Below are 57,671 nucleotides of genomic sequence, written 5' to 3' on the forward strand. Positions count from 1 at the left end.
TATGGAATCGAGATCGCGTATTCCGAGGATTTGGCGTAACGCTGCGCTCTTCCTTCTCCCCCTTGTGGGAGAAGGTGTCGCCGAAGGCGACGGATGAGGGGTGTTCCAGGGAACACCAACGTCTCACTCCGCTGGAACACCCCTCATCCGTCTCGGCGCTACCGCGCCGATCCACCTTCTCCCACAAGGGGGAGAAGGAAGAAGCGCGCTTCACCTTGCCAAACCTGCGAGCCCTGCTATTCTCCCTGCTAAAATAATTTCACGCACAGGCAAACTTGTTTCTCGAACCGCAAGGCTGAAATGAGCCAATCGCCTTACCCCGCCGTCACGGCCGGACCGCCCAGGCCGAGCCTCATCCTGCGGCCCGGCCAAATCGCGCTGCCGCCAGGCATGGAGCGCTATACGATCCAAGGCAATGGCGCGGTGCTGCTCGAGGTCGAGGCCGGCGACACGATCACGGTGCGCAATGTCGAAGGCGGCCAGGCTTGCGAATTGCTGGCGTGGGACCATAGCGGCGTCACCGATCCCGGAATTCTCGGCGAGAAGTCGAACAGCAACGCTGCCGGCATCAAGGCGTTGCTGGCGGCAGGCGACGACAGTCTTGCTTCCGTGCGCCGCGGGCTTGAGCGCCGGCAGGTGCAACTCGATCAACCCAAGGCGGTGCGCGTCTTCGGCGGCTCGACGCCGGCCGGTATGGAACAAACTTTTGCCGTCGCCCGCGACGGCGCTTTGCTGATCGCCGCGCCCGGCGGGCCGATGCTGGTCGATGGCCATGACACCGCGACGCCGCTTACCGTCATGGTGCGCCGCGCCACGGTCCGCCCGAAAACAAAATCCCAGCTTGCCGATCCGCTCGCCGATCCGGTGCTCGACCTGCGCGTCCACTCGGCAACAGCCGAATCCTATTTCGTGAAGGCTGGCGATTATCTGCAGATCATCGATGTCGACGGGCGCCAATGCACCGACTTCCAATGCTTCTCGGCGCGCAAGCTCGACAAGGGCCTTGACCATCCGCTCGACGTGACGACGACGCGCACGCTGATGGGTGCCAGCTATCCGATGCCGGGGCTGCATTCGAAATACTACGACCAGGACATGGAGCCGTTGGTCGAGGTTATCCAGGACACTTGCGGCCGGCATGATGCGTTCGCGCTCGCCTGCGCGGCCAAATATTACGACGACATCGGCTATCCCGGCCACACCAACTGCTCGGAGAATTTCAACCGCGCACTGGCTGGCAAGGGCGTCAATCCCCGTGCCGGCTGGATGGCGATCAACTTCTTCTTCAACACGGCGATCGATGCCCATGGCCTGATGGTTTCCGACGAGCCGTGGTCCCGCGCCGGCGACTATGTGCTGCTGCGCGCGCTGACCGACATCGTCTGCGTGTCCTCGGCCTGCCCCGACGACACCACGCCGGCCAATGGCTGGGATCTGACCGACATCCATGTGCGGACCTATTCCGGCCAGCACAAATTCTCGCGAGCGATCGCCAGACGCATGACGCCCGATTCGGAACCGAAAATGACACGCGAGACAGCCTTTCATTCGAGCTTTGCCAAGCACACCCGCGACTTCGTCGAGTACCGCGGCTACTGGTTGGCCAATTCCTTCGCCAAGGAGGGACCGATCGCCGAATACTGGGCCTGCCGTCAGGACGCGGTGATCATGGACCTGTCGCCGCTGCGCAAGTTCGAGGTCACAGGACCGGACTCGGAAGCGCTGCTGCAATACACGCTGACCCGAGACGTCAAGAAACTCGGCGTCGGCCAGGTCGTCTACTCCGCCATGTGCTACGAGCACGGCGGCATGATCGATGATGGCACGCTGCTGCGGCTCGGCAAGGACAATTTCCGCTGGGTCGGCGGCGACGATCTATCCGGCGAATGGCTGCGCGACACGGCGAACAAGCTCGGGCTCAACGTGCTGGTGCGCTCCTCTACCGACCAGATGCACAATGTCGCCGTACAGGGCCCGAAGAGTCGCGACATTTTGAGGGAAGTCATCTGGACCTCGCCGCTTCAACCGTCGATCGAGGAGTTGGAGTGGTTCCGCTTCGCGGTGGCACGTATCGGCGGCGGCAATGGCATTCCGGTCGTCGTATCGCGCACCGGCTATACTGGCGAACTCGGTTACGAGATCTGGTGCCATCCGCGTGACGCCGAAAAAGTGTTCGATGCGATCTGGGAAGCCGGCCAACCGCACGGACTGAAGCCGATGGGGCTGCAGGCGCTGGACATGGTGCGTATCGAGGCCGGGCTTATCTTTGCCGGTTACGAATTCTCCGACCAGACCGATCCATTCGAGGCCGGCATCGGCTTTACCGTGCCGTTGAAGATCAAGACCGACGACTTCATCGGCCGCGAGGCGCTGATCCGCCGCAAGGAGAACCCACAAAACAAACTGGTGGGGCTCGACATTGACAGCAATGTCGCTGTCGGCCACGGCGATTGCGTCCATGTCGGCCGTGCCCAGATCGGCGTCGTAACCTCGGGCATGCGCTCGCCGGTGCTGAACAAGAACATCGCGTTGGCGAGGCTCGACGTCACATACTCGGCCGTCGGCACGGAGGTCGAGATCGGCAAGCTCGACGGCCACGCCAAGCGGTTGCCTGCGCGGGTCGTCGCCTTCGCCCATTATGATCCGCAGAAGACCAAACCACGCTCCTGAGCGCTGCGCTCCGGCACATGGATTTGGCTTGCCGGTGATGCCCGCAAGCCGCATTGCGGGCTGCGCTCGCAAGCGTGATGTGCACGGCGCCACAAATCGCTTGACGTGAAAGCGCGCCGGATCAATCTTCACTCTTAAGAAAAAAATACGACTGAGTGGAAACACCGGAATCGTACCGATCATTGGCCGGGGAGCAAGCTTCGCAAAGCCGAAGCATCGCCGGCGGGGAACATCAAAAAGGGGAATTCACTGACATGAGCACGATAAGCACTGCCCTGGAGCAGCCTGCCGAAAGCAAGCTGCTCAGGCACATCGACTGGCGCGGCGCCTTCTGGGTGGCGAGCGGCGTTCCGGCGCTGGTCCTATTCTCCATCGGCGGCATTGCCGGCACGACGGGAAAGCTGGCCTTCCTGATCTGGACGGTGTCCATGATCATGGGTTTCCTCCAGTCCTTCACCTATGCCGAGATCGCCGGCCTGTTCCCCAACAAGTCGGGCGGCGCCTCGATCTACGGCGCCACGGCCTGGCTGCGCTACTCCAAGTTCATCGCGCCGCTCTCTGTGTGGTGCAACTGGTTCGCCTGGTCGCCGGTGCTGTCGCTCGGCTGCTCGATCGCCGCCGCCTATATCCTCAACGCGCTGGCGCCGGTGCCGATCTTCACCGAGACATCGGCGGAAGTCGTGGCCTACATCGCCGCGCACGCCGGAACCGCTCCGGCCGACGCCATCGCGGCGGTCACCGCAGCCGCAACGCCGGCGATCCGCAACTGGACGCTTTTCAGCCACACGCTGGGTCCGGTTTCCTTCACCTTCAATGCCACCTTCTTCATCGGCGCCGTGCTGATGCTGATCATCTTCTCGATCCAGCATCGCGGTATCCTCGGCACGGCCAGCGTGCAAAAGTATATCGGGCTGCTCGTCATCATCCCGATGCTGATCGTCGGCGTCGTGCCGATCTTCACGGGACAGATCGACTGGGCGAATTTCTCGCCGCTGGTGCCGCTCGCGGCCGCCTACGCGCCCGAGCCCGGCTCCTGGAACATCGCCGGCTGGACGCTGGCACTTGGCGGCATGTTCATCGCCGCATGGTCGACCTACGGTTTCGAGACCGCCGTCTGCTATACTTCGGAGTTCAAGAATCCCGGCACCGACACCTTCAAGGCCATCTTCTATTCCGGCCTGCTCTGCATGCTTCTGTTCATCCTGGTGCCCTTCACCTTCCAGGGCGTGCTCGGCCTGAACGGCATGCTGGCGACGCCGATCGTCGATGGCTCCGGCGTGGCGGATGCGCTGGCCGGCATGGTCGGCGGCGGCCAGCTTATCCATAGCCTGCTGGTGATGCTGATGATCCTGGCGCTGGTGCTGTGCATCATGACGGCGATGGCCGGCTCGTCGCGCACCCTCTACCAAGGCTCGGTCGACGGTTGGCTGCCGCGCTACCTCAGCCATGTCAACGAGCACGGCGCGCCGACCCGCGCCATGTGGACCGACCTTTGCTTCAACCTGATCGTGCTGGCCATCGCCTCGGCCGACGCGACGAGCTTCTTCTTCATCCTCGCCGTGTCGAATTGCGGCTACATCATCTTCAACTTCCTCAACCTCAACGCCGGCTGGATCCATCGCATCGACAACGGCCATATCGCGCGCCCCTGGAAGGCGCCGACCTGGCTTCTGGGGATCGGGGCGATCTTCGCCTACGTCAACGCGATCTTCATGGGCGCGGGTGCCAAGGTCTGGAATCCCCTGGCGCTATGGGCCGGGCTGATCACCGCTGCGCTGATCATCCCGGTGTTCTGCTTCCGCCACTACATCCAGGACAAGGGCAAATTCCCGGAGCACATGCTGGCGGACCTCGGCATGGCGGGAGCCGACCTCTCGGTCAAAAAGGCGGGCATGCTGCCCTATCTGACGCTGGTCGCCGGCGTGGCGGTGATGCTCATCGCCAATTGGGTGTTCGTCATCTGACCAACGCAATAGGCCGGGCGCCTGTCGGGGCCCGGTCCGCATCTTCCATCGATCCAATCCATCCCTGCGAAAGCCGGGATGGATTTTTTGTTGTTTGCTCTCCTGGCCATTGCGCGGCGACCACAGTCCGAATATGCTTGTTGTACGATCGTTCAACAAGCATATTCGCGAAGTTCCGATGACCTGCAATCCCCGCTACGAAATCCTGTTCGAGCCGATGCGCATCGGACCTGTCACCGCTCCGAACCGCTTTTATCAAGTGCCGCACGCCAGCGGCATGACCAACGCGTTGCCCCGTGTTCGCGCGGCCTTTCGCGAGGCCAAGGCCGAGGGCGGATGGGGCGTGATCTGCACCGGGGCCTGTTCGATCGACCCGAGCTCGGACGATACGCCGCTGCCCTTCGCCACGCTGTGGGACGACAACGATATCCGCGCGCATGCGCTGATGACGGAGGCGGTGCACCGGCATGGCTCGCTTGCCGGTGTAGAGCTATGGCATGGCGGCGCTTCGGTGATGAACAGGACGAGCCGGCTGCCTCCGCTGTCGCCGTCGGGCATTCCGTGGATGGCCACACATGTCGGCTTCATGGGCAATATGCGGCCGAAGACGATGGACAAGGCCGACATTAAAGAGGTGCTGCGATGCCAAGCCGAAGCGGCGCGCAAGGCGCGCACGGCCGGCTTCGACGTGGTCTATGTCTATGCGGGCATGGGTTATCTCGGCTACGAGTTCCTGCTGCCGGAATACAATCATCGCCTCGACTGTTATGGAGGCCCGATCGAGAACCGCGTGCGCTTCGTGCGCGAGATGATCGAAGTCACCAAGGATGCGGTCGGCAAGGATTGCGGCGTCGCGCTGCGTGTCAGCCTCGAGGAACTGCGCGGCCGACCGGGACGCAACCAGCCCTCGGAAGCGCATGAGCTGATCGAACTGCTGGCCGATCTGCCCGATCTGTTCGACGTCAAGATGGATTCCAGCCCGACCGACTGTTCGGCATCCCGCTTCACCGGGGAAGGCAGCCACGAGCCGGTGATCGATTTCGTCAAATCGCTGACGAAAAAGCCGGTGGTCGGCGTCGGGCGCTTCACCTCGCCGGACACGATGGTCTCGCAGATCAAGCGCGGCGTGTTGGACTTCATTGGCGGCGCGCGGCCATCGATCGCCGACCCCTTCCTGCCGGCCAAGATCCGCGAGGGCCGCGAGGCCGAAATCCGCGAATGCATCGGCTGCAATATCTGCATTTCGAGCTGGCATGATGGCGTGCCGGTGCGCTGCACCCAGAACCCGACCGCCGGCGAGGAATGGCGGCGCGGTTGGCACCCCGAGCGGGTCGAACGCACCGACAAGCCGAAACGCGTCCTGATTGTCGGCGGCGGACCGGCCGGGCTGGAATGTGCGCTGACGCTTGGCCGACGCGGCCATGAAGTGATGCTTGCCGACAGCAGCCGGAGCTTCGGTGGGCGGCTGAGCTTCGAGAAGACGCTGCCGGGTCTGTCGGCATGGAACCGCGTCGTCGACTACCGGCTAGGTCGCCTCGGCGAGATGAGCAATGTCTCGCTCTATCCTGAGAGTACTCTCGACACGGATACGATTATCGAGCTTTCGCCAGACCGGGTGGTGCTGGCGACCGGCGCACGCTGGACCGACATGCTCTATTCCTCGCTGGAAATCCCGGTTGGCCGGCTCGATCATGCGAACGTCTTCACACCGGACGACATCGCCGCCGGCCGGCTGCCCGAAGGGCCGACAATCGTCTTCGATTTCGACAACTACTATATGGGCGGCGTCCTCACCGAGCATCTGGCTGCGCAAGGCATTCCGGTCAGTTATGTGACGCCGGCCGGCCAGGTGTCGGCCTGGACGATCATGACCAACGAATTGCCGCTGGTGCATCGGGCGCTGGCACGCCGCAAGGTGCCGGTGACGACGCTGCATCTGCTGAAGGCCTTCGACGGCGAGACGGCAACGCTGGCGCATCTGTTCACCGGCGAGGAGACCCGCGTCGCCTGCCGCTCGGTGTTGATCGTCGGGTTGAGACTACCGCGCGGCGAACTCTTCGAGGCGCTAGCCGAAAGGACGGATGCGCTTGCCGCCGTCGGCATCCGCGGCGTCGATCGGATCGGGGACGCGCTGGCTCCGGGCGCCATCGCGCATGCGGTGCACAGCGGCCACAAGCTGGCGCAGGAGATCGGCGCAAAGGCTAGACGGAGGCCCTATCGCCGCGACACGCCGATCGTCGATGCAGTAGCGGACTTCGAGTTGCGGACGGCAGCCGAATAGAGCAATTCCAGGAAAGGTGTGAAGCGGTTTTCCGTCCAGAATTGCGTCAAACAAGGAGTTCAGAGGCCCATGGAGCGCATCACAGCACGTCGCAGACCCGGCCGCCCGCAGCGCGAGATCGGCGGCATCGAGCAGCGGCCGTGGAAGCAGCTGACGCGGCCCTACGCGCCGATCGAAGTGCTGTCGGCCGATCAGGTGCGGACGATCCACGAAATGGGCCTCACCATTCTCGAAGAGATCGGCATGAAAGTGCTGCAACCGCAGGCGCGCCGACTCTACCGCTCCGCGGGCTGCGATGTCGACGAGGCCAGCATGCGCGTACGCTTCGACCGTGCCATGGTGATGGAGCGTGTCGCGATGGCGCCATCCTCGTTCGAGCTGCGCGCCCGCAACCCGGAAAAGAACGTCAAGGTCGGCGGACGGCACTGCATCCTGTCCTCGGTCGGCGGACCGGCCTATGTCATGGACAATGATCGCGGCCGCCGGCCCGGCACCTATGCCGAGATGTGCGACTACCTGAAGCTGATCCAGTCGTTCAACGTGCTGCACCAGGAAGGCGGTGGGCCGTTCGAGCCGCTTGACCTGCACCAGAACACGCGCCATCTCGATCTCTACTATGCCGAGATCACCTTGCTCGACAAGAACTGGCAGCCGCAGGCTCTTGGCCGGGGGCGCGCCGTCGACGCCCTGGAAATGGTGGCAATCTCGCTCGGCACCACGCGCGAAAATCTTTGCAACGAGATGCCGGTGTTCACGGGTATCATCAACACCAATTCGCCACTGCAACTCGACGAGCCGATGGCCGAAGGGCTGATCGCCTTGGCCGAGCATGGTCAGGTCAATGTCATCACGCCCTTTACGCTGGCTGGCGCGATGAGCCCGGTGACGCTCGCCGGTGCGCTGTCGCAGCAGCATGCCGAGGCGTTGGCCGGCATCGTGCTGACGCAGATCGTGCGGCCCGGCGTGCCGGTCATGTATGGCGGCTTCACCTCCAATGTCGACATGAAGACCGGCGCTCCGGCCTTCGGCACGCCCGAATACACACAGGCCGCGCAGATCACCGGCCAGCTCTGCCGGCTGATCGGCGTGCCGTTCCGCTCCAGCAACGTCACAGCCGCCAATGCGGTCGATGCACAAGCCGCCTATGAGAGCGCCATGTCGCTGTGGGGCTGCCTGATGGGTGGCGCCAATCTGGTGCTGCATGCGGCCGGCTGGCTCGGCGGCGGGCTGACCGCATCGTTCGAGAAACTGGTCATCGATGCCGAGATGCTGCAGATGATGTCGGCCTATTTCGATCCGCCCGTGGTCGACATCGACACGCTGGCCCTGGAAGCGGTGCGCGAGGTCGGCCCGGCCGGACATTTCTTTGGCGCGGCGCATACAATGCAGCGCTACGAGCGCGCCTTCTATTCGCCGCTGGTATCGAACTGGGACAATTACGACACCTGGATGGAGCGCGGCCAGGTCACTGCACGCGAACGCGCCAATGTCGTTTGGAAGCGCATGGTCGCCGAATACGAGCAGCCGCCGATCGATCCCGGAATTGACGAGGCCTTGCGCGACTACATGGATCGTCGCAAGCGCGAAGGCGGCTCGCCGCTGAATTGATTTCAGATATCCCGCAGCGGGCCGACCTGCGCTTCCAGCATCTCGAAGCCGGCCGCCTCGGCGGCCTGTGGCGTCACAACGCTTTCGTCGAGGCACCATTCGAGCCACAGCCCGTCGACCAAAGCGATGAAATTGCGCGCCAGCGCCGGAGCATCGACTTGCCTGCCGCGTGGCCTGGCAACGGCGGCGATATCCTCCGCCAGTTCCGCCCGGTAGGCATCGTAGAGTTCACGATGGGCCGCCTTGAGGCGGGGATTGACGGCGATCTCGCCCCACAGCGACAGCCAGATCAGCAGGTTCTCGCGGCTGAAATATTCGGGCGAGAAGTTGGAGTGGACCAGGGCAGCGAGCGAGGCCTCCGGGGGCCAATCGGACGCCTCGGCGCGACGACGCTTGGCTTCGGCGATCTGGTTGTTGACGCTGGCATAGAGCGAGGATTTGTAGACCTCCACCAGCAGCCCATCGAGGCTTTCGAAGTGGTGGTTGATGAGGCCGCGCGAGACGCCCGCCTCCCTGCAGATCCGATCGATGGTGAAGGCGCCGATGCCGCCGACGGACAGGCAGCGCGTCGCCGCCTCGATGAGCATGGAGCGGCGCACGTCAGCCTGCTCGCGGCTGAAGCGCGGCGGAGCCTTTTTTGCACCGCGCTTCCTTTTTGCACCTTCTGGTTGGGCTTCCGTCATGGACCCCAGCTAGTCGATTGCGCCGTTCGTGTCCATGAAAAGCATTTAGGCCTTCTTCTTGAACAGCACCGGGTTGGGGTGACCGTCCGGATAGATGACCGGGTCGAGACCGGCCTTGTGGATAACGACCAGCGGCTGATGGCAGATGAAGACGAAGCCGCCGGACTGCTCCATCAGGTCCTCCATTCGGTTGGACAATGCGATGCGCTTGGCCTCGTCGCTCTCCGCTACCAGCTGCTGGTAGCTGGTCTCGAACTCGGGACTGTCGAAGCCGGACCAGTTGTAGGCACCGATCTGGTCGGGGCGGAACCAGACCAGGTTTTCGGAAGGATCGATGCCGCCGGCGAAGTCCATCAGCGCCAGATCGATGTTCTTGTAGCCATCGCCTTGCGTCTTGTCGCCGACACCCCAGAAGGCCGCCTCGTCATAGGGCTGGATCTCGATCTTGATGCCGGCCTGTTCGAGGCTCGCCTGGATGATCTGCGCGGTCGCGGTGCGAATGGAATCGTTCATCACGGTCAAGGTCAATGACAAATCGCTGACGCCTGCCTCGGAGAGCAGCGCCGCGGCCTTCCCATAGTCCGGTGCCGCTATCAGATTGCCGGCGCGCGCGAATTTGGTGCCGGGCTGGACGACGCCGGTGGAGCGCTTGGTGAGGTCGTCATAGACGCCAGTGAGGATCTGGCCGACGTCGACGCCGTACTGCACCGCCTGGCGGACCTTCAGGTCCTTGAGGCGCGGGCTCAGCATGTTGATGGTCAGCCAGACATAACGGGTAGACTGTGCCTCGATCAGCGTTGTCCCGGCGGGTGGCTTCGCCTTGACCGCCTTGGTCGCCGAAATGGCGATCTTGGTGTAGTCGAAGGCATCCGCTTCGTAGGCGAGCTGGGCCGCCTGGTCATCCGACACGACATAGATCTCCACCTTGCCGAAATCCGGCTTTGGTCCTGGCCAGTCCGGGTTGGCGGTCAGCGTCACCTTCTGCTTCTGCTGCCAATCCGAGAAGAGATACGGGCCGCATGTCGCCGGCGGCTGCGTGGTGAATTTGCCGCCCGCTTTCTCGGTGCCGGCGCGGCTGATGATGTGGCCGCCATAGTAAGGCAGGCTGGTGACGAAGATCGGCTGATAAGGCTCCTTCAAGTGGATGATGCCGGTTCTGCTATCGACGACCTCCACGCGGTCGAGCTTCTCGAACTGGTAGGCCCAGGGCGAAGCGAGGGCCTTGTCGGCGATACGCTCGAAGGAGAATTTCACGTCGTCGGCGGTAACCGCGCCGAAGCCGCCAGACCATTTCAGCCCGTCGATCAGGGTGAAGGCAATGGTCTTCGGGTCTTTCTGTTCGAGCTTTTCCGCGCCCCACAGCGACCAGGGCGAGCCTTTCCTGATGTCGCCGAAATGGTTCAGCGAGACATAGATGCCGCGCATCATGACATCCTCGATGCCGCCATTCATGAAAGCGGGATCAAGGCATTGCAGATCGCCCTCCATGCGGATGCGCAACGTGTCACCGGCAGCCGACCAGGCAAAGCCGGGATTCATCGTGAGACCCGCGCCCAGCGCGCCGGCCGCCTTCAGGAATGCACGTCTGTCCATGTTCCACTGCGTCATGTCAGTTTCCCCTTTGGTTTGCGGAAGCGCGTGAGAAGGCTTCCCGTTCTTGCCCGCCTGTCTCCAGCGGGAAATGGCAGCGCACCATCCGGCCGGCGCCCATCGGTCGATAGGCCGGCGGCTCTGTCTTGCAGCGACCCTGCGCGATCGGGCAGCGCGTGTGGAACTCGCAACCCGAAGGCCGCCGGAACACGCTGGGAATCTCGCCGGTGACGGCAGGGTTCCGGCTGCGCCGGCGTGGATCAGGAATGGGCTCGGACCGGATCAGCGTCGCAGTGTAAGGATGCATCGGTGCGGAAAATACAGCTTGCGTCGGGCCGGTTTCGACCAGCCGGCCGAGGTACATGATGGCGAGCCGGTCGCTGACGTGACGGATCATGGCCAGATTGTGGGTGACGATCATGGCGGCGAAGCCGAGTTCGCGCTTTAGCTCGCCGATCAGGTTCAGCACGTCGCCCTGCACCGAGACATCGAGGCCGGCGGTCGGCTCGTCCGCGAGCAGCAGATGCGGCTTCATCGCCAAGGCGCGCGCGACGCCGACACGGCGCGCTTGCCCGCCGGAAAGCTCGTGCGGAAAGCGGTCGACGAAGGAGGCTGGCAGGCCGACCAGCGCCAGCAGTGCCTTGGCGGCGGCGCGGCGGTCCGGCATCGGTACGCCCTGGATCACCTGCGGCTCGGTGAGCAGCGTGCCGATGCGCAGGCGCGGGCTGAGTGAGGCGACCGGATCCTGGAACATCATCGCCGAGCGCCGGCGCATGGCGCGGAAATCGGCCGGCGTCGCGACATTCCTGCCCTCGAAGGCGATGCGGCCAGAGGCAGCCCCGACAAGGCCGAGAATGGTGCGGGCGAGCGTCGTCTTGCCGGAACCGGATTCGCCGACCAGCCCAAGCGTTTCGCTTGGCATCAGCGACAGTGTCACGTCGTCGATGACGTTGAAGCCCGGCAGCGGGAACGGATTGATCAGGCGGTTGAGCAAACCACCGCTGGTGAAACTCACCGACAGATCCTCGACGGCAAGCAGCGGGCTCATGGGGTCACCGCATGGCAGCGCGCGACGTGCGAAGCGGCGAGTTTCACAAGCGGCGGCGCGACGGTGCCGCACGGCGCGAAAGCCTTGTCGCAACGTGGCGCATAGACACATCCCGAGGGCGGCTGGGTGAGGCTCGGCAATGAGCCGGGGATAGTCGGAAGCCTGTCCAGCCGCTCGTGGAAGCGGGCTGGATCGCAGGCGAGCAGCGCTTGCGTGTAAGGGTGCCTGGCATCGTGGAAGATCGCGTCGACCTCGCCGCCCTCGACGACCTCGCCGGCATACATGACATAGACCCGGTCGCAGAGTTCGGCGATGACGCCGAGATGATGCGAGACGACAATGATGATGCCGTTGTATTCGCGCCTGAGCTCACGCAGCAGATGGATGATCTGCGCCTCCATGGTGACGTCGAGCGCCGTCGTCGGCTCGTCGGCGATGAGCAGGCCTGGATCGGTCAGCAGCGCTGCGGCAATGGCGACGCGCTGGCGCATGCCGCCGGACAGTTCGTGTGGATAGCTGCGCATGCGGCGTTCGGCATCGGCGATGCCGACGCGGTCAAGCATGGCGGCAATGCGCGCCCGCTTCTGCCCTCGGCCAAGGTCCTTGCGATGATGCTGGAAGTCGACAAGCTGATCGCCGATGGTCAGCACCGGGTTGAACGCCGTCATCGGATCCTGGCTGACCAGCGCGATCTCGTCGCCGCGCAGCAGGCGCTGTCGATGCGCGTCGAGCTTTGCCAGGTCGACGCCGTTATAGCGGATCGACCCGTCGATGTGGGCATTGGCCGGCAGCAGGTTGGCGAGTGCGGTGACGAGCGTGGACTTGCCGCAGCCGCTCTCGCCGACAATGCCGATCACCTCGCCCGGATGCGCCTCGATGTCCACATGGCGCAGCGCATGCACAGCGCCATGCGGCGTCTCGTAGCGGACGCTGAGGTCGCTGGCGGCGAGCGAGCCGGTCATGCCGGCCTCCGCAATTGCAGGCGCGGGTCGAGATAGTCGCGCAGGCCCTCGCCGAGGAAGGTGAAGCCGAGTGTCGCTAGCACCAGCGGCAGTCCGCCGAAGATGACCATGAAGGGCGCCGAGCGGATCGAGGTGTAGCCGTCATAGAGGATAGAGCCCCAGGACGGCGTCGGCGGACGGACACCAAGGCCAAGGAAACTCAGGCCCGCCTCGACCATGATGACGACCGGGATGTCCATTGACAACAGGATGATCAGCGGGCCGACAACATTGGGCAGAAGGTGGATGAAGATGATGCGCGCGGCGCTGGCATCGATCAGTCGTTCGGCGAGGATGTAGTCGCTGTTCTTCAGCGCCAGCGTCTGCGCCCGGATCAGCCTGGCGTAGCTTGGAAAGGACGTCGCGGCGATGACGATGATCAGCGTGCCGGTGCCGGCGCCAAGCACGGTGATGATGGCGAGCGCGAACATGATCATCGGCAGCGAGTTCAGGCTGTCGAACATCAGCACCAGGATGGCGTCGAGCCAGCGCGGGCCATAGCCGGCGACCAGGCCGAGCATCAGGCCGATGGCGCCGGCGATGGCCACCGACACCATGGCGATGGTGAGCGCCGTGCGCGCGCCGTAGATGACGCGCGACAGCAGATCGCGGCCGAGATGGTCGGTGCCGAACCAGTGGTCCGCCGACGGCGGCTGCAGCTTGTGCAGCACGTCGATCTTGACAGGGGAATAGGGCGCCAGCCACGGCGCGAAGATGGCGGTGAGGAGGAAGCCAGCGACCAGGATCAGCGCCACGCCGGTGAACGGATCGGCAAGCAACGCGCGCAGCAGGACAAATCGTTGTCGATCGGGCATGGATAAAGAGGCCTCAGCCACGGAAGACATCACGCACCCTCGGGTCGAGCCGCGCGATCAGCAGATCGGCGGCTATGGTGATGGAGACGTAGATGGCGGTCATGATCAGCACCGTGCCCATGACGACCGGGTAGTTGCGGGTGTTGACGGCGTCGGTGATCAGCTTGCCGATGCCTGGCCGGGCGAACACCGCCTCGACGAAGACGGCGCTGGACAGGATGCTGCCGAGGCCGACCGCGACCAGCGAGATGGTCGGGATGATGGCGATGCGCAACGCGTATTTGGAGACGATCTTCCACTCGGGCAGGCCGAAGGAACGGGCGGTGCGGATATGCGGTTCACCCATCACCTCCATCATCGAGGCGCGCACCATGCGGGCGATGTAGCCGATCCAGCCGAGCGCGATCGCCGCGGCCGGCATGACCAGCGCCTTGGCCTGGCTGATGAAGTCGCCGGCCTCGCCGGCGCCGATAGCCGGCAGCCAGCGCAACGTGACGGCAAAGACGAGCAGCGAATAGATGGCGACGACGAAGGACGGCACGGCGATGACGCCGACCGAGAGCACGCCGATGACGGCATCGGCTGCCGTGCCGCGCCGCATTACCGACAGGCAGCCGAGCGGCACGCCGATCAGAAGTGCTACCGCCAGCGCGGTCAGGCCAAGGATCAGCGTGTTCGGCAATGCCTCCAGCACCAGTGTGGAAACGGGCCGGTTCGACCAGACGTCGTAGCCGAGATTGCCGGTCAGAGCGTTGCGGAAGAATTCGACGATCTGCCACCAGACCGGCTGGTCGAGACCCATGCGCTCGATCAGCAGCCGCTTCAATTCCGGCGTGGCGCGCGGGCCGAGCGCGACTGTTGCCGGATCGCCCGGCACGAGGAAGACGGCCGCATACATGGCGACCATGACGAGGACGAGGATCAGAAGGCCGAGACCGATGCGCTTCACTGCATATGCAAGCATGGTCCGCCTCCCCTTCTCCTCAGGCGAAGTCGCGCCTGATGCGCCGGGTTGCCGAGGCGCTGTGGACGAGCTTGCCCCGTTCTCGCGCCTCGAGGCGCCAACTCAGATTGAAATGGGTTTCATCCGATGTCAGTTCGGTCACCGCCGTCGCTTCGGTGTCGGCGTCGCCGCTGACGATGGTCCAGCGGTATTCGGTGACGAGCTTGGCCGACAGTGGATCGCCGGCACGAATGCTCATCGTGTCGCTGTTGGCCGACGAGACTGTGATGGCGCGATCCTCATAGCGCCTGCGTCCATGATCGGAGGTCAGCGCGATGATCTGCATGCCACTTCCGACATCATCGGTGACGATGCGGCGGTCGAAACCCTCATCCAATGTCGTGGTGGGAATCGGTGGCGCGGTCTCTGCCGGCTCGAAGCGGACATCGCGGTCGCGCGGCGATGGCGGGCGCACCGGAAGCATAATCGTGCTGTCGCCGGTCATGACAGATAGCGTCGAAAGCTTCGGCTGCGGCCATATGATCGGCCAATGCTGGTTGGCCAGCGCCAGACGGATGCGATGGCCTTTGGGAACAATGCGGGCGAAATCGTTGAGCTTCAGCTTGAAGCGAAAAGGTGTTCCGACAGGACATTGTGTCGGATGCTCATGGCTGTCGCGGTGGCTGAGATTGAGCACGCCATAGGTCATCAGCGCCGAGGTGCCATCGGGATAGACGTCGCATAGCCGGGCGGCGAGATTGACATGCGGCTGGTCGACGCTGACGAGCAGATCGAGCTCCGGCGCGCCGAGCAGAATGAGGTCATCTTCCAGCGGCGGCGTGTCGAAACACAGCGCCATGCCATCCTCGCGACGCTGGTCGGTGGGCATGTCAGGACACGAGCCGCCATAGCCGCCCCAGCGGCCGCAGTCGCGCCCGGCGGTAGCCGGCGAGCGGACGAAAAGCGTGGTGCCCGGCGCGGGCACGCTGCCCAGCCCGGTGGCGTTCAGATGCAAGGCGCGACACTCCACGCGCGGCGACGGCCACGCATCCTCGGCGGCCCAGCTTCCGGCGTGATCCGGGAGGTAGAAAGGTTGCGGCCGCTCCTCGCCGGTGACCCAGACGCGGTAGAGCGGCTCATCCATGATGCCGGTGTCTTCGCCACACAGCCAATGGCGCCACCAGCGCAGCGCCTCCTGCAGATAGCCGATCAGCGGTCCCGGCGCGCCACGGCAGGGATAGGCGTGTGACCAAGGCCCGACGATGCCGAGCTTCGGCCCGGGCAGATGCTCGAGCAGGCGGGGCACGAAGTTCGAATAGCTGTCTTCCCAGCCGCACACGGCCATGACAGCGCATTCGATCGCCGCATGATCCTCACAGACCGACCCCTGCCGCCAATAGTCGTCGCGGCGCTGATGCGCGAGCCAGACTTCCGAAAGCGAGCTTGTCGCCGCAAGCCGGCTCATCCACATGGCACGCCAGGCGTCGCCGACGATCTGCGGATCGGGCGCCATGGCCTTCTTCACCAGCATGAAATTCGACCACATCTCCTGCTCGGTCAGCAGCGCGCCGCCCATATAGTGGATGTCGTCGGCATAGCGGTCGTCGGTAGCACAGTTGGCGATGATGGCTTTCAGGGCCGGCGGTCGGCGCGCCGCAACCTGCAGCGCGTTGAAGCCGCCCCAGGAAATGCCGGTCATGCCGACATTGCCGTTGCACCAGGGCTGGGCCGCCAGATGGGCGATGATCTCGCAGGCGTCTTCCTGTTCGCGCGGCAAATACTCGTCTGCCAGATCGCCGTCGGAATCGCCCGAGCCCCTGATGTCGATACGGGCGCAAGCGATGCCGTGGCCGGCAAGCCAGGGGTGGATGTCGATATCGCGGGCAACGGTGCCGTCGCGGCGCCGATAGGGCACCATCTCGACGACGACAGGCACCCTTTCCTCGGTGCGCGGGCGCCACAAGGTCGCGGCGATGCGTGTACCGTCGGCCAGCGTGATCCACAGCGGATCGACGGTTTCGACGGCAAAGGGGAAGTCGGTCCTTATCACGGCAGGCACTCGTTAAATCGCCTTGTTGAACGTTCGTACAACAAGGCGATTTAACGCGCAATCCCACATCGCGCTTTTAGGGGCCAAATATCGCGCAAGCCCAGCGCCGATCATGCGGACCGGTGGAGAGAGACCCGGAAATTGGGTGGTGGAAGCGAACGTGCCAGCCGGACCGCACGGCCCGGCCGGTGCGATTTATTCGGCGGCCAGTGCCAGTTGCGGCCTCTCGGCAGGCAGCTTGGATTCGGACGTCTGTTCGTCGATCTTGGCCTTCTTCGGCTCGCGACCGAAGAACAGGGCGTAGCCGGCTGGCAGCACCAGGATGGTGAGCACGGTGGCGACGAGAATGCCGCCCATCATGGCGTAGGCCAGCGGCCCCCAGAACACGGCACGCGAGATTGGGATCAGCGCCAGCACCGCCGTCATCGCCGTCAGCACGATCGGCCGGAAACGGCGAACAGCCGAGCCGATGATGGCCTCGGAACGGTCCATGCCAGTGGCGATGTCCTGATCGATCTGGTCGACCAGGATGATCGAGTTGCGCATGATGATGCCGAGCAGCGCGATGACGCCGAGGATGGCGACGAAGCCGAACGGCGCGCCGCTGATCAAGAGGGCGGCGGCCGCACCGATGATGCCGAGCGGACCGGTCGCCAGCACCAGCATCGCCTTGCCGAAATTCTGCAGCTGGATCATCAGGAGAACAACGATGATGGCCAGCATGACCGGCGCCTTGGCGGCGATGGAAGCCTGGCTTTCAGCCGAATCCTCGGCGCCGCCTTGGATCTCGATCTTGTAACCGGGCGCCAGGCCATCGCGCAGGCCCTGCATGTCCTTGTACATCTTGGCCACGACATCGTTGGACTGTATGCCATCGGGCAGCGTGGCGCGCACGCTGATGGTCGGCAGACGGTCGCGGCGCCATTCTATGCCTTGCTCCAGCACCGGCACCACCTTGGCCAACTGCGACAGCGGCACGAAGCCACCGAAGTCGGTCGGGATATAGACGGAATCGACCGAGGACAGCAGGCTGCGGCTGGCATCCGGCTCGCGGGCCACAATCGAGACCGTCTCCTCGCCGTCGCGGAAATTGTCGAGCGGCGCGCCGGACATCGTTGCCTGCAGCATCTGGCGGATGCGCTGCGAGGTGACGCCGAGCGCACGGGCACGATCCTGGTCGATGACCAGCTTCATCGCCGGCACCGGTTCGAGCCAATCGTCATGAATGGCGCCGAGCAGCGGATTCTCCTGGAACTTCGCCTTCACCTGATCGGCGATGCGGCGCACCTCCTGCCGATCCGGACCCATGACGCGCATCTGCACCGGCCAGCCGGTCGGCGGTCCGAGGAACAGCCGGTCAACCTTGGCGCGGATCGAGGGGAAATCCTCGGCCAGAACGGTGCGCAGCTTGACGATCAGCCGCTCGCGCGCCGGCTCGTCATTGGCCATGACCAGCATCTGGGCAAAGTTGGGATTGCGCAGCTGCTGGTCGAGCGGCAGGAAGAAGCGGGGCGCGCCTTCGCCGATATAGGTGGCGATGAAACGCTTGTCTTTGTCGTCCATCATCTTGGCTTCGAGGGCCTTGGCCTGCGATTCGACCTCCTTGATCGAGGTGCCTTCCGGCAGCCAGAGGTCGACGAGAATCTCCGGCCGCGACGACTGCGGGAAGAAATTCTGCGGGATGAACTGGAACGCCCACAGGCTGGTGCCGAAAGTCGCCAGCGTCATCGCCAACACGATAATGCGATGGCGCACGGCCCAGCCGACGGTGGCACGCAGCCGCCGGTAGAAGCGCGTGTCGAAGGCGTCATGATGCGTACCGGCATGCTTGCGCTGCTTGAGGATCATGTGACCGAGCCACGGCGTGAAATAGACCGCGACGAACCATGACACGACCAGCGCGATGCCCACAACATAGAACAGGGTGCGCACATACTCACCTGCGGTCGAGGCAGCGAAACCGACCGGGATGAAGCCGGCGGTGGTGATGAGCGTGCCGGTCAGCATCGGGAAGGCGGTCGAGGTATAGGCGAAGCTCGCCGCCTCGACCTTGACCAGCCCCTCCTCCAGCTTGCGTTCCATCATCTCGACGACGATCATGGCGTCGTCGACGAGCAGGCCGAGCGCGATGATCAGCGCGCCCAGCGAAATGCGCTGCAGGTCCATGCCAAGCTCGTACATGATGGCGAAGGTGGCGGCCAGAACCAGCGGAATGGCAATGGCGATGACCAGACCGGAGCGCCAGCCGATCGAGAGGAACGAGACGACAAGCACGATCAGCAGCGCTTCACCGAGCGCATGCATGAACTCGCTGACGGCATCCCTGACAACCTCGGGCTGGTCGGAAATCTGGTCGACGGAAATGCCATAGGGCAGCGCCGCCTCGAAGCGCTTGTAGGTCGCCTCGACATCCTTGCCGACATCGGTGACCTTGAAGCCCTTGGCCATGACGACGCCAAGCTGCACGCTGTCGTGGCCATTGAAGCGGTATTTGCGCTGGAAGGGATCTTCGAGACCCGAGGTCACGGTGGCGATGTCGCCGAGCCGGGTGACCTGACCACCAGCGCGCAGGCGCAGTTCCCTGATGTCGGCGGCCTTGCTGACGTCGCCTTCGACGGAAATGCGAACCGAATTGACGCCGGTGTCGACGGCGCCGGCCGGATCGACATTGTTCTGGCCCTTGATCGCGTTCTGCAGGTCGGTCAGCGTCAGGCCGCGCTCGGCCAGCGCTTTCGACGAGACGTCGATATAAAGTTTTTCCGGCTGATCGCCGATGATCACCGCCTTCTCGACGCCGGGCGTCGTCAGAAGCATGTCGCGCGCCTGGATCGCGAATTTCTTCAGCTCGGGATAGGAGAAGCCTTCGCCGCTGATCGAATGCAGCGTGATGAAAGTGTCGCCGAACTCGTCGTTGAAGTAGGGGCCGAGCAGGCCCTGCGGCAGGTCGCCTGATATGTCGCCGACCCTCTTGCGCACCTGATAGAAAGCGTCCGTCACCTCCGCGGCATTGGTATCGCCCTTGATCTGCACCGTGATGATGGCGCTGCCGGCGCGGGTGAAGGAGCGTACGAAGTCGAGATGCGGCGTCTCCTGCAGCTTGCGCTCGATCTTGTTGACGACCTGGTCCTCCATCTCGTGGATCGAGGAGCCCGGCCAGATCGCCTGCACGACCATCACCCGGAAGGTGAAGTCGGGGTCCTCCTTCTGGCCCATGCGCATCAGGCCGAGCGCGCCGGCGATGATGATGAGGCCGAACAGGAACCGCGCGATGGAGGGATGGCCGATGGCCCAGCGCGAAAGGTTGAAGGGCCGCTTTTCTTCAGTGGAGGTCGTCATCGGTGCTGATCCACTTTGCTTGTTTGCCGGCGCCTGATGCTTCGACGAAGCGCGACGCGCGAAACGAAATCATCTGCGTTCGATACCGGCTTCCGGGCGGCGCGACTCTTCGAGCGGAGAGACACTCATCGCGGTGGGGCGCGAGGATCGATGCGGGGGTACATCGGCCTTGACGTCTCGACCTTCGGGCGTGCGCCGCCCGGAAACCTGCGGCCGCGGGAACGCGCGGCCGATCTGTCTGTCGTCAGCGCAGCCGGCTGGCGTCATCGCTCTCGGCGGAGGCGGATTGTTGCGTCATGCCGCCGGCGAGCTTCACCTTCAGATTCTCGGTCATGAACTGGGTGCCGGCGGCGACCACGATATCGCCGGGCTTCAACCCCTCGGCGACACGCACGCCACCTGCAGCGAACTCGGCGACCTTGACCGGACGGGCATGGACGGTGTCGGCGCCGCGGTCGACGGTCCAGACGATCGACTGGCTGTCCTTCTGCGCCAGCGCGCTCAGCGGGATAGACACGAGTTGCTTTTCGTTGGCCGCCGATGCCTCGACATTGGCGGTCATGCCGAGCAGCACGCGCGGGTCGTTGGGCAGGCTGACGCGGACGGCAAAGGTGCGCGATTGCGGATCGGCGCTGCCGGCAACCTCGCGGACCTTGCCGTCGAGCGCCAGTGCACTATCGGACCAGAAGCCGGCCCTGACGATCTTGCCCGGCTTGAACTCGGCGATTTCCATTTCCGGCACCGCGATCAGCACTTCCTTTTCGCCGTCGACCGCGACCGTGACTACCGGCGTGCCAGAGCCGACCACCTGGCCGACATCCGCGTTGACCGCGGTGACGATGCCGTCCCTGTCGGCCTTGAGATCGGTATAGCCGACCTGGTTCTTGGCCTGGTCAAGCGACGAGCGGGCGGAATCGCGCGTGGCGACGGCCTGGTCATAGGTCAGCGTCGCCTGTTCGAGCTGCGATTTCGGCGCGAAGTTCTTGGCAAAGAGCTGTTCGGCCCGCTTGCGGGCGAGCTCGACGGTCTCGACCTGCCGCTCGGCGGCATCGAGCGCGGCTTGCGCACTCTTGACCGAAAGGTCGTAATCGGAGGGATCGATGCGGGCGAGCACGTCGCCGGGCGCCACACGCTGTCCAATGTCGACAAGGCGCTCCGTGATCTTGCCGTTGACGCGGAAAGCCAGGGCGCTTTCGGTGCGGGCTCTTACCGACCCCGAATAGGACAATGTGCGGGTATCATGCGCCTGGGCGATCTCGACGACCTTGACCGGGCGGATGATATCCTTGACTTCGGCTTTCTCCTGGCTGCAGCCGGCAAGCCCGAGGGCCGCGACGATCAAGCCGGCGACCGGCAATCTGCGGAGGATGGAATTGGACAAAGACACCTTGGCACTCCCGAACTGGAGATGAACTGTCGACCGGCGCCCGGCGGGCGGCGGCTATTTCTTCAGGGCCTTGATCGCGTAATCGATAAGGTCGTCGGGCATCGCCCGGTTGGTCTTGGCGAGGCACTGCGCCACCATCTGCGGATGGCACAGGATCACGGTGGCGGCGCCGAAGCAGCGTGACGCGATCACCGGATCCTGCTCGGCGAACTCGCCGGCCTCGATGCCCTCGCGGATCACTTCCGCTAAAAGGTCGTGGATGCTGTCGACATGCCTGTCGATGACGCCCCAGTCCCGTTCGAGCGCGACGATGACCATCTCGTGGACCTTCTGGTCGTCGAGCAACACCTCCATCGTCATCTTGTACTGCGCGTGGACGTAGCGCCGCAGCCGCTCCTCGGCGCTGATCGGCAGACGGGAGATCTCGTAGGCCATCTTATAGCTGACACCGAGCATGCGGCCGCAGACAGCCTGGTGGATTTCGACCTTGGAGGCAAAGAAACGATAGATGTTGGCGGGCGACATGCCGAGCTCGCGGGCGATGTCGGCAACGTTGGTCTTGCCATAGCCGTAATGGCGGAACAGGCGCTCGGCGCAATCGAGAATACGGGTGACATTCTCCTGTCTGGCGGCATCGGCCATGTTGGCAGCTTCGGACATCTTCGCTTTCGATTTATTAGTGACGAATTTCAATTTTCGTCAGTCGTAAATCGAAAGAGGCCTTATGTCAACGCGAAATCGGCGTACGCGTACGATTGGTGACATATGGTGACAATGACAAGCAACGACGATCCCAAGGTTTCAGCGACGTCGCTTCGCGACTGCTTCACCCTAGGATGGCGAAGTCAGGTACCCCTGGCCATTTCCCGCAGCCGGAACTTCTGGATCTTGCCGGTCGAGGTCTTGGGAATTTCGGCGAAAATCACCGCTTTCGGCACTTTGAAGCGGGCGAGCAGCGTGCGGCAATGCTCGATGATCTCGGCCTCGGTCGCGGTCTTGCCGGGCTTCAGTTCGACATAGGCCACGGGCACCTCGCCCCATTTGTCGTCAGGGCGCGCCACCACGCCGCAGGAGGCAACGGACGGGTGCTTGTAGAGCGCGTCCTCGACTTCGATCGAGGAAATGTTCTCGCCGCCAGAGATGATGATGTCCTTGGAGCGGTCCTTGAGCTGTATGTAGCCGTCGGGATGCATGACGCCGAGATCGCCGGAGTGGAACCAGCCGCCGGCGAAGGCTTCGCCACTCGCCTTGCGGTTTTTCAGATAGCCCTTCATGACGATGTTGCCGCGGAACATGACCTCGCCGATGGTTTCGCCGTCGGCCGGCGTCGTTTTCATCGTCTCGGGATCCATGACGCTCAGGCCTTCGAGCGCTGCATAGCGCACGCCCTGTCTCGCTTTCTTGCCCGCCCTCGCCCCCTTGTCGAGCGCGTCCCAGTCACTGTGCCACTCGTTGACCACGGCGGGGCCATAGGTCTCGGTCAGGCCGTAGAGATGGGTGACGGCAAAGCCGGCGTCGGCCATGCCGGACAACACGGCTTCCGGCGGTGGTGCGGCCGCGGTGTTGAAGGTCACCGTCTGCGGGAACTGGCGCTTGTCCTCCTCGCTGGCGTTGATCAGCACCGACATCACGATCGGCGCGCCGCACAGATGGGTGACGCCATGGTCGGCAATGGCGTCGTAGATCGGCTTCGGCCGCACCCAGCGCAGGCAGACATGCGTGCCGGCCTGGACCGCGAGCGTCCAGGGGAAGCACCAGCCGTTGCAATGGAACATCGGCAGCGTCCAGAGATAGACGGCGTGCTTGGCCATGCCGGCATGGATGGTGTTGGTGTAGGCCATCAGCGCCGCGCCGCGATGGTGGTAGACGACGCCCTTGGGATTGCCTGTCGTGCCCGAGGTGTAGTTGAGCGAGATGGCGTCCCATTCGTCGTCGGGCATCGACCAGGCGAAATCCTCGTCGCCACCGGCGACAAACGCCTCGTAATCCATGCTGCCGATCCGCTCGCCCTTGGAATAGGGCGCGTCGGTGGCGTATTCGGGATCGTCGTAGTCGATGACCAGCGGCCTGACCTTGGCCATGTCGAGCGCTTGCCGGACGACGCCGGAGAATTCGCGATCGACGATCAGCAGTTTGGTCTCGGCGTGGTCGAGCTGGAAGGCGATGACGGCGGCATCGAGGCGGGTGTTGAGCGAATGCAGCACCGCCCTAGTCATCGGCACGCCGAAATGCGCCTCCAGCATGGGCGGCGTATTGGACAGCATGACGCTGACCGTGTCGCCCTTGCCGATGCCACGCTTTTGCAGCGCCGAGGCAAGTTTCAGCGAGCGGCGCCAGAAATCGCGATAAGTGACGCGCTGGTCGCCATGGATGATGGCGATGTGATCAGGATAGGTCTTTGCCGCCCGCTCCAGATAGGTGAGCGGCGTCAGCGGCTGATGGTTGGCCGCATTCCGGTCGAGATCCTGCTCGTAGGGATTTCCCATCCCGTCCTCCCCAAAGTCCTTTCAAGCTTTCTAACCTTAGGCCTCTCCTCAGGCTATCCCCTCGAATGACCGAAAATGCTAAGGTATAGCGGCTTTGTAGAACGGCGATCCGGATAAGCGTCTGCAGAGAGGCGATCGCGCCCGCACATCCCAGTTTGACTTTTGTCGAGAGCCGTGACTAATGTCAGCCGAGGAGACGGCATGGCGATCCGACCGGCAGAACAGCTCATCCACAAGGCCGCCTGGCTGTACTATGCGCATGGCCTGCGCCAGGACCAGGTGGCGAGCCAGCTTAACATTTCCCGCGCCTCGGTGGCGATGTATCTGCGCAAGGCGCGCGAGACCGGCATCGTCAACATCTCGACCTCGACCCAGCTTTTCACCGACGACGTGATGGCGCGCAGGCTGGAGGACGCGCTGGGCCTCGACGCGGTCTGGATCGCGCCGGAAAACGGACATATCCCGGACCCCGCGACTGATATCGCCGTGCTGGCGGCGAGCGTGTTCCTCGAACTGGTCAAGAAGGGCGACCGCATCGGCGTCGCCTGGGGCCGCACGATCTACACGATCGCCGACGTGATGTCCTATGCCGACCTGCAGGATGTGACGGTGGTGCAGCTCTGCGGCAATCTCGGTGCTCCCTATTCCTACAGGCCGGACCAGTGCACGATGGAGATCGCGCGCCGGCTCAACGCCAAGGGGCTCAATTTCTACGCACCGCTGGTGCTGTCGACGGAAGATCTGGCACGCGCGCTGCGGGCCGAGCCGGTGATCCGAGAGCAGCTCTCCGATATCAGCGACTGCGATCTTGCGCTCTACTCGGTCGGCGCTGTCGATGCCGACAGCCACCTGGTCAAATGCGGCGCGCTGACATCGGGCGAAATGGCGGAGTTGCGCAGCCGAGGTGCCGCCGGTGTCATTGCCGGTCAGATCATCGATGCCGAGGGCAAGGTACTCGACTGCAGCTACAATCGCCGCGTGATCTCCGCCGAGCTTGCATCGCTGCGCGCCATCGCCAGGCGTCTGATGGTGGTGCAGGAGGACAGCAAGTTCGAACCGCTGCTGGCGGCGATCGCCGGCGGACTTTGCACGCATCTGGTGGTCGGCGCGCACATGGCGCAGCGGCTGCTCGATCATGGCGGAGCGGCGCCCAAGAAAGCACCCTGAAGAAAAGCACATTTGCCGCCGGCACATTGTCATCAAGGCGTCGCGGCATTCCTGTTTCACCATCCAAAGACATGAACTGGACGAAGCGAACATGAAGAACCTGTGGAACGACGACGCGGCCGAGAAACTTGTCGCCGACTATGCGAAGAAGGGCGTCGGCCGCGACCTCGCTCTGCGCGTCTACACGACGCGGCTGCTGGGCGGCGTGCCGCAACTGGTCCTGCATGGCGGCGGCAACACCTCTTGCAAGACCAAGGCGACCGACCTCGTCGGCGATGAATGGGACGTGCTGTGCGTCAAGGGCAGCGGCTGGGACATGGCGGTCATCGAGCCGCAGGGCCTGCCGGCGGTCAAGATGGCCGCCCTGCTCAAGGCGCGCACGCTGGACAAGCTCTCCGACGAAGACATGGTTGCGCTGCAACGGGCGAACCTCATCGACCCCTCCTCGCCCAACCCGTCGGTAGAGACGCTGCTGCACGCCTTCCTGCCGCACAAATTCGTCGACCACACGCATTCGACCGCCATCCTGGCCATTGTCGACCAGGAAGACAGCAAGCCCCTGGTGAAGACGGTGTTCGGAGAGAAGATGGGCTACGTGCCCTACATCATGCCGGGCTTCGACCTCGCCAAGGCAGCGGCCGACGTTTTTGATGCCGACCCTGATGTCGAAGGCCTGATCCTCGACAAGCATGGCATCTTCACCTTCGGCGACGATGCCAAGCAGGCCTACGACCGGATGATCCACTATGTGAATGTCGCCGAGGATTATGTCGCCAAGCACGCTAAGCCGACGGCGGCAAAGGCAGTGCTGCCGGCAAGGCTCGCGACACCGGGCTCAATCGCGCCGATGCTGCGCGGCGCTGTCGCGGTGGCGCGCGGCGAAGGCCGCTTCGACCGCATGATCAGCGATTTCCGCACCTCGGACGCAATCGTCGATTTCATCAACTCATCCAAGATCGCCGACTATGCCGGGCGCGGCGTGTCGACGCCGGATCTGTCGATCCGCATCAAGACCGGACCGATGGCCGTGCCGGCGCCGGATGCCGAAAAGATCGGCGACTACAAGGGCGTTATCAAGAGCCATGTCGACGCCTTCGCCAAGGACTATCGCGCCTATTTCGAGACAAACGACGCGCTCGACGACGTCAAGCGGACCATGCTCGACCCCATGCCGCGCCTGACGCTGGTGCCAGGCCTCGGCATGTTCGGCCATGGCCGCACGCTGAAGGACGCAAGGATCGCTTCCGACGTCGGCGAGATGTGGATCGAGGCGGTGCGCGGCGCCGAAGCGGTCGGGCATTTCCACCCACTTTCCAAAGCCGATCTGTTCCCGCTTGAGTACTGGTCGCTCGAACAGGCCAAGCTTGCTTCCAACAAACCGAAGCCGCTGACCGGCCAGGTGGTGCTGATCACCGGCGGTGCCGGCGCGATCGGCGCGGCGACCGCCAAGCTGTTCGCCGACAATGGCGCCCATGCCGTGGTCGTCGATCTCGATGCCGAAAAGGCCGCAGATGCGGCCAAGAAAGCCGGCAACAATTCGATCGGCATTGGTGCCGACATCACCGACCCGGCACAGGTGCGCGCCGCCTTCGACAAGGCGGTTGCCGTGTTCGGTGGTGTCGACATACTGGTGTCCAATGCGGGCGCGGCCTGGGAAGGCCGCATCGGCGAACTCGACGATGAGCTGCTGCGCAAGAGCTTCGAGCTCAACTTCTTCGCCCACCAGTCGGTGGCGCAGAACGCCGTGCGCATCATGCTGGAACAGGGTACGGGCGGAGCGCTTTTGTTCAACACCTCCAAGCAGGCGGTCAATCCAGGACCGAAGTTCGGCGCCTATGGAGTGCCGAAGGCGGCGACGCTGTTCCTGTCCAGGCAGTATGCGCTCGATTACGGCGCTTACGGCATCCGTTCCAACGCCGTCAATGCCGACCGCATCCGGTCCGGCCTTTTGACCGACGCCATGATCGCCAGCCGCTCAGGCGCGCGCGGCGTGTCGGAGAAGGAATACATGTCCGGCAACCTGCTCGGGCAGGAAGTGACGGCGCAGGACGTGGCGCAGGCCTTCCTGCATCATGCGCTGGCCGAACGCACGACCGCCGACGTGACGACCGTCGACGGCGGCAACATCGCGGCGGCGCTGCGGTAAACACCTCCAATTGACAATAAAAAAGGGCGGCTCACGGGTCGCCCTTTTCCTTTGTGTGTTGACGAGCCTTACTTCGCGTTCGGGTTCGGCATCCAGGCCGGCATGGCGACATCGGCATGGGCGAACTGCGGCAGCTTGGCCGACAGGTCTTCCATGTTCTTGATATCCTTGTCGATCAGCTCCTTCTGGGTGATCAACGTCGGCGGTACGATGACGTTGTGGCCGGGATCCTCGCCGGCGAGCAATTGAGCCAGCGCGCGCACGGAGACCTGGCCGACGACGGCCGGGTTGGTGGCGGCGGTGGCGGCCCAGGCGCTGTCGGGCTCGCGCATCGCTGATATGTCGGAGGTCGAGATATCGGCCGAGTAGATCTTGATGCCCTTGTTCAGCCCCGCCTCGTCGACGGCGATCTTCACACCCTTGGCGAACTCGTCATAGGGGGCGAACATCACCTTGATGTCGGGGTGAGCCGACAGCACCGAACGTGCCTGATTGGCAACGGAGTTGGCGATCGGGTTGTCGAGCGTGCCGAACATGGCGACTTCCTTGATGCCCGCATATTTCTTCTTCACGTCGACCCAGGTCTCGTTGCGGCGGTCGAGCGGCGCGATACCGGCGACATAGACATAGCCGGCGTTCCAGCTTTCGCCATTGTCCTTGACCGCCTGTTCGAGTGCGAGGCGGGCAAGGTCCTTGTCCGACTGTTCGATCTGCGGGATCTTGGGGTTTTCGACATTGACGTCGAAAGCCACCACCTTGATGCCGGCGTCAACCGCACGCTGGGCGGCGTCCTTCATCGATTCCGTCAGGCCATGCTGGATAATGATGCCCTGCACGCCGAGCGCGATGGCCTGGTCGACCATGTCCGACTGGAGGGCGGCGTCCTGGCGGCTGTCGAGCACGCGCAGGTCGATGCCGAGCGCCTTGGACTGCGCCTGGACGCCGGAGAGATAGGCCTGGAAGAAGTCGCCGGTCGAGAGATAGCGGACCAGCGCGATCTTGACGCCGGGCTTGTCGAACGGCGCTGGCTTGTCCGCGGCAAAAGCCGGAACCTGCATCAGCACGGTTGCGCCGGCCAGTCCGAGCGCCACCTTCCCCAGAAGTCTTCTTGTGATGTTCACCTTGTTTCCTCCACTTTTGTTGAATCCAAAATACCGTCCGGCCGAAACTACCTCCTGCCCCTGCCCGAAAGCGCAAAGGTGAAGACAAGGGCGACGACCAGAACCACGCCCTTGACGAAATCCTGCGTGTAGTAAGGCGCGTTCATCATGGTCAGGCCTTGCAGCAAGATGCCGACGAACAGCGCGCCGACGGCCGTGCCGAAGGCGTTCGGCTTGGCGGCGCCAAGCACCGCGTAGCCGATCAGCGCCGCGGCCACCGCATCGAGCAGCAGATTATTACCCGAGGCGATGTCACCGCGTCCAAGCCGGGCCGCGAGCAAAATGCCGCCGATCGAGGCAAAGACTCCTGAAATAACGTAGGCCCAGATCTTATATGCCTTGACAGGCGCACCGGCGAGTTCGGCGGCACGCTCATTGGAGCCGACGGCGTACATCATGCGGCCGAAGCGGGTGTATTCGAGGAAGAACCAGATCAGCAGCGCGAGTACCAACAGCACGACGACCGACACCGGAATGAGGTTCGGGATGAAAAAATCGAAGCGGTGGCGGCCAAGCGCCAGAAAGGCGTCGCCGAACTTGCCGTTGGCGACAGAACCATCGGGCATGGTCATGCCGGTGGCGATCGAGCGGCCCTCGGTCGGAATGCGCTGCAGGCCGACAAGCAGGAACATCATGCCGAGCGTCGCCAGGAGATCGGGCACGCGCATATAGACGATCAGCCAGCCGTTGATGAGCCCGACGACGGCGCCGATCAGCAGGCAGACGATGACCGCCACGACGGCGTTCTGCTCCAGCACAACCATGACATAGGCCGCCGCCATCATGGCCGAGGTGGCGACCGAACCGATCGAGAGATCAAAGCCGCCGACCACCAGCGTGGCGGTGACGCCGAGCGCCAGAACGCCGGTGATGGCGACCGACTGGAAGATGAAGACGGCGCTTTGCGGCGAGACGAACCCGTCGGCGGCAATCGCGAAATAAGCGACGAGCCCGACCAGCAGGACGATGAAGCCATAGCGGATGGCATAGTCACGAAGCGTCATTCGGCGCATCCCGGCGCCGCCGCCCCATTTACCCAACTCGAACCCATGATGTCCCCTATTCCAATTCCATCGGCCGCCCGCTCAGGCAGCGCTGTGCAGCGGTCCGCCGGCGACCTCGGCCAGCAGGCGATCGAGGTCGACATCGGCGTTGCGGTGTTCGCCGACGATCGTGTGTTCTGACATCACCAGGATGCGGTCCGCCGTCTCCAGCGCCTCGTCGAGTTCGGTGACGAACAGAAGCGTCGCGCGGCCATTGGCGCTTGCCCTGAGCTTGGCGGCGATGTCGCGCCTGGCCGAAATGTCGACGCCCTGAAACGGCTCGTCGAGGATGAACAGCGCGGCATTCTGCGCCATCCAGCGGGCGACCATCACCTTCTGCTGGTTGCCGCCCGACAATGCCGACATCTCGTCCTTCTCGGAGCGGCAGACAATGCCCAGTTCCTCGATCTGCCGGCGCGCGGCGCTGCGTTCGAGGCGGCGCCTGAGCACGCTGAAATTCGACATGCGCCTGAGGAACGGCAGGCTGACATTGCGCTCGATGTTGAAGCCGCCAACGATGCCGCTGGTGGCGCGGTCCTTGGCAACGAGGAACACACCGGCGGCGATCGCGTCGCCGGCCGAGCGCGGTGCATAGGGCCTGCCGTTCATCGTCATGGTGCCGGCGAGCGGCCGGCGCACACCGAACAGCGTCTCGGCAAGGGCTGTCTTGCCGACACCGACGAGGCCGGTGATGGCGACCACCTCGCCATCGCCAAGCGTCAGCGAAATCGGCCTGGCGCCCTGCCCGATGCGAAGGCCTGCAACAGTCAGCACCGCCTTGGCGGAACTCCTGGCAATGATCCGGTCGAGATGGATCTTGCGGCCGAGCATGGCGTTGACCGCGCCTTCATAATCGAGCGGTTTGGTATCGAAGACGCCTGAAATGACGCCGTCGCGCATCGAGACGATGCGGTCGGCGAGCCGCCTGATGTCCGACATGCGATGCGAGATGTAGAGGATCGCCACGCCTTGCTCGCGCAGCCGGTCGACCAGCGCGAACAGCCGGTCGGCTTCAGCACTTGAGAGCGATGAGGTCGGTTCGTCGAGGATCAGCACTTTGGGCTGATGCGCAAGAGCGCGGGCAATCGCCACCATCTGGCGATCGGCCAGCGATAGATCGTTGACGCGGGCCTTGAGATCGATGGCCAAACCCATGCGGTCGGCGACCGCCTTGGCCTCGCGGCGCACGCGGGCGGGATTGAACAGGGTCGGCGCGCCTTTGCCGCTCAGCCTGTCCAGGGTCAGGTTGGTGGCGACATCGAGGTCTGCGACCACACCGTCATTGATATTCTGGTGCACGGTGACGACGCCGGCGCGGATTGCTTCCGCCGGCGTGTTCGGCGCGAAGTCCTGCCCGGCAAGCGTCATGGTGCCGCCGCCACGCTCGTAGACGCCGCTAATGATCTTGACGAGGGTGGATTTGCCGGCGCCGTTGGCGCCCATCAGCACGGTGACCTCGCCGGAATGCAGCTCGAGCGAGATGCCGCCAAGCACCTCGTTGCGGCCAAAGTATTTCCTCAGTCCCTCCACGCGGAACACGGCATTGCCGATCATGCGTTCCTCCCTGACCGTGACGCTATGGTCAATGTCGGCAATTGTCAACACGATTGACAATTGCCAGACAGCTTGCTAGCTTGGCCCCGCCGCCAAGGCTCCCTTATGATCGGAGCAAATAAGCGGGAGGGAAGAATGACTGGGAAATTGCCGTTCGAAGCATTGTCGGTGGAGACGCTTGCGACGCGCCTCGGCACGAACGAGGCGCTGCGCGCGAAGATCGGCAAGGACGCGACACAATGGAAGGTCCGCGAAGTCGGCGACGGCAACCTGAACCTTGTGTTCATCGTCGAGGGCGCCAGCGGTGCCGCCGTGGTCAAGCAGGCCCTGCCCTATGTCCGCCTAGTCGGCGACAGCTGGCCGCTGCCGCTGAAGCGTTCCTTCTTCGAGTATCACGCGCTGACCCGGCAGGAGGCACGCGCGCCGGGCTCGGTGCCGGCGATCCATCATTTCGATGAAGCCCAGGCGCTTATCATCATGGAGTATCTGTCGCCGCACATCATTCTGCGGCGGGCGCTGATCGAAGGCCGCCAGCTGCCGAACATTGCCAGGGATATCGGCCTGTTCATGGCCCGTACGCTGTTTCGCGGCTCCGATCTGTCGATGACAGCCAGGGATCGCAAGGCCGATCTGGCGCTGTTCGCCGACAATGTCGAACTTTGCGACATCACCGAGAACCTGGTGTTCTCAGACCCCTACTTCGACGCCAAGATGAACCGGCACACCAGCCCGCAGCTCGACAGCCTGGTTGCAGAACTGCGCGCCGACCGCGACCTCAAGGTCGAGGCGCAGCGGCTGAAGCATATCTTCGCCGCCAATGCCGAGACGCTGCTGCATGGCGACCTGCATTCCGGCTCTATCATGGTCACCGACACAGAGACCCGGATGATCGATCCAGAATTCGCCTTCTATGGCCCGATGGCTTTCGATGTCGGCATGCTGCTCGCAAATTTCTGGATGTCGTTCTTCTCGCAGCGCGGACATGAGCAACAGGGCAAGCGCGATGCCATGCGCGCCTACCTGCTCGATGTCATCGTCGAGACATGGGCGGTGTTCCGCGCCGAATTCTCGCATCTGTGGCGCACTGAGCGCACCGGCATGCTTTACCAGAAGAGCTTGTTCGAGGATCAGGGCGACAGGCTCGGCTCTGAGCAGGCGCTCGACCATGTGCTGCACCAGATCTGGACCGATCTGCTCGGCTTTGCCGGCATCGAGGTGCACAGGCGCATCCTCGGTCTCGCCCACAATGCCGATTTCGAAACCATTGCCGATGAAGACCTGCGCGCCAGTTGTGAAGCGAAGGCGCTGAAATTCGGCCGTCACATCGCCGTCAACCGGCGTCAGATTCACAGCATCGACGAGGTCAATGATTTGGCCGCGCTGATCGAACAGGAGAGCGGAATTTGAACGTCGGCGACCGCCACTACCGGACCATCTGGCTGAGCGATGACGGGCGTTCGGTCGACATCATAGACCAGCGCTGGCTGCCGCATGATTTCCGTGTCGAGAGAATCGGCACGGTATCCGGCATCGCCACCGCCATTCGCGACATGTGGGTGCGCGGCGCGCCGCTGATCGGCGTCACCGCCGCCTATGGCGTCGCCATGCAGATGACGGACGATGCGTCCGATGCCGCGCTCGATGCCGTGTGGGAGACCTTGCATGAGACACGTCCAACCGCGATCAATTTGCGCTGGGCGCTCGACGAGATGCGGCGCTTCCTTCGTCCGCTGCCAACAGAACAACGTGCCGCGGCCGCCTATCGGCGCGCCAGTGAAATCGCCGACGAGGACGTCGGGCTGAACCGTGCCATCGGCGAAAACGGACTTGCGATCATCAAGGCGATCGCCGCACGCAAGCAGCCGGGCGAGACGGTCAACATCCTAACCCATTGCAACGCCGGCTGGCTGGCGACCGTCGACTACGGCACCGCAACCGCGCCGATCTACCTGGCGGCCGAGGCCGGCATTCCCGTCCACGTCTATGTCGACGAGACGCGGCCGCGCAACCAGGGCGCCCAGCTAACCGCCTGGGAGATGGCAGGCCACGGCGTGCCGCACACGCTCATCGTCGACAATGCCGGGGGTCACCTGATGCAGCGTGGCGACATCGACATGGTCATCGTCGGCACCGACCGCACCACCGCCGACGGCGATGTGTGCAACAAGATCGGCACCTATCTCAAGGCGCTCGCCGCCGCCGACAACGACGTGCCGTTCTATGTCGCGCTGCCGTCGCCCACCATCGACTGGACGGTGCATGACGGGCTCAAGGAGATCCCGATCGAGCAGCGCTCGGCCGACGAGGTTTCGCTGGTCTGGGGCAAGACCGCCGGCGGCGAAATCGCCCAGGTGCGCGTCTCCCCGGAGGCGACGCCCGCCGCGAACCCTGCCTTCGACGTGACACCGGCGCGGCTGGTCACCGGTCTGATCACCGAACGCGGCGTCGCCAAGGCCTCGCGCGATGGCCTGAAGGCGATGTTCCCCGAGCGCGCCTAACAGCTTCGAGTATCCAGTAACCCCTGGCCAGGCGCCTAATAGAGCGGCCTGACCAGGTGTCGCGGCATTGGCCATTGTCCCGTGATGCCGGGCTGTACCGGTCGTTCGAGATAGGTCGACAGCACCACATAGCTGCGCGTCGACGTAACGCCGGGCGTGTCGTAAAGGCGCGAGAGAAGCCCTTCGAGCGCCCTCGTGTCCTCGGTACGGACCTTGAGCAGCACGCAGGTATCGCCGGCGACCGTGTGGATCTCCTCGACCTCAGGGTATTCGGAAATCGCCATCAACTCCGGGGTCTTGCCCCAGCCCCTTGTGTCGATATGGACGAAGGCGAGCAACGGCTTGCTTACCGCATGGGGATCGATGATGGCGGCGGTGTTGCGAATGGCGCCGCTGCGCCGCAGCCGCTTCACCCGCTCGTGCGCGGCCGGCGGGGAAAGCCCAACGCGATCACCGAGTTCGGCATAGCTGACCGTGGCGTCGTCGACCAGCACGCCTAATATCTTTCGGTCGATTGCATCGATATCCCTGGCCGGGGGCCTGTTCTGCGGAATGCCATTTGTTTCTTCATCCATGGAGAGAATTCCCGATTGCAGCTGAATGAAATACGGCCATTATGGCGATATGTCGAACAGCAATCAAGCAGCAGCTCTAACCGCAAACGCCCGGCCGCCCATCCCGGCCCTGGCCTATCTGTTGACCGGGTGCATCGCCGTGATCGGCTCGAACTCGCTGGTTCTTGGGCCGATAGCCCCTGCCGTGGCGGTGTCGTTCGGAACCAGCGTCCCTGCCGTCATGGTCGCGGCGGCAGCGTTTGGCCTCGGAACCTCGGCAAGCGCCCTGTTCCTGGCACGCTACATCGACCGGCTCGGCGCACGCCGGATGCTGCAGGGGGCATTGCTGCTGCTGGCGATAGCCCTCGTGGCCAGCGCGGCGGCACCGACGGTGCTGATGCTGGTCGCGGCCCAATTACTCGCCGGCATCGCCGCCGGCGTCGCCATGCCGGCCATCTATTCCAGCTCCGCGGCCATTGCGCCACCTGGCCGCGAAAGCGGGACCATCGGCGTCGTGCTGACCGGATGGACGCTCAGCATGGTGGCCGGGGTCTCCTTGTCGGCCGTGCTTGCCGATCTCGTGCATTGGCGCGCCGTTTTTGCCGCCGTCGCGCTGCTCTCGATCCTCGCGCTGGCAAGTCTTGCGATGACGTCGCTCAGCGACGCCAGGAAGAGTGGCCCGGCACCAACGCCGCTGGCGGCGTTGAGCATTCCCGGCATCGTGCCGCTTCTCATCGCCTGCGCGGCCTTCATGACCGCCTTCTACGGTGTCTACGGCTATCTGGGCGATCACCTGCACAGCGGACTGGGCAAGCCGGTGAGCGCCAATGGATGGGCCGCGCTCGCCTATGGCATCGGCTTCGGCGCGGCCGCTCTCCTCGACGGCGTGATCGATCGCCTGGGTGCCCGCCGCGTCATGCCGTTCGCCTATCTGCTCGTCGCCGTTGTCTACGTTGCCCTTGCGGCGACGAGCAACAATTTCGGGCTGGCCCTGGCCATGGTGGCGGTGTGGGGACTTGCCAACCATTTCGGACTGAACGTCCTGGTGACCCGCCTGTCGGCACTCGATCCCTCGCGGCGCGGCACGATCATGGGGCTGAACAGCGCGGTGACCTACCTAGCGGTCTTTGTCGGCACCACCGGTTTCGGCCCGCTCTATTCCAGCTTCGGCTTCGCCATCTGCGCAATGGTCGCGGCGCTGCTGATGCTGGTTGCCGCTTCGGCGGCGGCATGGCGCTAGACTAGCCGAACGGACGTGATGGGCCACCGGCGTCCGCACGGTTGACAGCGGCACCCCCGCCCTTTCATACAAAGCACGTTAATGTTCTCAGGGCGGGGTGAAAGTCCCCACCGGCGGTAAGGACTCTCACTTCGCATGGTTCCTTTCCGAAAACCGGTTTCGGTTTTCGGGGTCGTGCACGAGACCCAAGCCCGCGAGCGCTTTCCAACAGAGTTGGAAAGGTCAGCAGATCCGGTGTGATTCCGGAGCCGACGGTCACAGTCCGGATGAAAGAGGACGAAACGGAAAACGGACCGCCCCAGGCGGGCCGGCTTTCGTGGCGTGCGTCCTGATTCTGGTTCGAAACGGAAGGATGGACCCATGAATCAGCATTCCCACAAAGACTATGAAACACGCATCGCCGTTGTCAGGGCGCGCTGGCACGCCGATATCGTCGACCAGTGTGTCGCCGCCTTCGAGGCGGAACTTGCCGCGCTCGGCGACGGGCGCTTTGCCGTCGAAATCTTCGACGTGCCCGGCGCTTACGAAATCCCGCTGCATGCCAAGACCCTGGCCGCGACCGGCCGCTATGCCGCGATCCTCGGCACGGCATTCGTCGTCAATGGCGGCATCTACCGGCATGAGTTCGTCGCCGGCGCCGTCATCGACGGCATGATGAACGTGCAGCTCTCCACCGGCGTGCCGGTGCTTTCGGCGGTGCTGACACCGCACAACTATCACGACAGCGCCGAGCACCACCGCTTCTTCTTCGAGCACTTCACCGTCAAGGGGAAGGAAGCGGCCAAAGCCTGTGTGGAGATCCTCACCGCTCGGGAAAACATCGCGGCATGAAGGCGGCGGCTCAGGCTGTTTGCAATTGGTCTGACGCAAGGCCGCGTCGCCCGTCCCGGGATCTGTACCCGGGGTGCCGGGATGGGACGCGGCCCTGCCGATGGCGGTCTACAGCTTCAGATCGAAACTGACCTTGAAGGCATGCCCCTGGACGTCCTTGGCGATCTGGCCGGAATAGGAGGCACCCAGCGTGGCGTTGGGGGACAGCGGAACATCAAAACCAGCTTCGACCGCCAGCGCGTCCCTGGCGATCGGCACGCCCGCAATGGTGAAGAAGGCTCCGGTGTTGAAGGCCAGATCGGAGGTCGGCCCGACATCGCCATAGGCGTGCTGCCAGCCCAGCATGCCGTGCAGGGCAGCCCCGGTCACTCCCGTGTCGAACTGGGTCGAAGCACGAACACCGAACGTCGAGAAGGTGTTCTGGGTCGACATCTCCTGGCCGGTCAAGGCAGACGTCGCGCCGCCGGTCTCGGCGAAGCCATCGGTCTTCAGATGGACATAGGCGAGGTTGGCGAAAGGTTCGAAGGCATTGCGCCCGATGTCGAACCGGTAGGAAAGCTCGCTGAAGGCCTGCGCCGTCGCGGCATTGTAATCGGCGGAAAGCTGTTCGCTGAAGGCGGGGAAGACAACGCTGCGCCTGGTTTCGATGTCATGCCAGCCATAGATCGCGCCGGCGCGGAAACCGAACTGGCCCAACTGCGTGCCGGCATAGACGCCGAGATTGTAGTTGTCGCTCGAGCCCGATGAGTCGCGGTCGGTGACATCGAAGCTCGAATTGCTGTAGCCGCCGAGCACGCCGAGCCGCCAGCTTCCGACAGGTGCGTCGGCGCCCCCGATGAACCCGGCTGTCTTGCGGCCGAAGGCGGCCGCATCGCCGGATCCGTTCGCGTCGCCCGTCATGGCCAGTGCCTCGCTCCAGATCACGATGCCGTCGGCGGTGGACGGCGCGGCGTGCACGCCGCCGGCGTCGATGCTGGCGGTGGTCAGAACGGGTGCGGAGACCGCGTCGAAGGCGGATTGCAATCGGCGGTTGGCGGCGTCCCGCGCGAAGCGGCTATCCTCGACAAGCGCGCCATTGATATCGGCGTGGATCTCGCCGGAGAGCGCGTTTCCAAAGGGGCGCAGATAGCGATAGAAGCCTACCGCTTCTTCGTTCGGGTTGCCCTCCAGCGCTTCCCGGTTGAGGATGTACATCGACCAGCCGTCCTTCGTCTGGTTGAAGGAAAGACCTTCGACTTCCTGCTCGCTGTCGATTTTCAGGTTGCCGAGGTTTTCGACTTCGCCGGTCTTGAGGTTCGCCCGGTAGATGATCTTATCGTCATTGTCGGTCGAAAAATACATCCAGCCGTTGAGGAGTTTGCCCCCTTGCGCCTGGTCGATCGTGTGCGTCAGCGGGATGTATTCCTTGAAGCTCCAGTCCGACAGATTGTAGACCGCTATTTCCGTCGCATTCTCATAGGCCATGCCGTAGCCGAGGCCGTTCTTGGCATCGACGGCCACCCAACTGGCGATGTCATGGATGCCGTGCGGCGGGTTGAGCGAAAAGGCCTGCCCGGTGAAGCTCATGTCACTCGCACGATAGACCGCGAAAACCGGGTTTTCGTACTTGCCCCCGGTGACCGGGTCGCGCTTGCTCGAGTCCAGCGAAATGTAGAGAAGCCCGTCGGCGTAATCGATGTCGCCGATATGGTTCAGCCCGATGTCGGAATATTGGGACGGAAGCTTGAGACTATCGGGAATGGCGGGCGAGACCGTCAGGGAGGGATTGTAGTTCTTGTCCGTGCGCTCGAGAATATTGGTACCGGAGAAGTACCAGTTCGTGCCGTCCGTGGTCACGCCCTGCTGCTTCGAGGTTATCGCATCGCCGGTAAAGATCGTCTTTTCGACCATGATCCAGGGTTCGACGGCAAACGCCGGCACGGATGTCATGGCAAGGGCGCTGGACAGCACGATGCAGGAGGTTATGGTTTTCGGAAGGCAGGCCGTTCCCCTCAGGGCGGCTTTGCTGGCGTGGTCAATCATCTTGGGAGACATTTCTGGCGCATTCCTGTTGGTGTGTATGATCGACGGCTCGACGCGCACGACATCGGCCAACGACGGCGAGGCGCCGTCGGCGATGACCAGACTCGAGATTTTTATGGCTCTTCGGGTGCCATCTGCGCTTCGGTTCGTCGATCGCTCTGGCGGAGAGTTCAACGATGTGCTCACTAGGGCGGGCACGTGACAATCGTATGAATAATGGGAATAGTATGAAGATTTCAGGCGCCCCTCCCCGGGCATCCCGGATGACGTCCCGCATGGCTGGCTCGTCTCATTCCGGCCTTCACGCCAGGCTGCTCAACGAAATCGGTCTCAGCATCGTGCGCGGCGAATTGATTCCGGGCGATCAGCTGCCGAATGGCGACGACTGGAGCGCCTCCTATGGCGCAAGTCGCACCGGCCTGCGAGAGGTCGTCAAGGTGCTGGCGGGCAAGGGGATGGTGGAAATGCGCCCCAGGACGGGGACCAGGGTGCGCCCGCGCAAGGATTGGAATTTCCTCGACCCCGATGTGCTTTTGTGGCGTTTCGGCTCGAGAACCACGGCCGAGGAGGCGCGTTCGCTGTTCGAACTGCGCCGCGCGATCGAGCCGACGGCCGGGGCCCTGGCGGCGGAGCGCGCCAGCCCGGAGCAGATCGCTGAATTGCGGGCAATCCTGGAAGAGATGGAACGGGCCGGCGACGACGGCGAACGCTTCGCAGTACCGGATCTGGCATTCCACCAGACCATCCTGCACATGTCGGGCAACGAGCTGATCGGGTCGCTCGCCGCCTTGATCGAGACCGCGCTGGTGATCAGCTTCCGGCTTTCGGACGACAATCCGGCCGGCCAGCGCCACTCGCTCAGCCTGCACCGGCAGATTGTGGAGAACATCGAAAAGCGCGACCCGGCAGCCACCAGCAAACTTCTGATCGACCTGCTGGACGGGGCGGAAGAGGATGTGCGGCGTTCCCTCGCGGCCCGGCTTGGCAGACAGAAATAAGGCGCGTTGCGCACACTCAGCGCTGGGCGTCCCGGACCGAACCCTCTTCCCCCGACGCCGACATCGCATTCGATCCGTCCGGCGGAGTGCGGTCAATAGGGAGCCAGCCTTTATCGCGCTGTAAGAAGATTTGCGGCCGGGTCGGTCCGCGGCGGTTGCGGTCGCGCGGAAATCCGGCCAGAAGCATCGGTGGGCTGGACGATGCGCGGACAGTCCGCCACAGCTTAAAACCAGATACGGGAGACTATTCGTTGGCTCGCATCACATTGAGACAATTGCTCGATCACGCCGCCGAACACGGCTATGGCGTGCCTGCCTTCAACATGAACAACATGGAACAGGGCCTCGCCATCATGGAGGCGGCGGAAGAGACCAAGTCGCCCGTCATCCTGCAGGCGAGCCGCGGCGCGCGCGCCTATGCAAATGACGTAGTGCTGGCCAAGCTGATCGACGCGCTTGTCGAGATCCATCCCGATATCCCGGTCTGCATGCATCTCGACCACGGCAACAACGAAGCGACCTGCGTCACCGCGATCCAATACGGCTTCACCTCGGTGATGATGGACGGCTCGCTCAAGGAAGACAGCAAGACGCCCGCCGACTACGCCTACAATTCCGGCATCACGCGCCGCGTCGTCGACATGGCGCATTGGGGCGGCGTTTCGGTGGAAGGCGAGATCGGCGTGCTCGGCTCGCTGGAGAGCGGCGGCGGCGAGCAGGAAGATGGCCATGGCGTCGAGGGCGCGATCAGCCACGACCAGTTGCTGACCGATCCGGTTCAGGCCGAACAGTTCGTGCGCGACACCCATGTCGATGCGCTGGCGGTGGCCATGGGCACCAGCCATGGCGCCTACAAATTCTCCCGCAAGCCCGACGGCGCAGTGCTGGCGATGAACGTCATCGAGGAAATCCACCGCCGCCTGCCCAACATGCATCTGGTCATGCACGGCTCGTCCTCGGTGCCGGAAGACCTGCAGGAGATCATCAACAAATATGGCGGCCAGATGAAGCCGACCTGGGGCGTGCCGGTGGAAGAGATCCAGCGCGGCATCAAGCACGGCGTGCGCAAGATCAACATCGACACCGACAACCGCATGGCGCTGACCGGCGCGATCCGCAAGGTGCTGACCGAGAACCCCAGCGAGTTCGACCCGCGCAAATACCTGACGCCGGCCATGACGGCGATGAAGAAGCTCTGCAAAGAGCGTTTCGAGCAGTTCGGCACCGCCGGCAATGCGCCCAAGATCAAGCCGATCCCGCTGTCGGACATGGCCAAGCGTTACAAGTCGGGCAGCCTCGATCCGAAATTCGGCTGAGCGGCCGGCTGCTGGAGCGGTTCAGCGTTTGAAGCGCCGAACCGCTCTTTGTTTTCCACGCACTTGCCGGGATCCTACGAGGTCCGCCGTGCACGGCGCCAGGGCACTCGGTGATCTCGAGCGGTATGACCACGCCAGCGGCGTCGATCGCATTCTGCAGGATCCCCAGCCGCTTGGCGACCTCGGACTGGCCAGGCCGCCTGACGTAGTGAAGCCACGTGGCGCGTGCCGGCGGCAGTTCGGCTGGAACTTCGAGCGTCAAAAAAGGTTCTTACATCGACACTTCAGAGTCGCGGCGCGCGGCAAGGAAGGAGCACGTCATGAGCAAGGATCGCGGCAGGGAAGGCCCCGCCTTTTCCGGACAGGACGCAAGGCAGGGCGAAATCATCCTGCGCACGCGCACTCAGCGCATCATCTTCGTTGCTGGCCTGATCGGCATCGTTGTCCTGGCATTGGTGCTGGCTTTGGCCGTCCGATGACCGGCATGCCCCGTCTCGACTCGAGGGTGCGGCGCATTGCGCCATAAGGAATCGCCGGCGCCGGGCGGTGCCGAAGACCTTGCGAACAAGGGCGGAGCACGAAAACAATGTTCGAGCCGCTTTGCTGCGATATGCCGGTTCATCCGACTTGGCCCGATCTCGTCGCGCGCCTCCTGTTTGTGCTGCTGGCAGGTTTCCTCATTGGCCTGAACAGGGAAGCGCGCGGCCACACCGCCGGGCTTCGCACGACCATCCTGGTCGGCCTTGCGGCCGCGGTTGCCATGATCCAGGCCAACATGCTGCTTGATACGATGGGCAAAGGGGCGGACTCCTTCGCCCGCATGGATGTCCTGCGTTTTCCGCTTGGCGTGCTGACCGGTGTCGGCTTCATTGGCGGCGGCGCCATCCTTCGGCGCGGCGATCTTGTGACCGGCGTCACCACCGCCGCCAGCATGTGGATCATGACCGTGATCGGGCTTGCGTTTGGCGGCGGCCAGTTCGGCCTTGGCGCGATCGCAACGCTGCTGACGCTGGTAACGCTCCAGCTGTTGAAATGGGTCGACCTCAAGATTGCGCGAGACCACCATGCGATCCTGTCGGTCGCCTCGGCGAAATCCTCACCGCCCGACCTTCAGGAAATGGTACGGCCGCTTGGCTACGACGCACGTCTTTCCTCGGTGGAGCATGACTCCGTCCGCGGCCGCTTCGTGTACTCCTTCAACCTCGAATGGAAACAACCCGAGGCGGTCGAAACGTCAACGGAAATCCTGGCGGTGGTCGGCCGGCACTGCGAGATCGAGAGATTTGAGCTGATCGGCGAGAAGTCGCCCTGAATGACGGAAGCGTTGCGGTCTCACTTCCGCGCTACCAGGAACTCGATCCCATCGCTGCCATCCAGGTGAAACGCCACCGCCCTAGCGGAACGTTCCGGTACGGAGTGCAAGCGAGTGCCGCGTGACCGTGTTGCTCCGCAAGCGGACGCCCGATGCCAGTCATTCGAAGGAAACAGATCCTACTGCAAAATCCGCGCGGCAGGCGGTACGGAGTGGTTGTGCGCGATGCCGGCGTCGGCATCGCCCTCGCCGAGCGAACGGTCGAGGCCGGTCGCCACCACCGAAACCCTGAAGCGACCTTCCATGCTCTTGTCGAAGATCGCGCCGACGATGATGTCGGCGTCTTCGTAGACCTCCTCGCGGATGCGGGTGGCGGCCTCGTCGACCTCGAACAGGGTCATGTCTCTGCCGCCCGATATCGACACCAGGACGCCTTTCGCGCCCTTCATCGACATCTCGTCAAGCAGCGGATTGGCGATTGCGGCCTCGGCCGCCTTCATCGCCCGGTTGTCGCCGGATGCCTCGCCGGTTCCCATCATGGCGCGGCCCATGCCGCGCATGACCGACTTGACGTCGGCGAAGTCGAGATTGATCAGGCCTTCCTTGACGATGAGATCGGTGATGCAGCTGACGCCGGAATAGAGCACCCGGTCGGCGATGACGAAGGCATCGGCGAAGGTGGTCTTGGCATCGGCGATGCGGAACAGGTTCTGGTTCGGGATCACGATCACCGTGTCGGCGCTTTCGCGCAGCCGCTCGATGCCCTCCTCGGCCATCTGCATGCGGCGCCTGCCCTCGAAGGTGAAGGGCTTGGTGACGACGCCCACGGTCAGAATGCCGGCCTTGCGCGCCGCCTGGGCGATGATCGGCGCAGCACCGGTGCCGGTGCCGCCACCCATGCCGGCGGTGACGAAACACATATGCGTGCCGGCCAGATGATCCATGATCTCGTCGAGCGATTCCTCGGCCGCGGCGCGGCCGATCTCGGGAAGCGAGCCGGCGCCCAGGCCTTCGGTGACATGCGCGCCAAGCTGGATAAGTCGCGTCGCCTTCGACATGGTCAGCGCCTGGGCATCGGTGTTGGCGGCGATGAATTCGGTTCCCTGAAGCTGTTCGGCGATCATGTTGTTGATGGCATTGCCGCCACCGCCGCCGACGCCGATGACGGTGATCTTGGGCCTCATCTCGGAGATTTCCGGCTTCTTGAACTCGGCCATGCTGCTTCTCCTTCGCCAATTGCGCGCGCTTCACGACCCACCCGCAGACTGCCTGGAAGACATTGCGATCGAGCGGCATGACGCGAATCAGTCCGTTCGGATGGGTGCCCCAAAAAGCCAGAGAGCGGCCGGACGTGCAAGAGCACGCAAGGTCAAGATTTGTGATGAAGAGGCCAGCCGTGTGCTGCCCGCCGTCCGGCCCCTGTCGAATGCGCGCGATCCGGCCTTCGCTTCAGGACGCCCTGCGCTTGGAATAGCGGGGATAGTGACTCCCGTTTTGCCGATCGCGTCGGTAGCCAGCGCGAGGCCTTAAAACGGACTTTGCACCAATCATGGTCCGATGGGGTATACACCAGGAAACGATGCCGACGGTTTAAATCGAAAGAATAGGGGTACGAGAGAATTGTCCAGTCTGCCACCAAACAGAGCGTACGGGCCCGGATCGTCGCGTGGACTTCTACCGCTATGAAACGCCCCGTCGAGCATGGCGCCATGGCCGTTTCCGGCTACACGGTTCCCTGGCACATGGCGGCCGGAACGCCCGTCGCGCTTCATCTCTCATCGTCGCGGCCGGTGCGCGATGTGCGGATCGTGCGGCTGGACACGCCGTCGGCCGAGTTGATGGACTGGCGTGTCAAAGCGACCGGGGATGCCGCGTCGCATCGCGACTTCGATCATGGGTCCTTCCTGAAGATCATGGCGACTGAACTGGCCAAGGCCGCCGAGATCACCAGTGTTGCCTTCGAAGTCTATCTGACCCGCAATGACGGCGCCCGCGTGCTCTTCGAGAGCGGAAACCTGCGCCTTGGGCTGGAGGATGGACGACTGACGTCAGGCCATGACGGCAAGCTGTTCGAGGCCGGCGAGATCCTGCCGGCAAACACCTGGCTCACGGTCGAGATTTCGTCCGACGGCGGCGGGACGATCCTGAAGATTGGCTCCGACGACCTCTTGTCGCCTTATCGCCTGCACCGTCAACTTGATCTGCGCTGGTCTCCGTCCGGCGACGTGGTCTTCGGTACCAGCGCGGCAAACGATGTCCGAACGCTGAATGCCAAGTTTGCAGCGATTGCCCTGCAAACAGCGGTCGGACGCATCGCCTGGACGTTCCCGACCTTGCTGCCAAGCGGCCCGATCGCCTCGGCGGGCGGAGATAGCGCCCTCTTGCTGGAAGCGGTCAACCAGCCGGCATTCTGCATGACCTCGCGGCGCTGGGACGGGTCGAGCTTCGATCCCCGGCTGGTGCCGTCGCATTACGACGCGGTGCATTGTCACGACGACGATATGGGCGCGCTGCAGTGGCCGGCCTCATACCATCTGCATGTCCCGGCCGAAGCGTCGGCGGGCGTCTACGCGTTCGAGGTCGACCATGACGAAGGATCGGAGCGCATCGTCTTCTTCATCACTTCGACGGCCCGCCGGGCACCGCTGCTGTTCCTGGTGCCGACAGCCACCTATCTCGCTTACGCGGACGAATTCCTGCCGGCGCATCTCTACGAATGGCTGTGCGAGGATCGCGGCCATCGCTTCGCGATCGATAACAATCTGAAGTCGCTCTACGATTACCATAGCGACCTCAGCGGCGTGTCGATCGTTTCTTACAGAAAGCCGAAGGCGACGCTGCGCGACGACTACAATTACCCGCTGTGCGGCTGTCCGCACAACCTGCCGGTCGACCTGCATTTTCTGCGCTTCTGCCACAACAACGGCATCGCCTTCGATCTCATCACCGACCACGGCCTGCATGAGCGAGGCCTTGCGGGCCTGGAGGGCTACCGGGCCGTGATCACCGGCAGCCATCCCGAATACATGTCGGTCGAAATGGAGCATGCGCTGCGCCAATTCGCGGCGGCGGGCGGCAGCATCGCCTATCTCGGCGGCAATGGTTTTGCCGGCAAGGTGGCGTTCCGGGACGATCTGATGGAACTGCGCCGGTCGCCACTCGAGGCGGGCCGCACCTGGGATGGACCGATCGCCGAACAGTCGCTGTCGATCACCAACCAGCCGGGCGGCCATCTGCGCGCCAGTGGCCGAGGCGAATTCTCGCTGACCGGCGTCGCCATCTCGCTGATGGGGTTCGATGGCGCCCGGCCCTTCACGCGCACGCCGGAGAGCCGACAGCCTTCAGCCGCTTGGCTGTTCGACGGCGTCGCCCACGAGACCTTCGGCGACGAGGGTATCGTGCTTGGCGGCGCGGCCGGCTACGAGGTCGACGCCACCGATCCGCATCTCGGCACGTCACCCGATACGACAGTCATCGCGCGCGCCACCGGCTTCCCGAGCAGCTTCGTCCATGACCCGACGCGCTGGTACGAGGGTGGTGCGGGCGAACTCGAATCGCGCCGTTGCGCGGAGATGACGCTGCGCCACCTGCCTTCAGGCGGTTTGATCTTCTGCGCGAGTTCGGTCGCCTGGTGCGGCGCCTTGCCGACCGGCGATGCGACGAACGACGTCGGCAGGATAACCATGAATTTGCTGACGTATCTGGCGGCGGCAAAGAGCCGGCCGGATCCGGACCGGCGCACCGGGTCCGATTGATAGCGGGGCTGGAGCGAGTGCAAGGGGAAGGTCGGCTTGCCGCGCAACGAGCGAAGCATCTATCATGCGCCGGTAAATCGCTGGCTTCGGCGTATTCGCCGTCCCCGCCTTTCGGGACTATCCGCGGCTGATGTCGTCAGGTTGGATTTCAGAACGTATGAAGTAGCGCTCCCGCCCATGGCCGACAGAACACAATTCGGGTTGACCGCCGTCGAAACCGTCCCCTTGCATGAGAAGGTCTATCTGGAGCTTGTGCGGGCCCTGATGTCGGGCCAGTTCACGCCCGGGCAGAAGCTCACCTCGCGCAAGCTCGCCAAGGAACTCGGCACCAGCGACATGCCGGTGCGCAGCGCCTTCATGCGGTTGCAGGCGCTGCGGGCGCTGAGCCCGATGCCGAACGGCAGCGTCGAGGTGCCGGTGATCTCGGCCGACCGGTTCTCGCAACTGACCGCCGTGCGCACGATCCTCGAAGGTTCGGCGACCGAACTGGCGACAAAACGCATCAACGGCAACAATCTGCGGGCAATCCGGCGCCACAGCATGGACTTGACCCTGGCGGCGCGCGAAGGCGGTATCGACGATTATCTGAGGAAGAACTACGCCTTCAAATTCTCGATCTATCGCCATTGCGGCAACGAGCAGATGATCTTCCTGATCGAGACCGTCTGGATGCAGGTTGGCCCCTTCCTCAGGAATCTCGCCATGGGGTTCGAGGACGATCTCTCCTCGATCCTCGACATCGACTATCATGAGGAGGTCGTCGCGGCTATCGAGGCGCAGGACGGCGCGCGAGCCCGCGCAGCCATCGTCCGCGACATCGACGAGGGTGCCGCGCACATCCTCCAGCAGGCCAGGTTTCCGGACGCTAGAGGGTAGGATTGAAGGTCTCCCGACAGGCGCCACCTGTCGTTCTTTCGGCGAATGATCGCAAACCCTGAAGATTGGCCTACGCCGCGCGAACTTCGTTATCCCTAGGCGGAGCAGGAGCGAAGCTCCGTCGCGGAGACTCTGGGATGACGACGCGATGGAGGTTTCTGCCAATCGCCAAGGGCTGCGGTTCGGGGGGCAAGCGATCGAATGCCCCTTGGCTTTCGGCCTGCTTGCCTCTATGTTGCGATCGCAGATCGCGAAATTGGTTTTCAAATGCCTCCCGACATCCCGGCTAGTGAATTGAAAAAATAAGGAAAAGCATCCGGCGCCGACCGGACATGCTTTCCGAAAAACTCACTAGAATTTTTACCAGGGATAGCGCAGCCGGCCAGGCTTGGGCACCTTCGAAAACCAGAGGTTGGAAATTGAGCGATGCAATTGCGGACGTCCTGAGCTGGCTTGAAAGCAGGAACGACATCCAGAGCCTGAGGGCGGCGGTGTGCGATCTCAACGGCGTCATGCGGGGAAAACGCATCCCTGTGGAGCAGGCCCGCAAGGCGCTGGAAGGCAAGCTGCGCATGCCCTACTCGCTGATTGGCCTCGACATATGGGGCGAGGATATCGAAGGCAACACGCTGGTGTTCTCGACCGGCGATGCCGACGGACTTTGCCAATGGACGGGACGCGGCATCCTGCCGGTGGACTGGACAGCGCATCCGACGGCGCTGGTCCCGCTCTGGCTCGCCGACGAAAGCGGCGCGCCCTATCTCGGCGATCCCCGGCGGGCTCTGGCCCGCATCCTCGACCGCTACCAGGCGCTCGGGCTGACCCCGGTCGCGGCGACGGAGCTCGAATTCTATCTCGTCGATCCGCAATCGCAGCGGCCGGTCGGGCCGGTTTCGCCGGTCACCGGGCGCCGCCTCGATTCCGACGCGGCATTGTCGATCGACGAGATCGACGATTTCGAGTCCTTCATCCACGATGTCTACGAAGCCTGCCGCGCGCAAGGCATTCCCGTCGACACGGCGATCGCCGAAAATGGCGTCGGCCAGTTCGAGATCAACCTGAACCATGTCGCCGACGCCCTGCGGGCGGCCGACGACGCGGTGCTGTTCAAACGCACGGTGAAGGGCATTGCCCGCAAGCACGGTTTTGCCGCCTGTTTCATGGCCAAGCCCTATGGCGACCGGGCCGGCAACGGCTTCCATGTCCATTTCAGCCTGGTCGACGCCGAAGGGCGCAACGTGTTCGACGACGGCACCGACCAAGGCTCCGACATCATGCGCCACGCGGTCGGCGGGCTGCTGGCGGCGATGGCCGAGAGCACCTTGGTGTTCGCACCGCATTTCAATTCCTACCGCAGGCTTCGCCCGCGGTCCTATGCGCCGACCGCGGTCGCCTGGGGCTACGAGAACCGCATGGTCGCGATCCGCATTCCCGGCGGCCCGACCGGCGCGCGGCGCATCGAGCATCGCGTGTCGGGAGCGGACGCCAATCCCTATCTCGTGCTTGCCGCCATATTGGGCGCGGCGCTGATCGGCATCGAAAGGCAGATGTCGCCAGGCGACCCGACCGGAAGCGATGGCCAAGGCCTTCCACCGGCGAAGCTGCCGCCGGACTGGGCCTCCGCGATCGCGGCCTTCGAAAGCGGGACGCATGTGGCGGAGATCTTCCCGGCGATCCTGCGCGACTCCTTCATCGCCTGCAAACGTCAGGAACTGAACACGTTCGCCCTCAATGTCAGCGACTTCGAGATCGAGACCTATCTCGAAAGCGTCTGAGGCACTTACGGCGATCGCTCGGCCTTCAGCACCGAGACCGCCGCTTCGCTGTTGTGGACATAGTCGTTGGCGTCCGGCTGCCTCTGCAGCAGCAGGATGAACAGCAGGTCCGTCAGCGTCAGCTGCGCGTCGCGAGCGGTGATGGAGGAGGAGCGCGCACGCTCTTCATCGGCGATGGTGTAAAGGCGGATGTCGGCGACGCGGCTCAGCGGATTGTCGTCCAAGCCGGTGACGGCGATCACTGTCGTGCCGCGCTTGCGGGCAAGCTCGGCGATGCGCAAGGTTTCAATGCTGGCGCCGGAATAGGACAGCGCGAACAGCACGTCGCCCTCCCCAAGCGTCGAGACATTGGCCATCTGGATGTGGCTGTCGCTGTCATGCAGGACGTTGCGGCCGAGCTTCATCAGCTTGTAGGAGAAATCGCGCGCCACCAGCGAGGAGGCGCCGACGCCGACCAGATGGATGCGGCGCGCGCCATCCAGCAGGTCCAGCGTCCGGGAGATGATGCGTTCGCTGTTGGCGGCGACGGTCTGCTGCATCGACAGAAGCTTGCTGCCGATCAGCTTCTTCAGGATGACCGGAAAACCGTCGCCGACCTCGATGGAACCGTGGATGACGCCCGCCGGCACCTGCCAGTCCCGCGCCTTGGCCTCGCTGACGGCGAGCTTGAGCTCCTGGTAGCTGGCATAGCCGAGCTTCTGGCTGAACTTGACCACGCTCGACTGGCTGCGGCCGATCTCGGCCGCGAGGGCGGCCGTCGACAGCCGCAGCATCTGGTCGGGATTGTCGACGATGTACTGGCCGATCTCACGATCGCCAGGCGCCATGCCGTCAAGCTTCGCGTTGATCTTCTTCAGAACGGACATGGATCCTCTAGAGCGTGATGCCGAAAAGTGTGAAGCGGTTTTCAGACGACATCATGCTCCATCCTTGATTTAGTGCTCCGGTGCTCGACGTCAGAGGAATAAATTATTCCAATTCCGATTGACAGCCAAGAACGCAGAATTAATTCTCCGACCGGACCGGCGAAAGCTCGAGGTTCGGGACTGGCTCCCGAAAGCGAGCCGGACGGCCGCCCGCTTCGCCATACAAGGTATCAGCCATGGACAGACTGCGGATCGTCGGCGGACAAAGACTGCAAGGCGCGGTGACGATCTCCGGCGCCAAGAATGCCGCTTTGCCGCAGATCGCGGCCGCCCTGCTCAGCCCCTACCCGCTTGAACTGACCAACCTGCCGGAAGTGACCGACGTCGAGAACATGCTTGGCGTGGTGCGGCTTCACGGCGCCGAGGTGACGCGGTCGGCGCATGCGGCGACGATCGACACCAGTGCCGCCGTTTCCAAGGAGACGTCCTACGACACGGTGCGGAAGATGCGAGCGACGGTGCTGGTGCTGGCGCCGCTGCTTGCCCGGTTCGGCCATGCGCGGGTTTCGCTGCCGGGCGGCTGCGCGATCGGCGCGCGGCCGATCGACATGCATGTCGCCGCGCTCGCGGCACTCGGCGCCCGAATCGCCATCGAGAACGGCTTGATCGTCGCTTCAGCGCCGAACGGGCTGACCGGTACACGCATCGTCTTGAGCTCGCCATCGGTCGGGGCAACGGAAACCGCCATGATGGCCGCGACCACGGCCAAGGGCGAAACCGAGATCCTCAACGCGGCGCGCGAACCGGAAGTGGCCGATCTCGCCGCCTGCCTCAACGCGATGGGGGCACGCATCGAAGGCGCCGGCACGCACCGCATCCTGATCGCGGGCGATACAGGCTGGCATGCCGCCAGGCATGACATCATCCCGGACCGCATCGAGGCCGGCACCTATGCCATCGCCGCGGCGATCACCGGCGGGCAGTTGGAACTGACCCATGCCCGGCTCGAGCACATGGCCTCTGTCGTGCAATTGCTGGAGGCCACCGGCGTCAGCGTCTGGCCCGGCGACCGCGGCCTCATCGTGTCGCGCGAGCGGCCGCTCAAGGCCGCCGACCTCACGACGGAACCTTATCCGGGTTTTCCAACCGACCTGCAGGCGCAGTTCATGGCGCTGATGTGTTGCGCGGACGGCGCGTCGCTGCTGCGCGAAACCATCTTCGAGAACCGCTTCATGCATGTTCCGGAACTGATGCGGCTCGGCGCCAACATCAAGCTGCAGGGCACGACGGCGCTGGTGCGCGGTGGCGCGGAACTGCACGGCGCACAGGTGATGGCCACCGACCTGCGCGCTTCGGTGTCGCTGGTGCTGGCGGCACTGATCGCCGAGGGCGAGACAACCATCAACCGCGTCTATCATCTCGACCGCGGCTATGAACAACTGGACCGCAAGCTGCGCCTGTGCGGCGCCGACATCGAGCGGCTGGGCGCATGAGCGGCGGCGCGATTTATTTCCTCGGTGTCGACGGCGGCGGCACCGGCTGCCGAGCCCGCATCGAGGATGCCGAGGGCACCGTGCTGGGGCAGGGTCTGTCCGGCCCGGCGACAACCCGGCTCGGCATCGACGCGGCCTGGGCCTCCATTGCAAAGGCGTTCGGGGCGGCGATCGAGGAGACAGGATTCGGCCCGGCCGAAACCGCCCGGATCCGCGCCGGCATCGGCCTTGCCGGCATCGGCCGCAAGGGTGCGCTGGAGGCGCTGCGGGCGATCGCGCATCCGTTTGCCAGCATCGATTTCGTCAGCGACGGCGTCGGCGCCTGTCTTGGCGCGCATTCCGGTCTCGACGGCGCCATCGTCATTGCCGGCACTGGTTCGATCGGCCTCGGCTTTGTCGAAGGGCGCGACCTGCGTGCCGGCGGTTACGGATTTCCGATCTCCGACGAGGGCAGCGGTGCCGATCTTGGGCTGAAGGCCGTGCAACTGGCGTTGCGCGCGCATGACGGCCGGCACGAGCGGACGGCGCTGCTGGCGGAAGTGATGCAGCGCTTCGAGGGTGATCCGATGGAAGCCGTCGCCTGGATGGACCGCGCCTGCGCCACGGATTACGCGGCGCTGGCGCCGATGGTGATGCGCCATGCCGACCAGGGCGACCCTATCGGACGGCGCATCGTGCAAGGGGCCGCCGAGCAGATCGACACGCTGGTGCGGGTGCTGTTCGAGAAAGGCGCGCCGCGCGTGACCTTGCTGGGCGGCCTCGCCAGCCCGCTCGAACCCTGGCTCTCCCCCGATGTCCGGCGCCGCCTCAAGCCCGCGGACGGCGACGCCGTATCCGGCGCGATCATTCTTGCCAGACGGGCACTCCGCACGCGGTAGGCTTAGCAAGAGAAGGAATAAAATATTCCAAAAATTTGTTGACGGTGCGAATATCAAATTCTAAAAAGTTAACAAAAGAAAACTGAATGGCGACAGGCGGATTGATTCATCCGTGCCACTGGCACCGGCCGAAGATCCATATTCGACGCCCGCCGTGCGGCGCGATTTGAAAGCACCGAGATGACTGAACAAAGGTTGATGTCCGAGCTGGACCGGCTGGTCTCCGAAGGCCGGAACCCGAGGACTGTCGACATCGACCTGCTGCCGACCATCGACGTCCTGCGCAAGATCAATGACGAGGATAGGGTTGTCCCGGCGGCTGTCGAAAAGGTGCTGCCGGAAATCGCGGCTGCGGTCGACCGGATCGTGCTTGCCTTCCAGAAAGGCGCGCGGCTGATCTACATCGGTGCCGGCACCAGCGGGCGGCTCGGGGTTCTCGATGCTTCGGAATGCCCGCCGACCTTCCGCGTGCCGGAAGGCATGGTTGTCGGCCTCATCGCCGGTGGTTCCGACGCGCTGGTGCGGTCGATCGAGGGCGCCGAGGACGATCCGAAGATGGGCGCACAGGCGCTGCGGGAGATCGGCCTCGCACCGGACGACGTTGTTGTCGGCATCGCGGTCAGCGGACGCACGCCCTACGTCATCGGTGGGCTGAACTATGCCAGGCAAATCGGTGCAACGACGGTCGCCCTCTCCTGCAATCCGGCGTCGACCATCGCCGGCATCGCCGACATCGCCATCTCCCCGGTCGTCGGCCCCGAAGTGCTTACCGGCTCGACACGGCTGAAATCGGGGACCGCGCAGAAGCTGGTGCTCAACATGCTGACCACCGCCTCGATGATCCGCATCGGCAAGAGTTTTCAGAACCTGATGGTCGACCTCAACCCTTCCAACAAGAAACTGGTGGCCAGGGCGATCAGGATCGTCATGCAGACGACCGGCTGCACTGCGCCTCAGGCACGGCACGCTCTCGACCAGACCGGCAACGACGTCAAGCTGGCCATCCTGGTGACGATCACCGGCACGGGCGTCGAAGAGGCTCGCACCGCGCTCGGCAAGGCTGGGGGATTCCTGCGAAAAGCCATCACCGAGATGACGGCATGATGGCGCATGAGACAAGACGGCGTGAAGCCGCTTAGACTGGGCCGATACTCCAAAGCATGTGTGTCTTGGAAGCGGTCGGTGGAAACTGCAAGGCATCGAGTTCAAAACCATAATGGGAGACGAAAACAATGGTAAGGCACCTCACAAGAACATTGCTGTCGGGCTTCGCCGTGGCGGCGATGCTCGGCATCGCGACGGTTTCGGCGCAGGCGGCGACGCTGCATATGGCATGGTCGCAGGACGCCACCGGGCTTGACCCACACAAGCAGACGGCCTTTTCGTCGCTGCGGCTCCTGGAACTGATCTATGAGCCATTGGTGCGGGTCGACGCCAGCCTGCAGATCGTCCCCGCCATCGCCACGTCCTGGGAATTCTCCAAGGATGGCAAGGAACTGACCTTCAAGCTCGATCCCAAGGCGAAATTCCAGGACGGCACGACGGTCACCTCGGCCGACGTCAAGGCCTCCTTCGAGCGCATCCTCGACGAGAAGACGGGGGCGGCCGCCCGTGCGAATTTCCTGTCGATCGCCAGCATCGATACACCTGACCCGACGACCGTCGTCTTCCATTTGTCTCAGCCCGACGTACCAATCCTGACGGCGATGAGCGATGTCAATGCGGCGATTGTTCCGGCGGCTGAAATCAAGGCCGGCTCGATCGGCACCAAGGCGGTCGGCTCGGGACCCTTCAAACTCGACAAATGGGATCCCAACGCCAAGGAAGTGCTGAGCGCCAACAAGGAGTGGGCCGGCGGCGCGACCGGCGTCGACGGCATCGAGATCAGCGTGCTGCCCGACGAGGCGGCGATCCTCGCCGCCATGCGCACCAAGCAGGTCGATTTCGCGCTGCTCAATGACCCGCTTGTCGCCACGCTGGTGCCAAAGGAATCCAGCCTGCAGCTCAACCGCGTGCCGGTGCTGGCCTATCACGTCCTACAGCTCAATCCATCGCGCAAGCCGATGACCGAGCTCAAGGTGCGCCAGGCGATCTCCTGCGCCATCGACCGGCAGGAGGTGCTGGACACCGCGTCGCTCGGCGAGGGCAAGGTCACCGGACCGCTGACCATCCCGGCGCTCGCGACCGATCCGAGCCAGTTGTTCTGTTACAAGCGCGATGTCGAAAAGGCCAAGAAGCTGATGGCGGAAGCGGGTTTGGCCGATGGCTTTTCGGCGACCGTGATCGGCGCCACCGGCGAGCCGCCGACGGCTGCGGCGGAAGCCCAGGTCATACAGTCGCAACTGGCCGAAATCGGCGTCAAGCTCGACATCAAGATGATGGAGCTCAACGTCTATGTCGATGCCTGGCTGAAGGGCGATTTCGACATGGCGATCGCGCTCAACGGCGGCCGCGCTGACCCCTACACGATGTACAATCGCTATTGGACCAAGACGGGCAATCTGCAGAAAGTGGCGAACTATATCGACGACACGCTCGACAGCCTGATGCAAAAGGGCCGCGCCGAGACCGATCCGGCGAAACGCAAGGCGATCTTCGCCGAGTTCGAAAAGCACCTCGCCGAAGTGTCGCCATGGATATGGCTCTACACGTCCTACAGCTACACGGCCCAGCAGAAGAACATCTCCGGGTTCGTACCGACGCCGACGGGCACGCTGTTCAGCCTGAGCAAGGTTACCATCCAGCAGTAGCCGCCGCAGGCCCTAGAGTCGGATGATTTCAGGTCGAATCGACCTGAAATCTGAATCCGCCTCTGGAGATAGAGCATGATGTCGTCCGAAAACCGCTTCACACTTTTCGGCATCATGCTCTAGACGAGAGGACTTCTTCGCGTGAACTATCTGATGCGACGACTGGCGGCGTTTCCTCTCGTCCTGCTTGGCGTATCCATCCTGGTCTTCGTCGCGATCCGGATGGTGCCGGGCGATTCGATCACGGCGATGCTGGGTACCGAAGCCGGCCTGCTGACGCCGGCGCAGCGGGACTCGCTTGCCGCCTATTTCGGCATCGACCAGCCCTGGTTCGTCCAGTACTGGCGCTGGATCGGCGGCATCCTGCACGGCAATTTCGGCATCTCCGTCACCTATGGCAGGCCGGTCCTCGACGTCATCCTCGAGCGCTTCCCGCTGACGCTGGAGCTAGCTCTCCTGTCGATGATCATCGCGCTCGCCGTCGGCATGCCGGCCGGGATCTACGCCGCCACGCACAATGAGAAGCCTTCCGATCTCGGGGTGCGCATCGTCGCCATGATCGGCCAGTCGACGCCGAGCTTCGTGCTTGGCCTGTTGATCATCTACACGCTGTCGGCCGGCTTCGGCGTGTTGCCGGCAATGGGCGAATTCGCGCCGCTCCGGCAAGATCCCCTGCTCAATCTCAGCCAGTTGGTCCTGCCGGCAATCACCCTCGGCTTCGCCTTCGCGGCGTCAGTCACGCGCATATCGCGCTCGGCGATGCTCGACGTGTTAAGCGACGACTATGTGCGCACCGCGCGCAGCAAGGGCGCGCCGGCTCGCAGCGTCATCTGGCGGCATGCGCTCCCCAACGCGCTGATCCCGGTCGTGACGCTGAGCGGCATCGAGTTCGGCTATCTCCTGGGCGGCGCTGTCATCGTCGAGCAGATCTATGCCCTGCCCGGTCTCGGACGCATGGTGCTCGACGCGATCCTGCAGCGCGACTACGCGCTGGTGCAGGGAAGCGTGCTGTTCATCGCCTTCAACTTCATGATCGTCAATCTCTTGGTCGACCTCGCCTATGTCGCGCTCGATCCGCGCATCCGGCTGGGAGAACAGTGATGCGTATCCTGCGCGCCATCTTGGGCCATGGCAGCGGCCGCATCGGCGGCATCATCGTCGGCGTCTATCTCATGGTCGCGATCCTCGGCCTGGTGGGGCTGACGCCGCACAATCCGATCACGCAATACCGCGTCGATCGCCTGCACGCACCCAGCGCCGCCTACTGGATGGGCACCGATCTGTTCGGGCGCGATGTGGCCAGCCGCCTGATGGCGGGCATTGGACAATCCTTCACGGTCGCCTTCTTCTCGGTGGCCTTCGCGGCCCTTGCCGGAACCGTGCTCGGGCTGGCGGCCGCCTGGCTCGGCCGGCGCTGGGACGGGGTGGTGATGCGGATCATGGATGTGCTGCTCGCCTTCCCCGCGATCCTGCTGGCGCTGCTTATCGTCACCGTTGCAGGACCGGGCACATGGACCAGCGTCGTTGCCATCGGCATCGTCTACACGCCGATCTTCACCCGCGTCGTGCGCGGCCCTGCTTTGTCGCTCAAGGCCCGCGAATTCGTTGATGCCGCGCGCACCTTCGGCAGCAGTTCGAGCTATATCGTCACGCGCCACCTGCTGCTCAATCTGGTGGCGCCCTTGACGGTACAAGTGACGCTGGCGCTGGCCTGGGCGCTGCTTACCGAGGCGGGCTTGAGCTTCCTGGGTCTGGGCACACAGCCGCCCGCCGCCTCGCTCGGCTTGATGCTGAGCGACAGCCGCAATCTGATGGAAACCGCGCCCTGGCTGATGATCTTCCCGGGCCTGACGATCATGATCAGCATCCTCGGCTTCAACCTGCTTGGTGATGCCTTGCGCGATATACTCGACCCGAAGATGCGGAGGGCGCCGGCATGACCCCGCTTCTGTCTATCCGCGACCTTCGCGTCGGCTTCGGCCGCAATCCGCAGGCCAACGAGGTGGTGCGCGGCGTCAGTTTCGACCTGGCCGATGGCGAGACGCTGGCCATTGTCGGCGAAAGTGGCTCGGGCAAGTCCGTCACAGCGCTGTCGATCAACCGGCTCATCGATTTCGGCGGCGGCCGCATCACCGGCGGCTCGATGCAACTGAAGCGGGCCAACGGCACCATCTTCGACCTGATGAGCGCGACCGAGCCGCAACTGACCGGCATTCGCGGCGCCGAGATCGGCATGATCTTCCAGGAACCGATGACCTCGCTCAATCCGGTGCTGACGATCGGTTCGCAGATCGAGGAATCGTTCCGGCTGCATCGCGGCCTGACCGGCCGGCAAGCCACGGCCGCTGCCAAGGACGCGCTCGACCGCGTGCGCATTCCCGATGCCGCGCGACGGTTGAAATACACGCCCAACCAGCTGTCGGGGGGCATGCTGCAAAGGGTGATGATCGCCATTGCGCTGGCCTGCAATCCGCGCCTGCTAATCGCGGATGAGCCGACGACCGCGCTCGACGTCACCGTGCAGGCGCAGATCATGGCGCTGCTGGCCGAACTGAAGCGCGAAAGCGCCATGTCGATGATCTTCATCACCCATGATATCGGCCTGGTTGCCGGCATCGCCGACAAGGTGATGGTGATGCAGAACGGACAGGCCGTCGAACAGGGCGAGCTGAACCAGATCCTCGACAATCCGCGGCATCCCTACACGCAGCACTTGCTGCACGCCGTGCCGCATTTCGCCAACGGCCGCGCGACGCGCGCGGACGGGCAGCGCGACAAGGATGCAAGCACGGAACCGGCCTTGAAGGTCGACGGCCTCGTGGTGCGATTTCCGCTCAAAAGCAATTTCTTCAGCCGCGCCACCGGCGCGGTGCACGCCGTCGATGGTGTCGACTTCGACCTGATGCCGGGTGAGACGCTGGCGATCGTCGGCGAAAGCGGTTCGGGCAAATCCACCACAGCAAAGGCGGTTCTGGGGCTGGTGCGGTCGACGCGCGGCAGCTTTTCGGTCAGGACGCGAACGGCCTCGGCCGAGCGCAGCGCCAAGCCGGTGCAGATGGTGTTCCAGAACCCCTACGCTTCGCTCAACCCGAGACTGACCATCGAAAGCATCCTGGCCGAACCGGTGATCGCCACCGGTGGTCGTGTGGATACCGAGACGCGTGCCAGGATGGCGAGCCTGCTCGAACGCGTCGGCTTGCCGAAGAACAGCCTGCAGCGCTATCCCCACGAATTTTCCGGCGGCCAGCGGCAGAGGCTGTGCATCGCCCGTGCGCTGATGCTCAACCCGTCCGTCGTGGTTCTCGATGAAGCGGTGTCGGCGCTCGACGTCTCGGTGCAGGCCAAGGTGCTGGAGCTGCTGGTAGACCTGCAGCGCGAGTTTGGGCTCGCCTATCTGTTCATCTCGCACGACATGGCGGTGGTCGAGCGGATCGCCCACCGGATCGCCGTCATCTATGCCGGCCAGATCGTCGAGATCGGTGACGCGACCTCGGTGCTGTCGAAGCCGAAACATTCCTATACGAAGAAATTGATCGCCGCCGTTCCGACCATCGACCGACGACGCGAGCATTTTG

General features: G+C 63.9%; 43 protein-coding genes and 1 riboswitch (1 of these 44 running past the window's edge). Of the genes, 25 read left to right on the top strand and 18 right to left on the bottom strand.

Translation table 11 applies throughout. From position 1 onward, the window contains the following. From FJ958_RS31810 to FJ958_RS13950, 5 genes are all read left to right on the top strand, one after another. Nucleotides 1-257, top strand: a 257-nt coding sequence (locus FJ958_RS31810; protein WP_210243446.1) for a hypothetical protein, incomplete at its 5' end; no start/stop codon positions are given. Nucleotides 258-300: 43 nt separating this feature from the next. Then, nucleotides 301-2,670, top strand: a complete 2,370-nt coding sequence (locus FJ958_RS13935; protein ID WP_140743459.1) for an aminomethyltransferase family protein — start codon at nt 301-303, stop codon at nt 2,668-2,670. A 254-nt stretch (nt 2,671-2,924) separates the two neighbouring features. Then, nucleotides 2,925-4,634: an APC family permease gene (locus FJ958_RS13940; protein WP_140743461.1), complete on the top strand. Its 1,710-nt coding sequence runs from the start codon at nt 2,925-2,927 to the stop codon at nt 4,632-4,634. A gap of 178 nt (nt 4,635-4,812) precedes the next feature. Then, nucleotides 4,813-6,915, top strand: a complete 2,103-nt coding sequence (locus FJ958_RS13945) for an FAD-dependent oxidoreductase (protein ID WP_140743463.1) — start codon at nt 4,813-4,815, stop codon at nt 6,913-6,915. Between the two features lie 69 nt (nt 6,916-6,984). Next, nucleotides 6,985-8,523, top strand: a complete 1,539-nt coding sequence (locus tag FJ958_RS13950) for a trimethylamine methyltransferase family protein (protein ID WP_140743465.1) — start codon at nt 6,985-6,987, stop codon at nt 8,521-8,523. Between the two features lie 2 nt (nt 8,524-8,525). Here the strand turns inward: FJ958_RS13950 and FJ958_RS13955 are convergent, their stop codons facing one another. The 11 genes from FJ958_RS13955 to FJ958_RS14005 all read right to left on the bottom strand — a co-directional run bounded on the left by FJ958_RS13955 (nt 8,526) and on the right by FJ958_RS14005 (nt 23,862). Further along, entirely contained in the window at nt 8,526-9,122 is a 597-nt protein-coding gene (locus tag FJ958_RS13955) for a TetR family transcriptional regulator C-terminal domain-containing protein (RefSeq protein WP_246679593.1), read from the bottom strand. 129 nt (nt 9,123-9,251) lie between these two features. After that, nucleotides 9,252-10,814: an ABC transporter substrate-binding protein gene (locus FJ958_RS13960; protein ID WP_140743469.1), complete on the bottom strand. Its 1,563-nt coding sequence runs from the start codon at nt 10,812-10,814 to the stop codon at nt 9,252-9,254. A 1-nt stretch (nt 10,815) separates the two neighbouring features. Further along, the gene (locus FJ958_RS13965; protein WP_140743471.1) at nt 10,816-11,844 is read right to left on the bottom strand and encodes an ABC transporter ATP-binding protein; all 1,029 of its coding nucleotides are present in this window, start codon (nt 11,842-11,844) and stop codon (nt 10,816-10,818) included. Beyond that, a complete protein-coding gene (locus FJ958_RS13970) occupies nt 11,841-12,806 on the bottom strand; it encodes an ABC transporter ATP-binding protein (protein ID WP_140743473.1) in 966 nt (321 codons plus the stop codon). Before FJ958_RS13970 ends, FJ958_RS13965 begins: the two co-directional genes overlap by 4 nt. After that, nucleotides 12,803-13,660: an ABC transporter permease gene (locus tag FJ958_RS13975; protein WP_140743475.1), complete on the bottom strand. Its 858-nt coding sequence runs from the start codon at nt 13,658-13,660 to the stop codon at nt 12,803-12,805. Before FJ958_RS13975 ends, FJ958_RS13970 begins: the two co-directional genes overlap by 4 nt. 13 nt (nt 13,661-13,673) lie before the next feature. Next, the gene (locus tag FJ958_RS13980) at nt 13,674-14,624 is read right to left on the bottom strand and encodes an ABC transporter permease (protein WP_140743477.1); all 951 of its coding nucleotides are present in this window, start codon (nt 14,622-14,624) and stop codon (nt 13,674-13,676) included. Nucleotides 14,625-14,643: 19 nt separating this feature from the next. Next, the gene (locus tag FJ958_RS13985) at nt 14,644-16,653 is read right to left on the bottom strand and encodes a CocE/NonD family hydrolase (RefSeq protein ID WP_140743479.1); all 2,010 of its coding nucleotides are present in this window, start codon (nt 16,651-16,653) and stop codon (nt 14,644-14,646) included. 195 nt (nt 16,654-16,848) lie between these two features. Next, a complete protein-coding gene (locus FJ958_RS13990) occupies nt 16,849-19,989 on the bottom strand; it encodes an efflux RND transporter permease subunit (protein ID WP_140743481.1) in 3,141 nt (1,046 codons plus the stop codon). A 244-nt stretch (nt 19,990-20,233) separates the two neighbouring features. Next, nucleotides 20,234-21,376: an efflux RND transporter periplasmic adaptor subunit gene (locus FJ958_RS13995; RefSeq protein WP_140743483.1), complete on the bottom strand. Its 1,143-nt coding sequence runs from the start codon at nt 21,374-21,376 to the stop codon at nt 20,234-20,236. Nucleotides 21,377-21,430: 54 nt separating this feature from the next. Continuing rightward, nucleotides 21,431-22,036, bottom strand: a complete 606-nt coding sequence (locus FJ958_RS14000; RefSeq protein ID WP_140743485.1) for a TetR family transcriptional regulator — start codon at nt 22,034-22,036, stop codon at nt 21,431-21,433. 185 nt (nt 22,037-22,221) lie between these two features. Continuing rightward, complete coding sequence (locus tag FJ958_RS14005; RefSeq protein ID WP_140743487.1) at nt 22,222-23,862, bottom strand: acyl-CoA synthetase; 1,641 nt, start codon at nt 23,860-23,862, stop codon at nt 22,222-22,224. A gap of 201 nt (nt 23,863-24,063) precedes the next feature. Here FJ958_RS14005 and FJ958_RS14010 point away from each other — a divergent pair, with 201 nt between their 5' ends. Beyond that, nucleotides 24,064-25,029 carry a sugar-binding transcriptional regulator gene (locus FJ958_RS14010; RefSeq protein WP_140743489.1) on the top strand — a complete coding sequence of 322 codons (966 nt, stop codon included), beginning with the start codon at nt 24,064-24,066 and terminating at the stop codon, nt 25,027-25,029. A 91-nt stretch (nt 25,030-25,120) separates the two neighbouring features. Next, the gene (locus FJ958_RS14015) at nt 25,121-27,175 is read left to right on the top strand and encodes a bifunctional aldolase/short-chain dehydrogenase (protein ID WP_140743491.1); all 2,055 of its coding nucleotides are present in this window, start codon (nt 25,121-25,123) and stop codon (nt 27,173-27,175) included. A gap of 68 nt (nt 27,176-27,243) precedes the next feature. Here FJ958_RS14015 and FJ958_RS14020 read toward each other — a convergent pair whose 3' ends face one another. The 3 genes from FJ958_RS14020 to FJ958_RS14030 form a co-directional block, all read right to left on the bottom strand. Continuing rightward, nucleotides 27,244-28,296, bottom strand: coding sequence for a substrate-binding domain-containing protein (locus FJ958_RS14020; RefSeq protein ID WP_140743493.1), 1,053 nt, complete (start codon nt 28,294-28,296; stop codon nt 27,244-27,246). 47 nt (nt 28,297-28,343) lie between these two features. After that, entirely contained in the window at nt 28,344-29,339 is a 996-nt protein-coding gene (locus FJ958_RS14025; RefSeq protein WP_140743495.1) for an ABC transporter permease, read from the bottom strand. 81 nt (nt 29,340-29,420) lie between these two features. Beyond that, nucleotides 29,421-30,932, bottom strand: a complete 1,512-nt coding sequence (locus FJ958_RS14030) for a sugar ABC transporter ATP-binding protein (RefSeq protein ID WP_140743497.1) — start codon at nt 30,930-30,932, stop codon at nt 29,421-29,423. A gap of 135 nt (nt 30,933-31,067) precedes the next feature. On the opposite strand from FJ958_RS14030, the gene mtnK reads away from it, so the two are divergent. Together mtnK and mtnA are read left to right on the top strand one after the other, a co-directional pair. Continuing rightward, entirely contained in the window at nt 31,068-32,339 is a 1,272-nt protein-coding gene (gene mtnK, locus FJ958_RS14035) for an S-methyl-5-thioribose kinase (protein WP_140743499.1), read from the top strand. Then, nucleotides 32,336-33,430 (top strand): S-methyl-5-thioribose-1-phosphate isomerase, encoded by a 1,095-nt coding sequence (gene mtnA, locus FJ958_RS14040; RefSeq protein WP_140743501.1) that lies wholly within the window; start codon nt 32,336-32,338, stop codon nt 33,428-33,430. Before mtnK ends, mtnA begins: the two co-directional genes overlap by 4 nt. Nucleotides 33,431-33,465: 35 nt before the next feature. Here mtnA and FJ958_RS14045 read toward each other — a convergent pair whose 3' ends face one another. Then, complete coding sequence (locus FJ958_RS14045) at nt 33,466-34,005, bottom strand: Lrp/AsnC family transcriptional regulator (RefSeq protein WP_140743503.1); 540 nt, start codon at nt 34,003-34,005, stop codon at nt 33,466-33,468. A 49-nt stretch (nt 34,006-34,054) separates the two neighbouring features. Here FJ958_RS14045 and FJ958_RS14050 point away from each other — a divergent pair, with 49 nt between their 5' ends. Both FJ958_RS14050 and FJ958_RS14055 read left to right on the top strand, forming a co-directional pair. Beyond that, on the top strand, nt 34,055-35,224 hold the full coding sequence (locus FJ958_RS14050; RefSeq protein WP_140743777.1) for an MFS transporter: 1,170 nt from the start codon (nt 34,055-34,057) through the stop codon (nt 35,222-35,224). Nucleotides 35,225-35,303: 79 nt separating this feature from the next. Continuing rightward, nucleotides 35,304-35,506: riboswitch (FMN riboswitch) on the top strand. Between the two features lie 78 nt (nt 35,507-35,584). Then, the gene (locus tag FJ958_RS14055) at nt 35,585-36,055 is read left to right on the top strand and encodes a 6,7-dimethyl-8-ribityllumazine synthase (RefSeq protein ID WP_140743505.1); all 471 of its coding nucleotides are present in this window, start codon (nt 35,585-35,587) and stop codon (nt 36,053-36,055) included. A gap of 108 nt (nt 36,056-36,163) precedes the next feature. Here FJ958_RS14055 and FJ958_RS14060 read toward each other — a convergent pair whose 3' ends face one another. Continuing rightward, nucleotides 36,164-38,089 carry an autotransporter domain-containing protein gene (locus tag FJ958_RS14060; protein WP_181176390.1) on the bottom strand — a complete coding sequence of 642 codons (1,926 nt, stop codon included), beginning with the start codon at nt 38,087-38,089 and terminating at the stop codon, nt 36,164-36,166. Between the two features lie 263 nt (nt 38,090-38,352). Between FJ958_RS14060 and FJ958_RS14065 the strand changes: the two genes are divergently transcribed. From FJ958_RS14065 to FJ958_RS14080, 4 genes are all read left to right on the top strand, one after another. After that, nucleotides 38,353-39,075 (top strand): FadR/GntR family transcriptional regulator, encoded by a 723-nt coding sequence (locus tag FJ958_RS14065; RefSeq protein WP_140743509.1) that lies wholly within the window; start codon nt 38,353-38,355, stop codon nt 39,073-39,075. A gap of 251 nt (nt 39,076-39,326) precedes the next feature. After that, on the top strand, nt 39,327-40,391 hold the full coding sequence (fba, locus tag FJ958_RS14070; RefSeq protein WP_140743511.1) for a class II fructose-bisphosphate aldolase: 1,065 nt from the start codon (nt 39,327-39,329) through the stop codon (nt 40,389-40,391). Between the two features lie 320 nt (nt 40,392-40,711). Beyond that, nucleotides 40,712-40,870, top strand: coding sequence for a peptide ABC transporter permease (locus FJ958_RS14075; protein ID WP_140743513.1), 159 nt, complete (start codon nt 40,712-40,714; stop codon nt 40,868-40,870). Nucleotides 40,871-40,977: 107 nt separating this feature from the next. Next, on the top strand, nt 40,978-41,703 hold the full coding sequence (locus tag FJ958_RS14080) for an MgtC/SapB family protein (protein ID WP_140743515.1): 726 nt from the start codon (nt 40,978-40,980) through the stop codon (nt 41,701-41,703). Between the two features lie 179 nt (nt 41,704-41,882). Here the strand turns inward: FJ958_RS14080 and ftsZ are convergent, their stop codons facing one another. Continuing rightward, nucleotides 41,883-42,920: a cell division protein FtsZ gene (gene ftsZ / locus FJ958_RS14085; protein WP_140743517.1), complete on the bottom strand. Its 1,038-nt coding sequence runs from the start codon at nt 42,918-42,920 to the stop codon at nt 41,883-41,885. A gap of 465 nt (nt 42,921-43,385) precedes the next feature. Here ftsZ and FJ958_RS14090 point away from each other — a divergent pair, with 465 nt between their 5' ends. The 3 genes from FJ958_RS14090 (at nt 43,386) to FJ958_RS14100 (ending at nt 48,109) form a co-directional block, all read left to right on the top strand. Next, nucleotides 43,386-45,458 carry a N,N-dimethylformamidase beta subunit family domain-containing protein gene (locus FJ958_RS14090; protein ID WP_140743519.1) on the top strand — a complete coding sequence of 691 codons (2,073 nt, stop codon included), beginning with the start codon at nt 43,386-43,388 and terminating at the stop codon, nt 45,456-45,458. Between the two features lie 177 nt (nt 45,459-45,635). Beyond that, nucleotides 45,636-46,334 carry a GntR family transcriptional regulator gene (locus tag FJ958_RS14095; protein ID WP_140743521.1) on the top strand — a complete coding sequence of 233 codons (699 nt, stop codon included), beginning with the start codon at nt 45,636-45,638 and terminating at the stop codon, nt 46,332-46,334. 419 nt (nt 46,335-46,753) lie between these two features. Next, nucleotides 46,754-48,109 (top strand): glutamine synthetase family protein, encoded by a 1,356-nt coding sequence (locus FJ958_RS14100; protein WP_140743523.1) that lies wholly within the window; start codon nt 46,754-46,756, stop codon nt 48,107-48,109. Nucleotides 48,110-48,114: 5 nt separating this feature from the next. On the opposite strand, the gene FJ958_RS14105 is transcribed toward FJ958_RS14100, so the two are convergent. Continuing rightward, entirely contained in the window at nt 48,115-48,975 is an 861-nt protein-coding gene (locus FJ958_RS14105) for a MurR/RpiR family transcriptional regulator (protein ID WP_140743525.1), read from the bottom strand. 236 nt (nt 48,976-49,211) lie between these two features. On the opposite strand from FJ958_RS14105, the gene murA reads away from it, so the two are divergent. The 7 genes from murA to FJ958_RS14140 all read left to right on the top strand — a co-directional run. Continuing rightward, nucleotides 49,212-50,468, top strand: a complete 1,257-nt coding sequence (gene murA, locus FJ958_RS14110; protein WP_140743527.1) for a UDP-N-acetylglucosamine 1-carboxyvinyltransferase — start codon at nt 49,212-49,214, stop codon at nt 50,466-50,468. Continuing rightward, complete coding sequence (locus FJ958_RS14115; protein WP_140743529.1) at nt 50,465-51,346, top strand: N-acetylglucosamine kinase; 882 nt, start codon at nt 50,465-50,467, stop codon at nt 51,344-51,346. The genes murA and FJ958_RS14115 overlap by 4 nt, the downstream gene beginning before the upstream one ends. A gap of 180 nt (nt 51,347-51,526) precedes the next feature. Next, nucleotides 51,527-52,450, top strand: a complete 924-nt coding sequence (gene murQ / locus FJ958_RS14120) for an N-acetylmuramic acid 6-phosphate etherase (RefSeq protein WP_140743531.1) — start codon at nt 51,527-51,529, stop codon at nt 52,448-52,450. Between the two features lie 128 nt (nt 52,451-52,578). After that, a complete protein-coding gene (locus FJ958_RS14125) occupies nt 52,579-54,096 on the top strand; it encodes an ABC transporter substrate-binding protein (RefSeq protein WP_140743533.1) in 1,518 nt (505 codons plus the stop codon). A gap of 141 nt (nt 54,097-54,237) precedes the next feature. Continuing rightward, complete coding sequence (locus tag FJ958_RS14130; protein ID WP_140743535.1) at nt 54,238-55,197, top strand: ABC transporter permease; 960 nt, start codon at nt 54,238-54,240, stop codon at nt 55,195-55,197. Then, nucleotides 55,197-56,036: an ABC transporter permease gene (locus tag FJ958_RS14135; protein ID WP_140743537.1), complete on the top strand. Its 840-nt coding sequence runs from the start codon at nt 55,197-55,199 to the stop codon at nt 56,034-56,036. Before FJ958_RS14130 ends, FJ958_RS14135 begins: the two co-directional genes overlap by 1 nt. After that, on the top strand, nt 56,033-57,671 hold the 5' portion of the coding sequence (locus FJ958_RS14140; protein ID WP_140743539.1) for an ABC transporter ATP-binding protein. The gene runs 110 nt beyond the window's last position; the window shows 1,639 of its 1,749 coding nt (coding positions 1-1,639); it begins with the start codon at nt 56,033-56,035; its stop codon lies off the right edge, out of view. Before FJ958_RS14135 ends, FJ958_RS14140 begins: the two co-directional genes overlap by 4 nt.

The sequence above is a fragment of the Mesorhizobium sp. B2-3-5 genome (genome assembly GCF_006442395.1).
Taxonomy (GTDB): Bacteria; Pseudomonadota; Alphaproteobacteria; order Rhizobiales; family Rhizobiaceae; genus Mesorhizobium.

Bases quoted from the DNA above. Each gene is read 5' to 3' on its own strand.
- FJ958_RS13935 (WP_140743459.1), top strand. From the start codon at position 301: ATGAGCCAATCGCCTTACCCCGCCGTCACGGCCGGACCGCCCAGGCCG.
- FJ958_RS13940 (WP_140743461.1), top strand. From the start codon at position 2,925: ATGAGCACGATAAGCACTGCCCTGGAGCAGCCTGCCGAAAGCAAGCTG.
- FJ958_RS13945 (WP_140743463.1), top strand. From the start codon at position 4,813: ATGACCTGCAATCCCCGCTACGAAATCCTGTTCGAGCCGATGCGCATC.
- FJ958_RS13950 (WP_140743465.1), top strand. From the start codon at position 6,985: ATGGAGCGCATCACAGCACGTCGCAGACCCGGCCGCCCGCAGCGCGAG.
- FJ958_RS13960 (WP_140743469.1), bottom strand. From the start codon at position 10,814: ATGACGCAGTGGAACATGGACAGACGTGCATTCCTGAAGGCGGCCGGC.
- FJ958_RS13965 (WP_140743471.1), bottom strand. From the start codon at position 11,844: ATGAGCCCGCTGCTTGCCGTCGAGGATCTGTCGGTGAGTTTCACCAGC.
- FJ958_RS13970 (WP_140743473.1), bottom strand. From the start codon at position 12,806: ATGACCGGCTCGCTCGCCGCCAGCGACCTCAGCGTCCGCTACGAGACG.
- FJ958_RS13975 (WP_140743475.1), bottom strand. From the start codon at position 13,660: ATGCCCGATCGACAACGATTTGTCCTGCTGCGCGCGTTGCTTGCCGAT.
- FJ958_RS13980 (WP_140743477.1), bottom strand. From the start codon at position 14,624: ATGCTTGCATATGCAGTGAAGCGCATCGGTCTCGGCCTTCTGATCCTC.
- FJ958_RS13990 (WP_140743481.1), bottom strand. From the start codon at position 19,989: ATGACGACCTCCACTGAAGAAAAGCGGCCCTTCAACCTTTCGCGCTGG.
- FJ958_RS14000 (WP_140743485.1), bottom strand. From the start codon at position 22,036: ATGTCCGAAGCTGCCAACATGGCCGATGCCGCCAGACAGGAGAATGTC.
- FJ958_RS14005 (WP_140743487.1), bottom strand. From the start codon at position 23,862: ATGGGAAATCCCTACGAGCAGGATCTCGACCGGAATGCGGCCAACCAT.
- FJ958_RS14010 (WP_140743489.1), top strand. From the start codon at position 24,064: ATGGCGATCCGACCGGCAGAACAGCTCATCCACAAGGCCGCCTGGCTG.
- FJ958_RS14015 (WP_140743491.1), top strand. From the start codon at position 25,121: ATGAAGAACCTGTGGAACGACGACGCGGCCGAGAAACTTGTCGCCGAC.
- FJ958_RS14025 (WP_140743495.1), bottom strand. From the start codon at position 29,339: ATGACGCTTCGTGACTATGCCATCCGCTATGGCTTCATCGTCCTGCTG.
- FJ958_RS14030 (WP_140743497.1), bottom strand. From the start codon at position 30,932: ATGATCGGCAATGCCGTGTTCCGCGTGGAGGGACTGAGGAAATACTTT.
- mtnK (WP_140743499.1), top strand. From the start codon at position 31,068: ATGACTGGGAAATTGCCGTTCGAAGCATTGTCGGTGGAGACGCTTGCG.
- FJ958_RS14045 (WP_140743503.1), bottom strand. From the start codon at position 34,005: ATGGATGAAGAAACAAATGGCATTCCGCAGAACAGGCCCCCGGCCAGG.
- FJ958_RS14050 (WP_140743777.1), top strand. From the start codon at position 34,055: ATGTCGAACAGCAATCAAGCAGCAGCTCTAACCGCAAACGCCCGGCCG.
- FJ958_RS14055 (WP_140743505.1), top strand. From the start codon at position 35,585: ATGAATCAGCATTCCCACAAAGACTATGAAACACGCATCGCCGTTGTC.
- FJ958_RS14060 (WP_181176390.1), bottom strand. From the start codon at position 38,089: ATGTCTCCCAAGATGATTGACCACGCCAGCAAAGCCGCCCTGAGGGGA.
- FJ958_RS14065 (WP_140743509.1), top strand. From the start codon at position 38,353: ATGGCTGGCTCGTCTCATTCCGGCCTTCACGCCAGGCTGCTCAACGAA.
- FJ958_RS14075 (WP_140743513.1), top strand. From the start codon at position 40,712: ATGAGCAAGGATCGCGGCAGGGAAGGCCCCGCCTTTTCCGGACAGGAC.
- FJ958_RS14080 (WP_140743515.1), top strand. From the start codon at position 40,978: ATGTTCGAGCCGCTTTGCTGCGATATGCCGGTTCATCCGACTTGGCCC.
- ftsZ (WP_140743517.1), bottom strand. From the start codon at position 42,920: ATGGCCGAGTTCAAGAAGCCGGAAATCTCCGAGATGAGGCCCAAGATC.
- FJ958_RS14090 (WP_140743519.1), top strand. From the start codon at position 43,386: ATGAAACGCCCCGTCGAGCATGGCGCCATGGCCGTTTCCGGCTACACG.
- FJ958_RS14095 (WP_140743521.1), top strand. From the start codon at position 45,636: ATGGCCGACAGAACACAATTCGGGTTGACCGCCGTCGAAACCGTCCCC.
- FJ958_RS14105 (WP_140743525.1), bottom strand. From the start codon at position 48,975: ATGTCCGTTCTGAAGAAGATCAACGCGAAGCTTGACGGCATGGCGCCT.
- murA (WP_140743527.1), top strand. From the start codon at position 49,212: ATGGACAGACTGCGGATCGTCGGCGGACAAAGACTGCAAGGCGCGGTG.
- FJ958_RS14115 (WP_140743529.1), top strand. From the start codon at position 50,465: ATGAGCGGCGGCGCGATTTATTTCCTCGGTGTCGACGGCGGCGGCACC.
- murQ (WP_140743531.1), top strand. From the start codon at position 51,527: ATGACTGAACAAAGGTTGATGTCCGAGCTGGACCGGCTGGTCTCCGAA.
- FJ958_RS14125 (WP_140743533.1), top strand. From the start codon at position 52,579: ATGGTAAGGCACCTCACAAGAACATTGCTGTCGGGCTTCGCCGTGGCG.
- FJ958_RS14135 (WP_140743537.1), top strand. From the start codon at position 55,197: ATGCGTATCCTGCGCGCCATCTTGGGCCATGGCAGCGGCCGCATCGGC.